51 protein-coding genes, 3 tRNA genes and 1 pseudogene (1 of these 55 cut by a window edge) are annotated in these 44,931 nt (G+C 68.1%); 26 read left to right on the forward strand and 29 right to left on the reverse strand.

What is annotated here, in order from left to right:
- The 9 genes from groES to ispB form a co-directional block, all read right to left on the reverse strand.
- Nucleotides 1–30 carry the start of a co-chaperone GroES gene (groES, locus tag HLB44_RS33465; protein ID WP_173134078.1) on the reverse strand. 261 nt of this gene lie to the left of the window's left edge, so 30 of the gene's 291 nt are visible here — the first part of the coding sequence; it begins with the start codon at nt 28–30; its stop codon lies beyond the left edge, outside the window.
- Between the two features lie 151 nt (nt 31–181).
- A complete protein-coding gene (locus tag HLB44_RS33470; RefSeq protein ID WP_173134080.1) occupies nt 182–406 on the reverse strand; it encodes a DNA gyrase inhibitor YacG in 225 nt (74 codons plus the stop codon).
- 10 nt (nt 407–416) lie between these two features.
- Nucleotides 417–1,172 carry a cell division protein ZapD gene (zapD, locus tag HLB44_RS33475; RefSeq protein WP_173134082.1) on the reverse strand — a complete coding sequence of 252 codons (756 nt, stop codon included), beginning with the start codon at nt 1,170–1,172 and terminating at the stop codon, nt 417–419.
- A gap of 77 nt (nt 1,173–1,249) precedes the next feature.
- Nucleotides 1,250–1,855, reverse strand: coding sequence for a dephospho-CoA kinase (gene coaE / locus HLB44_RS33480; protein ID WP_173134084.1), 606 nt, complete (start codon nt 1,853–1,855; stop codon nt 1,250–1,252).
- A gap of 4 nt (nt 1,856–1,859) precedes the next feature.
- The gene (locus HLB44_RS33485) at nt 1,860–2,792 is read right to left on the reverse strand and encodes a prepilin peptidase (protein ID WP_173134086.1); all 933 of its coding nucleotides are present in this window, start codon (nt 2,790–2,792) and stop codon (nt 1,860–1,862) included.
- 6 nt (nt 2,793–2,798) lie between these two features.
- Entirely contained in the window at nt 2,799–4,019 is a 1,221-nt protein-coding gene (locus tag HLB44_RS33490; RefSeq protein ID WP_173134088.1) for a type II secretion system F family protein, read from the reverse strand.
- A 52-nt stretch (nt 4,020–4,071) separates the two neighbouring features.
- Entirely contained in the window at nt 4,072–5,787 is a 1,716-nt protein-coding gene (gene pilB / locus HLB44_RS33495; protein WP_173134237.1) for a type IV-A pilus assembly ATPase PilB, read from the reverse strand.
- Between the two features lie 169 nt (nt 5,788–5,956).
- Nucleotides 5,957–6,033: transfer RNA gene (locus HLB44_RS33500), tRNA-Pro, on the reverse strand.
- Nucleotides 6,034–6,082: 49 nt separating this feature from the next.
- Nucleotides 6,083–7,024: an octaprenyl diphosphate synthase gene (ispB, locus tag HLB44_RS33505; protein WP_173134239.1), complete on the reverse strand. Its 942-nt coding sequence runs from the start codon at nt 7,022–7,024 to the stop codon at nt 6,083–6,085.
- 214 nt (nt 7,025–7,238) lie between these two features.
- On the opposite strand from ispB, the gene rplU reads away from it, so the two are divergent.
- The 4 genes from rplU to proB all read left to right on the forward strand — a co-directional run bounded on the left by rplU (nt 7,239) and on the right by proB (nt 10,107).
- Nucleotides 7,239–7,550 (forward strand): 50S ribosomal protein L21, encoded by a 312-nt coding sequence (gene rplU / locus HLB44_RS33510; RefSeq protein WP_173134090.1) that lies wholly within the window; start codon nt 7,239–7,241, stop codon nt 7,548–7,550.
- A gap of 36 nt (nt 7,551–7,586) precedes the next feature.
- Entirely contained in the window at nt 7,587–7,844 is a 258-nt protein-coding gene (gene rpmA / locus HLB44_RS33515; protein WP_173134093.1) for a 50S ribosomal protein L27, read from the forward strand.
- Between the two features lie 78 nt (nt 7,845–7,922).
- The gene (gene cgtA, locus HLB44_RS33520) at nt 7,923–8,996 is read left to right on the forward strand and encodes an Obg family GTPase CgtA (RefSeq protein WP_173134096.1); all 1,074 of its coding nucleotides are present in this window, start codon (nt 7,923–7,925) and stop codon (nt 8,994–8,996) included.
- Nucleotides 8,989–10,107 carry a glutamate 5-kinase gene (gene proB, locus HLB44_RS33525; RefSeq protein WP_173134099.1) on the forward strand — a complete coding sequence of 373 codons (1,119 nt, stop codon included), beginning with the start codon at nt 8,989–8,991 and terminating at the stop codon, nt 10,105–10,107. The genes cgtA and proB overlap by 8 nt, the downstream gene beginning before the upstream one ends.
- Nucleotides 10,108–10,134: 27 nt before the next feature.
- Here proB and HLB44_RS33530 read toward each other — a convergent pair whose 3' ends face one another.
- Together HLB44_RS33530 and HLB44_RS33535 are read right to left on the reverse strand one after the other, a co-directional pair.
- A complete protein-coding gene (locus tag HLB44_RS33530; protein ID WP_173134102.1) occupies nt 10,135–10,908 on the reverse strand; it encodes a tetratricopeptide repeat protein in 774 nt (257 codons plus the stop codon).
- A gap of 27 nt (nt 10,909–10,935) precedes the next feature.
- Nucleotides 10,936–11,601: a TetR/AcrR family transcriptional regulator gene (locus HLB44_RS33535; protein WP_173134105.1), complete on the reverse strand. Its 666-nt coding sequence runs from the start codon at nt 11,599–11,601 to the stop codon at nt 10,936–10,938.
- A gap of 80 nt (nt 11,602–11,681) precedes the next feature.
- On the opposite strand from HLB44_RS33535, the gene HLB44_RS33540 reads away from it, so the two are divergent.
- From HLB44_RS33540 to HLB44_RS33610, 15 genes are all read left to right on the forward strand, one after another.
- On the forward strand, nt 11,682–12,605 hold the full coding sequence (locus HLB44_RS33540) for an ABC transporter ATP-binding protein (RefSeq protein ID WP_173134107.1): 924 nt from the start codon (nt 11,682–11,684) through the stop codon (nt 12,603–12,605).
- Entirely contained in the window at nt 12,602–13,363 is a 762-nt protein-coding gene (locus tag HLB44_RS33545; protein ID WP_173134110.1) for an ABC transporter permease, read from the forward strand. The genes HLB44_RS33540 and HLB44_RS33545 overlap by 4 nt, the downstream gene beginning before the upstream one ends.
- 16 nt (nt 13,364–13,379) lie before the next feature.
- Nucleotides 13,380–13,658, forward strand: coding sequence for a BolA family protein (locus tag HLB44_RS33550; RefSeq protein ID WP_173134113.1), 279 nt, complete (start codon nt 13,380–13,382; stop codon nt 13,656–13,658).
- A gap of 104 nt (nt 13,659–13,762) precedes the next feature.
- Nucleotides 13,763–14,419: an ATP phosphoribosyltransferase gene (hisG, locus tag HLB44_RS33555; protein WP_173134116.1), complete on the forward strand. Its 657-nt coding sequence runs from the start codon at nt 13,763–13,765 to the stop codon at nt 14,417–14,419.
- The gene (gene hisD, locus HLB44_RS33560; RefSeq protein WP_173134119.1) at nt 14,416–15,735 is read left to right on the forward strand and encodes a histidinol dehydrogenase; all 1,320 of its coding nucleotides are present in this window, start codon (nt 14,416–14,418) and stop codon (nt 15,733–15,735) included. The genes hisG and hisD overlap by 4 nt, the downstream gene beginning before the upstream one ends.
- Nucleotides 15,736–15,786: 51 nt before the next feature.
- Nucleotides 15,787–16,023, forward strand: a complete 237-nt coding sequence (locus tag HLB44_RS33565; protein ID WP_173134122.1) for a CopG family transcriptional regulator — start codon at nt 15,787–15,789, stop codon at nt 16,021–16,023.
- A complete protein-coding gene (locus HLB44_RS33570) occupies nt 16,004–16,453 on the forward strand; it encodes a PIN domain-containing protein (RefSeq protein ID WP_173134125.1) in 450 nt (149 codons plus the stop codon). The genes HLB44_RS33565 and HLB44_RS33570 overlap by 20 nt, the downstream gene beginning before the upstream one ends.
- Nucleotides 16,450–17,538 carry a histidinol-phosphate transaminase gene (gene hisC / locus HLB44_RS33575; RefSeq protein ID WP_173134128.1) on the forward strand — a complete coding sequence of 363 codons (1,089 nt, stop codon included), beginning with the start codon at nt 16,450–16,452 and terminating at the stop codon, nt 17,536–17,538. The genes HLB44_RS33570 and hisC overlap by 4 nt, the downstream gene beginning before the upstream one ends.
- A gap of 25 nt (nt 17,539–17,563) precedes the next feature.
- On the forward strand, nt 17,564–18,154 hold the full coding sequence (gene hisB / locus HLB44_RS33580) for an imidazoleglycerol-phosphate dehydratase HisB (protein ID WP_173134130.1): 591 nt from the start codon (nt 17,564–17,566) through the stop codon (nt 18,152–18,154).
- Nucleotides 18,151–18,810 (forward strand): imidazole glycerol phosphate synthase subunit HisH, encoded by a 660-nt coding sequence (gene hisH, locus HLB44_RS33585; RefSeq protein ID WP_173134132.1) that lies wholly within the window; start codon nt 18,151–18,153, stop codon nt 18,808–18,810. Before hisB ends, hisH begins: the two co-directional genes overlap by 4 nt.
- Before the next feature lie 17 nt (nt 18,811–18,827).
- Nucleotides 18,828–19,577, forward strand: coding sequence for a 1-(5-phosphoribosyl)-5-[(5-phosphoribosylamino)methylideneamino]imidazole-4-carboxamide isomerase (hisA, locus tag HLB44_RS33590; protein WP_173134134.1), 750 nt, complete (start codon nt 18,828–18,830; stop codon nt 19,575–19,577).
- A gap of 3 nt (nt 19,578–19,580) precedes the next feature.
- The gene (gene hisF, locus HLB44_RS33595; RefSeq protein ID WP_173134136.1) at nt 19,581–20,342 is read left to right on the forward strand and encodes an imidazole glycerol phosphate synthase subunit HisF; all 762 of its coding nucleotides are present in this window, start codon (nt 19,581–19,583) and stop codon (nt 20,340–20,342) included.
- Nucleotides 20,339–20,944, forward strand: coding sequence for a 16S rRNA (guanine(966)-N(2))-methyltransferase RsmD (gene rsmD / locus HLB44_RS33600; RefSeq protein ID WP_173134138.1), 606 nt, complete (start codon nt 20,339–20,341; stop codon nt 20,942–20,944). Before hisF ends, rsmD begins: the two co-directional genes overlap by 4 nt.
- Before the next feature lie 2 nt (nt 20,945–20,946).
- Nucleotides 20,947–21,459, forward strand: a complete 513-nt coding sequence (gene coaD / locus HLB44_RS33605) for a pantetheine-phosphate adenylyltransferase (RefSeq protein ID WP_173134140.1) — start codon at nt 20,947–20,949, stop codon at nt 21,457–21,459.
- Nucleotides 21,460–21,461: 2 nt separating this feature from the next.
- Nucleotides 21,462–21,740 carry a YfhL family 4Fe-4S dicluster ferredoxin gene (locus HLB44_RS33610; RefSeq protein ID WP_173134143.1) on the forward strand — a complete coding sequence of 93 codons (279 nt, stop codon included), beginning with the start codon at nt 21,462–21,464 and terminating at the stop codon, nt 21,738–21,740.
- Nucleotides 21,741–21,754: 14 nt separating this feature from the next.
- On the opposite strand, the gene HLB44_RS33615 is transcribed toward HLB44_RS33610, so the two are convergent.
- From HLB44_RS33615 to HLB44_RS33625, 3 genes are read right to left on the reverse strand one after another with little or no spacing between them, the layout of a single operon-like run.
- Nucleotides 21,755–22,135, reverse strand: coding sequence for a hypothetical protein (locus tag HLB44_RS33615; protein ID WP_173134146.1), 381 nt, complete (start codon nt 22,133–22,135; stop codon nt 21,755–21,757).
- A complete protein-coding gene (pth, locus tag HLB44_RS33620) occupies nt 22,132–22,752 on the reverse strand; it encodes an aminoacyl-tRNA hydrolase (protein WP_173134149.1) in 621 nt (206 codons plus the stop codon). The genes HLB44_RS33615 and pth overlap by 4 nt, the downstream gene beginning before the upstream one ends.
- Before the next feature lie 8 nt (nt 22,753–22,760).
- Complete coding sequence (locus HLB44_RS33625; RefSeq protein WP_173134152.1) at nt 22,761–23,705, reverse strand: LysR family transcriptional regulator ArgP; 945 nt, start codon at nt 23,703–23,705, stop codon at nt 22,761–22,763.
- A 95-nt stretch (nt 23,706–23,800) separates the two neighbouring features.
- On the opposite strand from HLB44_RS33625, the gene ald reads away from it, so the two are divergent.
- On the forward strand, nt 23,801–24,916 hold the full coding sequence (gene ald, locus HLB44_RS33630; RefSeq protein WP_173134155.1) for an alanine dehydrogenase: 1,116 nt from the start codon (nt 23,801–23,803) through the stop codon (nt 24,914–24,916).
- A gap of 66 nt (nt 24,917–24,982) precedes the next feature.
- On the opposite strand, the gene HLB44_RS33635 is transcribed toward ald, so the two are convergent.
- The 6 genes from HLB44_RS33635 to HLB44_RS33660 form a co-directional block, all read right to left on the reverse strand.
- Nucleotides 24,983–25,645: a 50S ribosomal protein L25/general stress protein Ctc gene (locus HLB44_RS33635; protein WP_173134159.1), complete on the reverse strand. Its 663-nt coding sequence runs from the start codon at nt 25,643–25,645 to the stop codon at nt 24,983–24,985.
- A gap of 102 nt (nt 25,646–25,747) precedes the next feature.
- Nucleotides 25,748–26,710 (reverse strand): ribose-phosphate pyrophosphokinase, encoded by a 963-nt coding sequence (locus HLB44_RS33640; RefSeq protein WP_343051725.1) that lies wholly within the window; start codon nt 26,708–26,710, stop codon nt 25,748–25,750.
- 60 nt (nt 26,711–26,770) lie between these two features.
- Nucleotides 26,771–26,847: transfer RNA gene (locus tag HLB44_RS33645), tRNA-Gln, on the reverse strand.
- A gap of 39 nt (nt 26,848–26,886) precedes the next feature.
- A complete protein-coding gene (gene ispE, locus HLB44_RS33650) occupies nt 26,887–27,795 on the reverse strand; it encodes a 4-(cytidine 5'-diphospho)-2-C-methyl-D-erythritol kinase (RefSeq protein WP_217283916.1) in 909 nt (302 codons plus the stop codon).
- A 2-nt stretch (nt 27,796–27,797) separates the two neighbouring features.
- The gene (locus HLB44_RS33655; protein WP_173134169.1) at nt 27,798–28,340 is read right to left on the reverse strand and encodes a lipoprotein insertase outer membrane protein LolB; all 543 of its coding nucleotides are present in this window, start codon (nt 28,338–28,340) and stop codon (nt 27,798–27,800) included.
- Nucleotides 28,337–30,112, reverse strand: a complete 1,776-nt coding sequence (locus HLB44_RS33660; RefSeq protein WP_173134174.1) for a tetratricopeptide repeat protein — start codon at nt 30,110–30,112, stop codon at nt 28,337–28,339. Before HLB44_RS33660 ends, HLB44_RS33655 begins: the two co-directional genes overlap by 4 nt.
- 59 nt (nt 30,113–30,171) lie before the next feature.
- Between HLB44_RS33660 and mutM the strand changes: the two genes are divergently transcribed.
- The 3 genes from mutM to mutY all read left to right on the forward strand — a co-directional run bounded on the left by mutM (nt 30,172) and on the right by mutY (nt 34,170).
- Complete coding sequence (mutM, locus tag HLB44_RS33665; protein WP_173134189.1) at nt 30,172–30,999, forward strand: bifunctional DNA-formamidopyrimidine glycosylase/DNA-(apurinic or apyrimidinic site) lyase; 828 nt, start codon at nt 30,172–30,174, stop codon at nt 30,997–30,999.
- Between the two features lie 124 nt (nt 31,000–31,123).
- Complete coding sequence (locus HLB44_RS33670) at nt 31,124–33,118, forward strand: dynamin family protein (RefSeq protein ID WP_173134205.1); 1,995 nt, start codon at nt 31,124–31,126, stop codon at nt 33,116–33,118.
- On the forward strand, nt 33,115–34,170 hold the full coding sequence (gene mutY, locus HLB44_RS33675) for an A/G-specific adenine glycosylase (protein WP_173134208.1): 1,056 nt from the start codon (nt 33,115–33,117) through the stop codon (nt 34,168–34,170). The genes HLB44_RS33670 and mutY overlap by 4 nt, the downstream gene beginning before the upstream one ends.
- Nucleotides 34,171–34,183: 13 nt before the next feature.
- Here the strand turns inward: mutY and HLB44_RS33680 are convergent, their stop codons facing one another.
- Genes HLB44_RS33680 through HLB44_RS33695 form a run of 4 tightly spaced genes read right to left on the reverse strand, consistent with a single transcriptional unit; the run spans nt 34,184 to nt 38,291 of the window.
- The gene (locus HLB44_RS33680) at nt 34,184–34,816 is read right to left on the reverse strand and encodes an LON peptidase substrate-binding domain-containing protein (RefSeq protein ID WP_246312619.1); all 633 of its coding nucleotides are present in this window, start codon (nt 34,814–34,816) and stop codon (nt 34,184–34,186) included.
- Nucleotides 34,813–35,739, reverse strand: a complete 927-nt coding sequence (gene rapZ, locus HLB44_RS33685; protein WP_173134212.1) for an RNase adapter RapZ — start codon at nt 35,737–35,739, stop codon at nt 34,813–34,815. The genes HLB44_RS33680 and rapZ overlap by 4 nt, the downstream gene beginning before the upstream one ends.
- Nucleotides 35,736–37,415 (reverse strand): DNA repair protein RecN, encoded by a 1,680-nt coding sequence (gene recN, locus HLB44_RS33690; RefSeq protein WP_173134215.1) that lies wholly within the window; start codon nt 37,413–37,415, stop codon nt 35,736–35,738. Before recN ends, rapZ begins: the two co-directional genes overlap by 4 nt.
- Entirely contained in the window at nt 37,416–38,291 is an 876-nt protein-coding gene (locus HLB44_RS33695) for an NAD kinase (protein ID WP_173134218.1), read from the reverse strand.
- Between the two features lie 107 nt (nt 38,292–38,398).
- On the opposite strand from HLB44_RS33695, the gene hrcA reads away from it, so the two are divergent.
- Nucleotides 38,399–39,427, forward strand: a complete 1,029-nt coding sequence (gene hrcA, locus HLB44_RS33700) for a heat-inducible transcriptional repressor HrcA (protein ID WP_173134221.1) — start codon at nt 38,399–38,401, stop codon at nt 39,425–39,427.
- On the opposite strand, the gene HLB44_RS33705 is transcribed toward hrcA, so the two are convergent.
- Complete coding sequence (locus HLB44_RS33705) at nt 39,424–40,359, reverse strand: LysR substrate-binding domain-containing protein (protein WP_173134224.1); 936 nt, start codon at nt 40,357–40,359, stop codon at nt 39,424–39,426. The two genes, hrcA and HLB44_RS33705, sit on opposite strands and share 4 nt — an antisense overlap.
- Nucleotides 40,360–40,458: 99 nt before the next feature.
- On the opposite strand from HLB44_RS33705, the gene HLB44_RS33710 reads away from it, so the two are divergent.
- Nucleotides 40,459–40,818 (forward strand): DUF2917 domain-containing protein, encoded by a 360-nt coding sequence (locus HLB44_RS33710; protein WP_173134227.1) that lies wholly within the window; start codon nt 40,459–40,461, stop codon nt 40,816–40,818.
- On the opposite strand, the gene HLB44_RS33715 is transcribed toward HLB44_RS33710, so the two are convergent.
- Entirely contained in the window at nt 40,784–41,455 is a 672-nt protein-coding gene (locus HLB44_RS33715) for a hypothetical protein (protein WP_173134230.1), read from the reverse strand. The two genes, HLB44_RS33710 and HLB44_RS33715, sit on opposite strands and share 35 nt — an antisense overlap.
- A gap of 131 nt (nt 41,456–41,586) precedes the next feature.
- Here HLB44_RS33715 and HLB44_RS33720 point away from each other — a divergent pair.
- Nucleotides 41,587–41,663, forward strand: a tRNA-Ile gene (locus tag HLB44_RS33720).
- A 224-nt stretch (nt 41,664–41,887) separates the two neighbouring features.
- On the opposite strand, the gene rtcA is transcribed toward HLB44_RS33720, so the two are convergent.
- From rtcA to HLB44_RS33735, 3 genes and pseudogenes are all read right to left on the reverse strand, one after another.
- Nucleotides 41,888–42,955, reverse strand: coding sequence for an RNA 3'-terminal phosphate cyclase (gene rtcA / locus HLB44_RS33725; protein ID WP_217283920.1), 1,068 nt, complete (start codon nt 42,953–42,955; stop codon nt 41,888–41,890).
- Between the two features lie 117 nt (nt 42,956–43,072).
- Nucleotides 43,073–43,267 (reverse strand): annotated as a pseudogene (locus HLB44_RS33730) (DNA polymerase beta superfamily protein); the annotation flags it as partial.
- Nucleotides 43,268–43,326: 59 nt separating this feature from the next.
- The gene (locus tag HLB44_RS33735; RefSeq protein WP_173134233.1) at nt 43,327–44,550 is read right to left on the reverse strand and encodes an RtcB family protein; all 1,224 of its coding nucleotides are present in this window, start codon (nt 44,548–44,550) and stop codon (nt 43,327–43,329) included.
- Nucleotides 44,551–44,931 lie beyond the last annotated feature (381 nt).

Raw genomic sequence — 44,931 nt, forward strand, 5'->3', positions numbered from 1 at the left:
CACGCGATCGTGCAACGGACGAAGTTTCATCGCATCTCCTTGATGTGTCTCAGTCAACCGGAAACGACAGGCGCCCAGGGACGGGCGCCGGTCAAATGGCTGTGCCGGAGAGAGTTCCGGCTGTTAGCACTCGCAAGCCGCGAGTGCTAGCAATCGGATTATAGGGACGGCCCGCCAGGCTTCAAGAGCTTGTCGGAGGCGGATCGTCGTCGTCGCTCGGATCGGGCGGGGCCGCGACGCGGTAGCGTTCGGTGGCCCACGCGCCGAGATCGACATTGCGGCAGCGCTCGCTGCAGAAGGGGCGCCAGCGGTTCGACGGTGCGAACAGCGACGGCCCGCCGCAACTGGGGCAGGGCACTTTCCTGGCCGCGGGCAGGCCGTCCCGGCCAGGGATCGTCGTGCTCATCGTCGCGTCCTCAGGCGCACAGCGCGAGCTCCAGCGGCAGGTCCTCGCTGGCCGGCCGCAGCCGGCCGTCGGGTTCGCAACGCATCAGACGGATCGATACCATCAGCCGATGCCCGCTGATTTCGGGCACCAGCCCGGCCGCCTCGTCGATGCGCAGCCGCAGCAGCTGGTAGGCGCGCCCGGGTGCGATGCCTTGCTGATACTGCCCGCCGTTGGTGAAGACCTTGTGCGGCGCACCCGTGTCACGCAAAAGCTGCAGCAGCAACTGCACCGCCTCGGCCATCGGAGCCAGTGTCGCTACCCACGCCTGCAGGTCGGCGCGGCGGCGGGTGCCGTCGAGCTGCTGCCAGGCGTAGTAGGCCGGCAGGTCGAATTCGCAGGTGCCTGCCGGGATGCTGATCCGGCTGCGCACGCTCATCAACCACTCGTTGGTGCTCAGCGACACCCCGGCCTTGCCGGACTGGTGGTTGAGACCGTCGAAAGCATGCTCGATGCGGGTAATGACGCCATCGAGTGCTGCCTGCGAGACCTGCGGATTGCTGCGGTAACCGACCAACTGCGCCTTGTGGCGCTCGAGCTCCTTCAGCAGCTCCGATTTCAGGTCGGCACGCGACGAGACATCGAGGATCTCGAACAGCGTGACCAGCGCGAAGTGGTGGTCGACCGCCGCATCGCGGGGCAGCAGCTGGCCGAGCCGGTCGAACAGATGCTCGAGCCGCAGCATCGTCCGAATGCTTTCGTTGAACGGATACTCGTAGAGAACCAAGGGGCGTTTCCTCGTCTGACGGCATGCCTCTGGCGCCACCGTCGAGGGATTGTTTCACAGGGGCGTGGCGCGGCGTTTCAAGATAGAACCGCGGTCCAGCGTCGCCACAGCTGGGTGGCGTGTTGCTGCAGCTGGTCGAGCGACAGGCCATCGTTGTGGATCACCGCGTCGGCGATGGCGCGCCGCGCCGAACGCGACGCCTGCTGGCCGATGATCTGCCGCACCTGCTGCTCGTGCCAACCGGCGCGCGCGACGACGCGTTCGACCTGGGTCGGCTCGCTGCAGTCGACTACCGCGATGCGCTGGCAGCGCGCGCGCCAATGGCGCGACTCGGTCAGCAAAGGAACATCGAAGACCACTGCCCCGGTCGTTGCCTCGGCCTGCCGCTGCGCCTCGGCACCGATCAGGGGGTGAAGCAGCGCTTCGAGCCGCTGCCTGGCCGGCGGCTGGGAAAACGCCAGTGCCCGCATCCGAGCCCGGTGCAAACCCCCTTCCGGTTGCTGTTCGATGTCGTCGCCGAACTCGCGGCGCAAGTCAGGCATCGCAGCACCGCCGGGTCCGGTCAGGGCGTGTGCAATCGCGTCGGTATCGATCAAGGTTGCGCCGAGCGACACCCAGATGGCGGCAACGGTGCTCTTGCCGCTGCCGATGCCGCCGGTCAGGCCGATGCGCAGGTCGGCCAAGGGATCAGCCCACCTGCCACAAGCTGCTGAGCTGCGCGCCGAAGAACATCGCTGCGACTCCGCCACCGGCCAGGTACGGGCCGAACGGGATCGGCACGCTGCGCCCGTGACCGCGCGCGACGATCATGAAGATCCCGACGGCTGCCCCGACCACCGACGACAGCAGGATGATCGATGGAAGCGTCTGCCAACCCAGGAGGGCACCGAGCCCGGCAAGCAACTTGAAGTCGCCTTCGGCCATGCCTTCGACGCCACGCAGCAGCTTGTAGGTTCGGGCGACGAACCAGAGCGCAAAGTAGCCGAACAAGGCACCGAGCGCCGCATTCGGCAGCGAGACTGCCGTCCACTGCTGCCAGGCGGCGACCAGTCCGAGGCCGACCAACGGCAGGGTCAGGTCGTCCGGCAGCAGCGTGGTGTCCAGGTCGATGAAGGCCGCTGCGACCAGCACCGCGACCGCCACGCAGTACACCGCGGTGGTGACCGTCGGACCGAACCGCCACGCGACTGCCGCGAACAACACACCCGTCAGCAGCTCGACGATCGGATAGCGCGCCGAGATCGCCGACTTGCAGCCGGCGCACTTACCGCCGAGGCGCAACCAGCCGAGCAGCGGTATGTTCTCGTGCCAGGCGACCGGACGCCCGCATTGCGGGCAGCGCGAACGTGGGCGCGACAGGCTGAGCGGCGGCAACTGCTGCAGCTCGCCCTCGAGCGCCTGACCCACGCCGGCCAGTTCGTCCAGTCGCTTCTTGTTCGGGCCGAGCACGCGTTGCATCGCGGCGCCATCCTGCAGGTACTGCGCGGCATCGCCCAGCCATTCGCGCTCCAGCAGGACCGGCTTGCGATGGATGACCACATTCAGGAAGCTGCCGATCACCAGGCCGAGCACGCCCAGGGCCACCGGGGACAGCAGCCCCTCGAGCACGACACCGTACATGCCGGCTTAAACCACCGCGCCGAGCTTGAAGATCGGCAGGTACATCGCGATCACGATGCCGCCGATCATGACGCCGAGGATCACGATGATGAACGGCTCCATCAGGCTCGACAGGCCCTTGACCATGTCGTCGACTTCTTCCTCGTAGAACTCGGCTGCCTTGGCCAGCATGTGATCGAGCGAACCGGCTTCCTCGCCAATGGCGGTCATCTGCAGCACCATGTTCGGAAACACGCCCGTGCTTTGCATGGCTGTGGTCAGCGCCGAGCCGGTCGAAACGTCGCGCTGAATCTGCTGCGTGGCTTCGGCGTAGACCGCATTGCCCGACGCGCCGCCGACGGAGTCGAGGGCCTCGACCAACGGGACGCCGGCGGCGAACATCGTCGACAGCGTGCGCGTCCAGCGCGCGAGCACGGACTTGTTAATCAGTGCGCCGAAGACCGGGATCCTCAAGAGCAGGCGATCCATCGCCATCTGCATCTTCTCGGAACGCTTCCAGCTCTGCATGAACATGTACCCGCCGCCGATCACCACGCCGAACATGATGTGCCAGTAGGAGACGAAGAACTCCGACATCGTGATCACGGCCAGCGTCGGGGCCGGAAGATCGGCGCCGAAGGACTTGAAGACGTCCTTGAAGGCCGGAATGACCTTGATCATGATCACCGCCAGCACGATGAAGGCCACCACGATCACCGAGATGGGATACATCAGGGCCGACTTGATCTTGTTCTTCAGCGCCATGATCTTTTCCTGGTACATCGCCAGGCGATCCAGCAGCGCTTCCAGGATGCCGCCCGCCTCGCCCGCTTCGACCAAGTTGCAGTAAAGCGCATCGAAGTGCATCGGGTGCTTGCGGAACGCGGCCGACAGGCTGGTGCCGGTTTCGACGTCGCTGCGGATGTCGTTCAGCAGGCGCGTCAGCCTCGGATTCGTCGCGCCGCGCGAGACGATGTCGAAGGACTGCAGCAGCGGCACACCGGCCTTCATCATCGTCGCCAGTTGGCGAGTGAAGAGGGCAATGTCCTTCTGCGAGACCGAGCGGCCGCCGCTGGTGCGCCGCTTCTTCAGCTTCGTCAGCAGAATGCCCTGCCGCCGCAGACTCGCGCTGACCGCCGCCTCGCCGCCGGCGCGAACCTCTCCGCGCACGACCTTGCCGTTCTTGTCGCGCCCCTCCCACTCGAACACCATCTCCTTGATGCTCTTCGCGGCTGCTGCAGTCGCCATGATTGCTCCGACTCTCTCGTGTTTCAGGGGCGGACCGCGGTCCGACGAACGTTCACTCGTTGGTGACGGCGATCACTTCTTCCAGCGTCGTCACGCCCTGTCGGACCTTGACCAGTCCCGACTGGCGCAGGTCGCGCACGCCATCCTTGCGCGCCTGCCCGGCAATGTCGATGGCGGTGCCTTCGGACAGGATGATGCGTTGCTGCGCTTCGGTGATGGGCATCACCTGGTAGATGCCGACGCGACCCTTGTAGCCTGAACTGCAGGCCGAGCAGCCGACCGCCCGGTACGGCTTCCAGCTGCCGTCCAGATCCTCCGGCTGGTAGCCGGCGCGCAGCATCGCCTCGCGCGGGTACTCGGCCAGCTGCTTGCAGTTTTCACACAGGCGTCGCGCCAGGCGCTGCGCCGTGATCAAGATCACGCTCGACGCCACGTTGAACGGCGCGACGCCCATGTTCAACAAACGGGTCAGCGTGGTCGGTGCGTCGTTGGTGTGCAGCGTCGACATCACCATGTGGCCGGTCTGCGCCGCCTTGATCGCGATATCGGCGGTTTCCAGGTCGCGAATCTCGCCGACCATGATGATGTCCGGGTCCTGCCGCAGGAAGGACTTCAGCGCCACCGCGAAGTTCATCCCCGCCTTGTCGTTGACGTTGACCTGGTTGATGCCGGGCAGGTTGATTTCGGCCGGATCTTCGACGGTGGAGATGTTGACGCCTGGCTGGTTCAGGATGTTCAGGCAGGTGTACAAGGAGACGGTCTTGCCCGAGCCCGTCGGGCCGGTGACGAGCACCATGCCATACGGTCGGACGATCGCCGCCATCAAGCGGTCCTTCTCGACCTTTTCGTAGCCCAGCGCTTCGATGCCGAGGCGGGCACTCGATGGGTCGAGGATCCGGATCACGATCTTTTCGCCGAACAGGGTCGGCAAGGTCGAGATCCGGAAGTCGATCGCCTTGCTGCCGAACTTCAGCTTCATCCGGCCGTCCTGCGGCACGCGCTTCTCCGAGATGTCGAGCCGGCTGATGACCTTGATGCGCGAGGCGAGCTTTTCCTTGATCGCGATCGGCGGCTGCGTGATTTCGCGCAGTTCGCCATCGACCCGAAAGCGCACGCGGTAGTGGCTTTCGTAGGGCTCGAAGTGCAGATCGGAGGCGCGCATGTTGATCGCATCGATCAACATCTTCTGCAGGAAGCGCACCACCGGCGCGTCCTCGACATCGGTGGTGACCTCCGCCGACTCCTGTGCCGCGTCGTCCTCGGTGACGTCGAACTCGAAGTCGCTGCCGGCGATGTTCTCCAGCGTCTCACTGGCGCTGGCGCCCTGCGACTCGAGCAAGCGCGCGAGCTTGTCGTATTCGACGATCACCCACTCGGGCGACAGCTGGGTCGCGAACTTGATGCGTTCGCTGGCTTCCTGGTCCGTCGGATCGGCGCCACCGATGAACAACCGGCTGCCGCGTCGCGCGAGCGCGACAATCTGGTACTGCTGCGTGAGCTTGTTGTCGACGATGCCCTTGGGCAGTTTCTCGTAGTCGACCGCATTGAGATCGACAAGGGGCACCGCGAGCGTGGCCGACAACGTGTGCGCGAGGTCGGACGCCGAGATTGCGCCCGAGGCGATCACCGCGGCGACGAAGCCGATCTTGCGGTCGTGCGCCGTCTTCGAGAGATCTTCCGCTGCCTTGCTGCTCAGCTTGCCGGCATGCACCAGTACCCGGGCCGCGCCGGAGAGGCTGGACTGGGGGCTGTCGACTAGTGTGTCCACGCAGGCAGGCTTTTCGCGAAGCAAATAAAGCGGCGATCAAAACATGATCACCGATCCCTTGCGCACTGTAAACCGAAGAAGTCTCCGGTTCCGGGCCGAGTTCACGCGGGCTCGCCGCTTCGGACCCAACATCAGCGGCGCCGACGGCGCCAACCGATCCTTGCAATCCTGGTCGGGGTGAGAGGATTCGAACCTCCGGCCTCTACGTCCCGAACGTAGCGCTCTACCAGGCTAAGCTACACCCCGATGCGGCCCAATCGAGAACGCGGAGCACCCGCGGGCCGTTGACTTCAGGTCAGGAGGATCTCTCCACCGACCGAACACATAATTCTAGCAGAGCTTCGCGGGCCGGCGTGGCGGGCAAGACACAAAGTGCGGCACGCGCCTTGTTCGCCTCTGTCCTGGCCGACTCGCGCGTCGCCTCCAGCGCCCCGGTGCGACGAACGATCGTGATGATGTCGCTCAACCGCTCGTTCTCGCCGTGCTCGATGGCGCCGCGAATCAGCTGGCGCTCGTCAGCACTGCCGCGTTCCATGGCGATCAGCAGCGGCAGCGTCGGTTTCCCTTCCCGGAGGTCGTCGCCGACGTTCTTTCCGAGGGCCTGCGTGTCGCCTTCATAGTCCAGCAGGTCGTCGATCAGCTGGAATGCCGTTCCCAGCGCGCGACCATAGTCGGCGCAGGCCTGCTCCATCAGCGGATCGGCATTGGCGAGCACGGCTCCGAGCTGCGCACTGGCCTCGAACAACTTGGCCGTCTTGTACCGAATCACCCGCAGGTAGTCGTCGACGGCGAGGTCAGGGTCGTGCATGTTCATCAACTGCAGGACCTCGCCTTCGGCGATCACGTTGGTCGCGTCGGCGAGGACCTTCAGCACGCGCATGCGCTCGACGCCGACCATCATCTGGAACGCGCGCGAGTACAGGAAGTCGCCCACCAGCACGCTCGCGGCATTGCCGAACAATGCGTTCGCGGTCTGCCGGCCGCGGCGCAGCGAGGACTCGTCCACCACGTCGTCATGCAGCAGCGTCGCGGTGTGGATGAACTCCACCGTCGCTGCCAATTCAAGGCGCTCGGGTCCCGTGAATCCGAGTGCAGATGCGAACAGCAGCACCAGGCGCGGACGGATGCGCTTGCCGCCGGCGCTGACGATGTAGTGGGCGATCTGGTTGATCAGCACGACATCGGATTGCAGTCGCTGCCGGATGACCTCGTCGACCTGCCGCATCTCGGCGGCCATCGGATCGGCGGTGGCCGGGGCGAGGAGGGAGGGATCGGTCACGGGCGGGGGCGAAAGTCAGCCGGAAATTATAGGGAGCGCCGTCAGACGAGCGGCGTGGGGAGCTTGTCGCGCGAGCGGTTCAAGCCGGCTGCGCGCGCCGTGCTATACTTTAAGGTTCCTTCGGCCGGCATCGGCTGCAGGTGCTTTATCAGTCTATCGCAAAGAGGCACATATGTACGCGGTCATAAAAACCGGTGGCAAGCAATACAAGGTTGCAGCCGGCGAAAAGATCAAGGTAGAACAGATTGCTGCGGACGTGGGCCAAGAGATCACCATCGACCAGGTGCTCGCCGTCGGAGACGGCGCGGACCTGACGGTCGGGACTCCCTTGGTGGCCGGCGCCAGCGTGACAGCCACGGTGGTTTCGCACGGCAAGCACGACAAGGTTCGCATCTTCAAGATGCGCCGTCGCAAGCACTACCAGAGGCACGGCGGCCACCGCCAGACCTACACGGAACTGCAGATCAGCGCCGTCAGCGCCTGATTCGCAACTCGAACGAACCCGCAGGAGTTCTGAACCATGGCACAGAAAAAAGGCGGCGGTTCCACCCGAAATGGCCGCGACTCGCAACCCAAGATGCTCGGCGTCAAGGCCTTCGGCGGCCAGGTCATCCCGGCCGGCTCGATCATCGTGCGCCAGCGCGGCACGCGCTTCCACGCCGGTGACAACGTCGGCATGGGCAAGGACCACACGCTGTTCGCACTGGTCGACGGCCAGGTGTCCTTCGCGACCAAGGGCGCGTTGAACCGCCAGACGGTCAACATCACTCCGGTCTGACGCTCCGGCGAGCAGGCCCGAAGCCCCGGCCTGCCGGGGCTTTTGTCTTTTTGGGTCGCATCTCGCGACACTGACAGCATGAAATTCGTCGACGAAGCCACCATCGATATCGCCGCCGGCAACGGCGGCGCCGGCTGCGTGAGCTTCCGGCGCGAGAAGTTCATCCCGTTCGGCGGCCCGAACGGTGGCGACGGTGGGCGCGGCGGCAGCGTCTACGCGGTGGCCGACCGCAACCTGAACACGCTGATCGACTATCGCTACGCGCGCCGCCACGAAGCGCGCAACGGCGAGCCGGGTCGCGGTTCCGACCAGTTCGGTGCCGCGGCCGAAGACATCGTGCTGCGCATGCCCGTCGGCACGATCGTCAAGGATGCCGAGACCGACGAAGTGCTCGCCGAACTGCTGGTGCCGGACGAGCCCGTGCTGCTGGCCAAGGGCGGTGATGGCGGCTTCGGCAACATGCACTTCAAGACCAGCACCAACCGCGCGCCACGTCAGAAGACGCCGGGCTGGCCGGGTGATCAGAAGAAGCTGAGGCTCGAGCTGCGCGTGCTCGCGGATGTCGGCCTGCTGGGCATGCCGAATGCCGGCAAATCCACATTGATCGCAGCGATCTCGAATGCTCGACCGAAGATCGCCGACTATCCGTTCACGACCTTGCACCCGAATCTCGGCGTCGTGCGCGCCGGACCGGATCGCAGCTTCGTCGTCGCCGACATTCCAGGCTTGATCGAAGGCGCGTCCGAAGGCGCGGGCCTGGGGCACCAGTTCCTGCGCCACCTGCAACGCACGCGGCTGTTGTTGCACCTCGTCGACATCGCGCCGTTCGACGAGGGCATCGACCCGGTCGCGCAGGCCAAGGCGATCGTCAAGGAGCTGCGCAAGTACGACGAATCGCTCTATCAGAAGCCGCGCTGGCTGGTGCTGAACAAGCTCGACATGGTGCCGGCGGAAGAGCGCGAGGCGCGCGTGAAGGACTTCGTCAAGCGCTTGCGCTGGAAGGGGCCGGTGTTCCAGATCTCGGCGCTCGCGCGCCAGGGGCTCGATCCGATGGTGCAGTCGATCTACGAACATGTCGCGGCGCATGCCGAGAAAGCGCCGCCGGAGGTCGATCGGCGCTTCGAAGCGGAGGCGGGAGGCGCCGATGCCTGAGGTGCTGAAGAATGCGCGGCGCATCGTCGTCAAGGTCGGCTCGAGCCTGGTAACGAACGAAGGGCGCGGCATCGATGCCGAGGCTGTCGGCAACTGGTGCCGCCAGCTGGCGACGCTCGCACAGCAGGGTCGCGAGCTGTTGATGGTCTCGAGCGGCGCGATCGCCGAGGGCATGAAGCGCCTGGGTTGGGCGACGCGGCCTACCGAGCTGCACGAGCTGCAGGCCGCGGCAGCCGTCGGCCAGATGGGCCTCGCGCAGATGTACGAGACGCAGCTGTCCCGGCACGGCATGGGCAGCGCGCAAGTGTTGCTGACGCACGCCGACCTGGCGGACCGCGAGCGCTACCTGAATGCCCGCTCGACGCTGCTGACCTTGCTCGGTCTGCAGGTGATCCCGGTGATCAACGAGAACGACACGGTGGTCAACGACGAGATCAAGTTCGGCGACAACGACACGCTGGGCGCGCTGGTCGCGAACCTGGTCGAGGCCGATGCACTGGTGATCCTGACCGACCAGCGTGGCCTGTACGCGGCCGATCCCCGCAAGGACCCGGCGGCTCGATTCATCGACGAGGCCGTGGCCGGCGATCCGTCACTGGAGCGCATGGCCGGCGGCGCCGGATCGTCGATCGGCAGCGGCGGCATGATCACCAAGGTGCTCGCCGCCAAGCGCGCTGCGCGCAGCGGCGCGTCGACGATCATCGCCTGGGGCCGCGAGCCCGACGTGCTGCTGCGCCTGGGTGCCGGCGAGCCGATCGGCACGGCACTCGTCGCCGGTACGCCCAAGCGCGCGGCACGCAAGCAGTGGATGGCCGATCACCTGCAGCTGCGCGGCGCGGTGACCGTCGACGACGGCGCCGTGTTGAAAGTGCGAGATCAGGGCAAGAGCCTGTTGCCGATCGGTGTGACCCAGGTGGACGGCGACTTTCACCGCGGCGATGTGATTGCGGTGCGCTCCTCGTCCGGCGTCGAGATCGCGCGCGGACTCGCGAATTACTCGTCCACCGAGGCGCGCCTGATCGCGCGCAAGCCGTCATCGCAGATTGTCGGCTTGCTCGGGTTCGTCAACGAGCCCGAGCTGATCCACCGGGACAACCTTGTCTTGACCTGACGCGAATCGGATCGCGCCGCGCTTCGGTTAGTCCTCGAGCTCGGCCTTGGCCATCTCGACGTCCAGGCGCTCCATCGCATCGGCCGGCTCGCAGGCGGCCGCTTCGGCGTAGAGCTTCTCGGCTTCCTTCATGCGCTTGTCGCCTTCGAGCATCACGAGTCCGTTCGCGTACTCGACCATGGCGATCGCCGAGGCGGGGTTCAGCTTCAGCGCCTGCTGGTACAGCTTCAGCCCCGTGGCCGCGTCGGCGCCTTGCGTCTTGCCGAGCAGCTTGCCGACCTTGTCGATCACTTCGGCGTGAAACGCGCCCAGCGCGATGTGCGCATCGGCATGCTTGGGTGAAAGCTTGATGGTGGTCTCCAAGGCGTTCTTGACCTTGCTGCCGAGCCCTTGCGCCAGTGCCTTGGCGACGCTGATGCCCTGGCTGTAGCGGCCGAGCGCGTAGGCCATCCAGTAGTGCGCACTGGCGTTCTTCGGGTCTTCGGCAGCCTGGGCCTCGGCGCGCTCGGCGACCTCCTGGAACATCGCGAGCTTCGTCTTCTCGCTCTTCTCCAGGTAGTTGGCATAGATCGCCTGCGCCTTGTTGGCCACCGTGACGCCGGCGCCACCGGCTTTCAGGCCCGCGTCGTACGCTTTCTGAAATTCGCCGGCGTGGAAGAGGGCCCACGCGGCGAGCACCTTCTCCTCCTTGGGCAGCGGCTCCGCGTCACCGACGTGCAGCCGCGCCCACTGCTTCTTCAGCGCCGCGGCATCCTGGGTGTAAGCGGCGTTGTCGTAGGGAAAAGCGGTCCACTTGGCCATGCGTCGTCTCCTCGATCGTCTGGGGAATCAGTCGCCGTTGCGGTAGGCACCGGCGAGGCGGAACAGGTGCTCGCGGGCCTGCGGATCCAGGTAGGGCATCAGCAGGCTCAGCACATGGTAGGCGCCCCGTGCCAGCGCAGCGCCGGCACTGTCGGGCTCGAGCGCCTTGCGCGGGTCGCGCACGTATTCGTAGCTCAGCCAATAGGTCAGCACGACGACCATGGCGTTGGCCACCGCATCGGCCTCGCGCTCATCGATGCGCACGACCTTGCTGCGCGTCAAGCCCTCGAGCACGGTACTCACCGCGCGCGACTTGTTCTTCAGCACGAACTGGAAGTGCGTCTCGAGCCGGCGGTTCTTGCTCAGCAGGTCGTTGAGGTCGCGGTACAGGAAGCGGTACTGCCAGATCAGCTCGAACAGCATGTGGAAGAACAGCCACGCGTCCTCGACATTGCCGACGTTGTCGGCCGCGTGCAGCAGCTCCGACAGCCCACGTTCGTAACGATCGAACAACGCGTTGATCAGCTCGTCCTTGGCGGGGTAGTGGTAGTACAGGTTGCCGGGGCTGATGCCCAACTCGGCGGAGATCAGCGTGGTGCTGACATTGGGCTCGCCAAAGCGATTGAAGAGATCGAGCGTGATCTCGAGGATGCGTTCGGCCGTTCGGCGAGGCTTCTTGGTCGTGGGCTGCATGGGACGGCTGCGAAAGCTCGCCGGAATCTAGCACCTTGGTCGCCAGCAAGGACCGAGCGCTCTCCCTACAATCGCGCGCCATGCCTGCAGTCAGCTTCCAAGAGGTCGCGAAGACCTACACCGGGCCGCGCGGACGCTTCCAGGCACTCAGCGGCGTCAGCTTCGACATCGAGCAAGGCGAGTTCTTCGGCCTGCTCGGACCCAATGGCGCCGGCAAGACGACCCTGATCAGCATCCTTGCCGGATTGACGCGCGCCAGCGCCGGGCGCGTCACGGTGATGGGCCACGACGTGCGCGAGGACTACGCGGCCGCACGCAAGGCGCTCGGCATCGTGCCGCAGGAGCTGGTGTTCGATCCGTTCTTCTCGGTGCGCGAGACGCTGCGCATCCAGAGCGGCTACTTCGGTGTGCGCAACAACGATGCGTGGATCGACGAGCTGCTCGAGAACCTCGGGCTCGCCGACAAGGCCCAGGCCAACATGCGCCAGCTCTCCGGCGGCATGAAGCGGCGCGTGCTCGTCGCGCAGGCGCTGGTGCACCGGCCGCCGGTGATCGTGCTCGATGAGCCGACGGCCGGCGTCGACGTCGAATTGCGGCAGACGCTGTGGGCCTTCATTGCGCGCCTGAACCGTGCAGGCCACACCGTGCTGCTGACGACGCACTACCTCGAAGAGGCCGAGGCGCTCTGCCATCGCATCGGCATGCTGAAGCAGGGACGCCTGGTCGCGCTCGATCGCACGGCGGAGCTGCTGCGCGGCATGGCCAGCACGATGCTGCGCTTCAAGACCGACCATGCGCTGCCGGCGGCGCTCGAACCGCAGGCGCGCGTGACCGGCCGCATCGTGCAATTGAAGGCGCATGACGCGACCGAGGTCGAGCAGTTGCTGGCCGCGCTGCGTTCGGCGCAGGTGCCGATCGAGGACCTGGAGATCGGCCGCGCGGACCTCGAGGACGTGTTCCTCGAGATCATGCAAGGCGGCGCGCTGGCCGAGGCCTCGGCATGACGCTCGCCGGTGCACGCACGCTCTTCTACAAGGAAGTGCTGCGCTTCTGGAAGGTCGCCTTCCAGACCATCGCGGCGCCGGTGCTGACGGCAGTGATGTACCTGCTGATCTTCGGCCATGTGCTCGAAGACCGCGTGCAGGTGTTCGAAGGTGTCGGCTACACCAGCTTCCTGATTCCCGGGCTGGTGATGATGAGCGTGCTGCAGAACGCGTTTGCCAACAGCTCGTCGAGCCTGGTCCAGAGCAAGATCACCGGCAACCTCGTGTTCCTGCTGGTGACGCCGCTGTCGCACTGGGCCTGGTTCGCGGCCTACGTGGGTGCCGCGGTCGTGCGCGGGCTGTCCGTCGGGCTCGGCGTCTACCTCGTCACGGTGTGGTTCGCGCCGCCGGCCTATGCCGAACCCTGGTGGATCGTGATCTTCGCCGCGCTCGGAGCCGGCATGCTGGGCTCGCTCGGGCTGATCGCGGGCTTGTGGGCCGAGAAGTTCGATCAGATGGCGGCGTTCCAGAACTTCATCATCATGCCGATGACCTTCCTCTCCGGCGTGTTCTATTCGGTGAAGTCGCTGCCGGGCATGTGGCAGGCGGTGAGCCATCTGAATCCGTTCTTCTACATGATCGACGGCTTCCGTCGCGGCTTCTTCGGCTCGAGCGATGTCTCGCCGTGGTTGAGCCTGGCCATCGTCGGCGCGAGCTTCGTGCTCGTGTCCGGCTTGGCATTGAAGCTGTTGGCCAGCGGCTACAAGCTGCGCCAATGAGATAATCCGCCGCATCATGGCCGACCCGACTGCCGACGACGTGCGTGGCTTCATCGCCGCGGGCCTCGATTGCGAGCATCTCGCAGTGGAGGGCGACGGCCGCCATTTCTTCGCGACGATCGTCTCACCGGCGTTCGAAGGCTTGAGCCGCATCGCGCGCCACCAGCGCGTGTATGCCGCGCTCGGCGAGAGGATGCGCGAGCAGATCCACGCGCTGTCGATGAAGACGCTCACGCCCGCCGAGTGGGCCGCCACGCCCGGCGACCCGGCACCCACGCAACACGCCCATCACTGAAGATCCGCGGCCACGAGCGCTGCGGATGACGCCGGAACACGTCCTCGCGACGACAGCCTCCGGCACCATCCTTCAGCGCGCCTCCGCACAGCGAGCGAACCCAGATGAACTCCCCGATCACGCTGGCCTTGTCGAAGGGCCGCATCTTCGATGAAACCTTGCCGCTGCTCGCCGCCGCGGGCATCGAGGTGGCCGAGGATCCGGAGAAGAGCCGCAAACTGATTCTCGCGACCAGCCGCCCCGAAGTGCGGGTCGTGCTGGTGCGCGCGAGCGACGTGCCGACCTATGTCGAGCAGGGCGGGGCCGACCTCGGCGTCGCGGGCCTGGACATCCTGCTCGAGCACGGCAGCGCGGGGCTCTACCAGCCGCTGGACCTGGGCATCGCGCGTTGCCGCATGAGCGTGGCGACGCGGGCTGATTTTGATTACGTCGCCGCGGTGCAGCAGGGTTCGCGCATCCGCGTCGCGACCAAGTACACGCAGATCGCGCGCCAGCACTTCGCCGACAAGGGCGTGCATGTCGACCTGATCAAGCTCTACGGCTCGATGGAGCTGGCACCGCTGACCGGCCTGGCCGATGCGATCGTCGACCTCGTGTCCACCGGCAGCACGCTGCGCGCGAATCACCTGGTCGAGGTCGAGCGCATCCTCGACGTCAGCTCGCGGCTGGTCGTCAACCAGGCCGCGTTGAAGCTCAAGCGCGAAACGATCCGCGGGCTGATCGACGCCTTCGCCCAGGCCTGCACGAAGACCACGCCATGACCGCCGTCGCCATTCGCCACCTGCGCAGTGACGCGCCCGAGTTCGACGAGCAACTGCGACGCTTGCAGCATTGGTCGGCCGAGACCGATGCGGCGATCGAGCAGCGCGTGGCCGAGATCGTCGACGACGTGCGGCGGCGCGGCGATGCGGCGGTGCTCGACTACACCGCGCGCTTCGATGCCTTGCCCGCCGCATCGGTCGAGGCGCTGCAGTTGACGCGTGACGAGCTGAAGCAGGCCTTCGACACGATCACGCCGGCGCAGCGCGATGCGCTGCAGGCCGCCGCCGCCCGCGTTCGCGCCTTCCACGAGCGCCAGCTGGAAGCCTGCGGCCGCAGCTGGCACTACCGCGACGAGGACGGCACGCTGCTCGGCCAGAAAGTGACGCCGCTCGACCGGGTCGGCATCTACGTGCCGGGCGGCAAGGCGGCGTACCCGTCGTCGGTGCTGATGAACGCGCTGCCGGCGCAGGTCGCCGGCGTCGGCGAGATCGTGATGGTCGTGCCGACGCCGCGCGGCGAGAAGAATGCGCTGGTGCTGGCCGCAGCCTATGTCGCCGGCGTCACCCGCGCCTACACGATTGGTGGCGCGCAGGCGGTCGCCGCGCTGGCCTACGGCACCGCGGCCGTGCCGCGCGTCGACAAGATCACCGGCCCGGGCAATGCGTACGTGGCCAGCGCCAAACGCCGCGTCTTCGGGCAGGTCGGCATCGACATGATCGCCGGACCAAGCGAGATCCTCGTGCTCGCCGACGGCGGCACGCCGGCCGATTGGGTCGCGATGGATCTGTTCAGCCAGGCTGAGCACGACGAGCTGGCGCAGAGCATCCTGCTTTGTCCCGACGCGGGCTACATCGCCGACGTGCAGGCAGCGATCGATCGCCTGCTGCCGGAGATGCCGCGCCGCGATGTCATCCGCGCCTCGCTCGAAGGTCGCGGAGCGCTGGTGCTGACCCGCTCGATGGAAGAGGCCTGCGAGATCAGCAACCGCATCGCGCCCGAGCACCTGGAGGTGAGCGCCAGCGAACCAGGGCGCTGGGAGCCGCTGCTGCACCACGCCGGGGCGATCTTCCTCGGCGCCTACACCAGCGAAAGCCTCGGTGACTATTGCGCCGGTCCGAACCACGTGCTGCCCACTTCCGGCACCGCGCGCTTCAGCTCGCCGCTCGGTGTCTACGACTTCCAGAAGCGAAGCAGCCTGATCGAAGTCAGCGAAGCCGGCGCTCACAAACTCGGCCCGATCGCCGCCGAACTGGCGTACGGCGAAGGCTTGCAGGCGCACGCCCGCGCGGCCGAAATGCGCCTTCGGAAACCTTGACACGAACTTCGTGCAACACGAGAATCGTGCAACACTGAGTTCGTGTTCAGCATGAAGAACGTCACCGTCACGATGGAAGACAGCGTCGCCGAGTGGGCCAGGCTCGAGGCGGCGCGCCGCAATACCAGCGTCTCGCGGCTGATCGGCGAGATGCTGGCCGAGAAGATGCGGCACGACGACGCCTACGAGCGCGCGATGAACGAATGGCTCAGCCGCGACCGCTTCTGGACTTCCGACGGTTCGCCCTATCCGACCCGCGAGGAGACGCATGAGCGCGGTGTTCGTTGACACGAACGTCCTGATCTACAGCGAAGACCGCGCCGACGCCGTGAAGCAGCGACGCGCCATCGACTGGCTGCGCGTGCTGTGGCTGAGCCGGCGCGGCCGCGTCAGCACGCAGGTGCTGAGCGAGTTCTATGTCAACGCGACCCGCAAGCTGCGTCCGGCGATGCCCGCCGGCGACGCCCGGGCCGAGGTGCGGCGCTATCAGCGCTGGCAGCCCTGGTCGATCGATCACGCGACGGTCGAGACGGCGTGGGCCGTCGAAAGCCGCTTCGGCCTGAGTTACTGGGATGCATTGATCGTTGCCGCCGCCCGCGCGCAGGGCTGTCGCTTCCTGCTCACCGAAGACCTGCAACACGGCCAGCAGATCGACAGCGTGCAGATCCTCAACCCCTTCCTCGTCGGGCCCGAAGTGCTCGACGCCCCCACCGCATGAACGCCTCCCTCGACACCTGCATGACCCGCACAATCCGCAGCGACATCCAGGGCATGCATGCCTACGCGGTGCAGCCGAGCGCCGGCATGGTCAAGCTCGACACGATGGAGAACCCGTATCGCCTGCCCGAGCACCTGCAGCAGGCGCTCGGCGAGCGACTCGGCCGCATCGCGATCAACCGCTACCCGGCCGAGCGCACCGACGACCTGCGCGCCGCGCTGGCCACGCACGCTGGCCTGCCCGAAGGCTGCGCGCTGACGTTGGGCAACGGATCGGACGAGCTGATCACGATGCTCAGCATGGCCTGCGACCTGCCCGGCGCGGCGATCATGGCGCCGCTGCCGAGCTTCGTGATGTACGGCATGTCGGCCGCGTTGCAGGGCATCCGCTTCATCGGCGTGCCGCTGACGGCGGACTTCGAGCTCGACGAGCCGGCGATGCTGGCGGCGATCGAGACCGAGAAGCCGACGCTGCTGTACCTCGCCTATCCGAACAACCCGAGCGCGAACCTGTGGGACGACGCGGTGATCGATCGCCTGATCGAGGCCGTCGGCCGCATCGACGGGCTGGTGGTGATCGACGAGGCCTACCAGCCCTTCGCGGCGCGCGACTCGATGAACCGGCTGCAGCGCTATCCGAACGTTCTCGTGATGCGCACGATGAGCAAGTTCGGCCTCGCCGGCGTGCGCATCGGCTACCTGATGGGGCGCGCGCCGCTGATCGGCCAGATCGACAAGCTGCGGCCGCCCTTCAACATCAGCGTGTTGAACGCGGAAGCCGGGTTGTTCGCGCTCGAGCACGTCGACGAATATGCGCGCCAAGCGGCGGCGATCCGCAGCGAGCGCGAGCGCCTGCTGCGCGAGCTGGCCGAGTTGCCCGGCGTGCATCCGTTCCCGAGCCAGGCCAACATGATCCTCGTGCGCGTGCCCGACTCCGCCGCGGCCTTCGCCGGCATGAAGGAGCGCGGCGTGCTGGTGAAGAACCTCGGCCGCATGCATCCGCTGCTGGTCAACTGCCTGCGGCTGACGATCGGCACGCCGGACGAAAACGTGCAGATGATGGACGCGCTTCGCGCGTCCCTGTAAACCTCAGACACTCGATCGAATTCACATGGACCGCATCGCCGAAGTCCGCCGCGACACCAAGGAAACGCAGATCCGCGTGCGGGTCAACCTCGACGGCACTGGCCAGTCGAAGCTGGCCACCGGCATCGGCTTCTTCGACCACATGCTCGACCAGGTCGCGCGCCATGGGCTGATCGATCTCGACATCGAAGCCCAGGGCGACCTGCACATCGATGGCCACCATACGGTCGAGGACGTCGGCATCACGCTGGGCATGGCGGTGTTCCAGGCCATCGGCGACAAGAAGGGGCTGACGCGCTACGGCCACGCCTACGTGCCGCTCGACGAAGCCCTGTCGCGCGTCGTCATCGACTTCTCCGGCCGGCCCGGGTTGCACATGGACATCCCGTTCAAGGCCGGCATGGTCGGCGCGTTCGACACGCAGCTGACCTTCGAGTTCTTCCAGGGCTTCGTGAACCACGCGCTGGTCACGCTGCACATCGACAACCTGAAGGGCGCCAACGCGCACCACCAGGCCGAGACGGTGTTCAAGGCCTTCGGCCGCGCGCTGCGCATGGCGATGACGCTCGATCCGCGTTCGGCCGGAGTCATTCCGTCAACGAAAGGCTCGTTGTGAAGCGCACTGTCGCGGTCGTCGACTACGGCATGGGCAACCTGCGCTCGGTGTCGCAGGCGGTGATGCATGTGGCGGCCGGCTCGGACGTCGAGGTGATCGTCACGCAGCGGCCCGACGAGGTCTACGCCGCCGAGCGCATCGTGCTGCCGGGCCAGGGCGCGATGCGCGACTGCATGCGCGAGCTGCACGACTCGGGGCTGAAGGAAGCGGTGCTCGACGCCGCGGCGCGCAAGCCGCTGATGGGCGTGTGCGTCGGCATGCAGATGCTGCTCGACCACAGCGAGGAGCAGGACACGCCGGGCCTGGGCCTGCTGCATGGCGAGGTGCGGCGCTTCCGGCTCGACGGCCGGCTGCAGCCCGACGGCAGCCGCTTCAAGGTGCCGCAGATGGGCTGGAACCGCGTTTTCCAGGCCGCGCACGGCGGCCGCCCGCACGCGCTGTGGGCCGGCGTGCCGGATCAGAGCTGGTACTACTTCGTGCACAGTTTCTACACCACGACGACGGATCCGCGCGACAGTGCGGGCGAGGCCGACTACGGCGGCCGCTTTACCTGCGCCGTGGCGCGGGATAACATTTTTGCCACCCAATTCCACCCTGAGAAGAGTGCCGAGCAGGGCCTCGCCCTGTACCGCAACTTCCTGTCCTGGCGGCCGTAAGACGTCGCGTCCTTTCCATGTTGTTGATCCCTGCAATCGACCTCAAAGACGGCATGTGCGTGCGCCTGAAGCAAGGCGACATGAATGCCTCCACCACCTTCGGCGAGGACCCGGCCGCGATGGCGCGACGATGGGTGAATGCCGGCGCGCGACGGCTGCACCTGGTCGACCTGAACGGCGCCTTCGCCGGCAAGCCGGTCAACGAGGCGGCGGTGAAAGCTATCCTCGCCGAGGTCGGCGACGAGATTCCGGTGCAGCTCGGCGGCGGCATCCGCGACCTCGACACGATCGAGCGCTACCTCGACGACGGCCTGAGCTTCATCATCATCGGCACCGCGGCGGTCAAGAACCCGGGTTTCCTGAAGGACGCCTGCACGGCCTTCGGCGGCCACATCATCGTCGGCCTTGACGCCAAGGACGGCAAGGTCGCCACCGACGGCTGGAGCAAGCTGACCGGCCACGAGGTGATCGACCTGGCGCAGAAGTTCGAGGGCTACGGCGTCGAGGGCGTGATCTACACCGACATCGGCCGCGACGGCATGCTGACCGGCATCAACGTCGATGCCACCGTCAAGCTCGCGCAGGCGCTGACGATGCCGGTGTTCGCCTCGGGCGGGCTGTCGGACCTGGCGGACGTTGAACGGCTGTGCGCGGTGCAGGGCGAGGGCATCGAGGGCGTGATCTGCGGGCGTTCGATCTACACCGGCGCGCTCGATTTCGCCGCGGCGCAGGCCCGGGCCGACGCGCTGCTGCAGGCGGTGCGCTAGCCGATGCTCGCCAAACGGATCATTCCCTGCCTGGACGTCACCGGCGGCCGGGTCGTCAAGGGCGTCAACTTCGTCGAGCTGCGCGATGCGGGCGATCCGGTCGAGATCGCCGCGCGCTACAACGAGCAGGGCGCCGACGAGCTGACCTTCCTCGACATCACCGCCACCAGCGACGCGCGCGACCTGATCCTGCCGATCATCGAGGCGGTCGCTTCGCAGGTGTTCATCCCGTTGACCGTCGGCGGCGGCGTGCGCACGGTCGAGGACGTGCGCCGGCTGCTGAATGCCGGTGCCGACAAGGTCAGCTTCAATTCGGCGGCGGTCGCCAATCCGCAGATCATTGCCGATGCATCGGCGAAGTACGGCGCGCAGGCCATCGTCGTCGCCATCGATGCGAAAGCGCGTGCCGGTGGTGACGGCTGGGACGTCTACACGCACGGCGGGCGCCGCAATACCGGGCTCGATGCCGTGGCGTGGGCCCGGCAGATGGCCGAGGCCGGCGCCGGCGAGATCCTGCTGACGAGCATGGACCGCGACGGTACACGCGTGGGCTTCGACCTCGCGCTGACGCGTGCGGTCAGCGATGCCGTGCCGGTGCCGGTGATCGCGTCGGGCGGCGTCGGCAATCTGGAGCACCTGGCCGATGGCATCCAGCAAGGCCACGCCGATGCGGTGCTCGCGGCGAGCATCTTCCACTACGGCGAATTCACCGTCGGCCAGGCCAAGGCCTTGATGGCCGCGCGCGGCATCCCGGTGCGCCAGTGACGTCGCCCGGGCGCGGCAGCGCGCCGCAGCCGCACGAAGTCCGCCTGATCGGCGGCGAATGGAAGCGCAGCAAGCTGCCGGTGGCGGACAAGCCGGGCCTGCGGCCGACGCCGGACCGCGTGCGCGAGACGCTGTTCAATTGGCTTGGCCAGGACCTGAGCGGCTGGCGCGTGCTCGATGCGTTTGCCGGCAGCGGAGCGCTGGGGTTCGAGGCGGCTTCGCGTGGTGCGGCGGAGGTGGTGCTGCTGGAGCGAGATGCCGAGCTCGTGCGCAGCCTGCGCGCGAGCCAGGTGCGACTGAAAGCGAACGCCTTGCGCATCGAGGCGGCCGATGCGCTGGCCTGGATGGCGCGCTGTCCTGCAGCCTCGTTCGACCTGGTGCTGCTCGACCCGCCGTTCACCGGCGATCTGCTCACTCCGGCCCTGCAGGCTGCGGCGCCGTTGGTCGCGCCGCCGGGCTGGCTGTACGTCGAGAGCGGTGCCCCATTGAGCGACGCGCCGCCCGGTTTCGAGACCTGGCGCAGCGGCCGCGCCGGCGCGGTGTTCTTCCAGTTGCTGCGGCGCAGCAGCTACACTGCCGCCGAGCCGTCCGACCAGGAGTGAACGTGGTGGAGCACCCGAAGCCGCTGATTGCCGTCTACCCGGGTACCTTCGATCCGATGACCCTGGGCCACGAGGACTTGATGAAGCGCGCCTCGCTGCTCTTCGACAAGCTGATCCTCGCGGTGGCCGCCGGCCACCACAAGCGCACGATGTTCACGATCGCCGAGCGGCTGGAGATCGCCACCGAGATCGCGCTGCCCTACAAGAACATCGAGGTCGTCGCCTTCCGCGGTTTGCTGAGCGACTTCGTGGTCGCCAACGGTGGCAAGGTCGTCGTGCGCGGCCTGCGCGCGGCGAGCGACTTCGAGTACGAATTCCAGATGGCCGGCATGAACCGCCAGCTGATGCCCGAGGTCGAGACGCTGTTCCTCGCCCCATCCGACCAGTACCAGTTCGTCAGCGGCACCTTCGTGCGCGAGATTGCCACCTTGGGCGGTGATGTCTCGAAGTTCGTGGCACCTTCGGTGCTTCACCGACTGAAGGAGCGCGTGGCGCACACGCCACCCGAGGCCTGACCATGGCCCTGATGATCACCGACGATTGCATCAACTGCGACGTCTGCGAACCCGAATGCCCGAACCAGGCGATCTCGATGGGCGCGGAGTTCTACGAGATCGACCATCGCAAGTGCACCGAATGCGTCGGCCACTTCGATGAGCCGCAGTGCGTCCAGGTCTGTCCGGTCGCCTGCATCCCGATCAATCCGGCCCATGTCGAGAGCAAGGACCAGCTGTGGGGCAAGTACCGGCAGCTGATGGGGCTGGACGACGTCGCGCCGCCTGCGCCGGCGACCTGAAGCTGCCGCCCGCCTCAGGCCTTCGCCGCTGAGGCTTTCGGCTTCTTCTTCGGCTTGCCCTTCTTCGGCGCCGATGCGGCCGAGGCCGGCTTGGCGCTGGGGCCCACGTTGGCCGCGGTCGTCGGCACGATCGCCTTCTCGCGTGCCACCCGTTCGGCCGCCAGCTTGTCGGCCAGCTTGCGTTCGCGTTCCGCGATGTCCTCGGCTTCGCGGCGCTGCTGGACAGTGCGTGCATCGTCCGGCAAGGCGCTGCCGGCGGGGCAGGGCGTGGCCGAGTACTGCTTGCCCTCGGGTCCGCAGCGATAGACCGTGCTCGTCGCCGCCGGCTGCGCGACGGCCAGCGTCTGCGTGGCGGCAAGCAGGACGCCGGTCAGGCCACGCATCATCGAGCTCATGAGGTCTCCTCCGTCGGGCGCGGCGCCGGCGGCGGCTTCGGCCGCGGCGGCTTGGCGTGGATCTTCATCAGCGCCCGTTCCATCGGGCCATCGAGCAGCAACGGCAGCGCTTCGATCGACTGCGTTATGCACTGCTCCATCGCCTCGCGCTGATCCGGTGCCGGCTTGCGCAGCACCCAGTTGGCGACCTCCGAGCGCACGCCCGGATGGCCGATGCCGATGCGCAAGCGCCAGAAGTCTGCTGTGCCGAGCTGCGCCTGGATGTCCTTCAAGCCGTTGTGTCCGGCCACGCCGCCGCCTTGCTTGATCTTCACCTGGCCCGGCTGCAGGTCGAGCTCGTCGTGCACGACGAGGATCTGCTCGGTCTCGATCTTGAAGAAGCGGGCCAGCGCACTGACCGACTTGCCCGACAGGTTCATGTAGGTCTGCGGCTGCAACAGCCAGACCGGACCGTCGGGCCGATTCACCCGCGAGACGAAGCCGTGGTACGCGCGCTCGAAGCTCATGCGCGCGCCGAGCACGCGCGCGGCCGCATCCACCCACCAGAAGCCGGCGTTGTGGCGCGTGCCTTCGTATTCCGGGCCCGGGTTGCCCAGGCCGACCAGCAAGCGAATCATCGGCGCGATTATCCGGGCGCCGGCTTCAAGGCCTCGCGCGCGCCGGCGATCAACGCGCGACCGATGCGGTCGAGCGCGCCGGCCCGCAGCGCGGGCTCGGTGCTCGAGTCGTCGGTGCGCAGTTTCCACTGGTGCCAGTACAGCAGCACGTCGATCCAGATCTCCGGGAACAGGCCGACCAGCGCGCCGTCGGCGAGCGCGGGTGCGGCCATCTGCTCCGGCATCACGCCGATGCCCCAGCCCATCACCGCCGCGCGCACGTGCGCTTCCGTCGATGGCACGAAGCGCTCGACCAGGCGCGGCCCCTGCACGCCGAAGGCCTTCGCGACCCACAGCGCGTGCATGTCGTCCTTGCGATTGAAGACCAGCCAGGGCACGTGCGCGAAGTTGCTGCGGTTCAGGCCGCCCGGCAGCGATCGCTGGCAGAACGCCGGGCTGGCCACCGCGATGTAGCGCATCGTGCCCAAGGCGACGGCGCTGCAGCCGCGCAGCGCCTCGGCCACCGTGCTGACGCAGCCCAGCACCGCGCCCTCGCGCAGCCAGTCGTGCGTGAAGTCCTGGTCGTCGACGATCAGTTCGAGCCCATAACCGTCCCGCAGGCCCGCCTGCGCCACCGGATCGAGCGCCGGCAGCACCCACGTGGCCAGGCTGTCGGCATTGACGGCGATCGGCAGCCGCTCGTCCTGGCCCAGCGTGGCGCCGAGCTCGCGCGACAGGTCGGCGCGCATCGCCTGCATCTGCCGCGCATAGCGCAGCAGCACCTTGCCCGGTTCGGTCAGCCGCAGCGGCCGCGAGCGCACGACCAGCAGCCGGCCGAGGGCGGTCTCCAACGACCGCAATCGCTGCGAGACCGCCGACTGCGTGATCGACAGCTGCTGCGCGGCACGGTCGAAGCTGCCGGCGTCCGCCAACGCGGCCAGGCATTCCAGAGCGGCAGGATCGAACGCATTCATCAGTCGACCTAATGTAATCGGACAAATCCAGATGCACCTTCGTGCCGCTGCCGTCGATTTCCACAATGCCGGGGCCAACACAATGGAGACAAGCGATGCGAATCGCCGTGCCGAAGGAAATCAAGAACCACGAGTACCGGGTCGGCCTGACGCCCGCGAGCGTGCGCGAGCTGGTCGAGCGCGGGCACGAGGTGTGGGTCGAGCGTGGCGCCGGCGTGGCGATCGGTTTGACCGACGCCGCCTACGAAGCCGCTGGGGCGAAGCTGGCGGCCGACGCGGACGAGGCCTTTCAGCGCGGCGAGATGATCGTCAAGGTCAAGGAGCCGCAGCCGAGCGAGATTGCCCGGCTGCGCGAAGGCCAGCTGCTCTACACCTACCTGCACCTCGCGCCGGACCCGGAACAGACCGCTGGTCTCGTCAAGTCGGGCGCGGTGTGCATTGCCTACGAGACGGTGACCGGCCCGGGCGGCGGGCTGCCGCTGCTGGCGCCGATGAGCGAGGTCGCCGGCCGCATGTCGGTGCAGGCCGGCGCCGCGCACCTGGAGAAGTCCAAGGGCGGCATGGGCGTGCTGCTCGGCGGCGTGCCGGGCGTGGCGCCGGCACACGTGGTCGTGCTCGGCGCCGGTGTCGTCGGCACGCATGCGATGCAGGTGGCGGTCGGCATGGGTGCCCGCGTCACGGTGCTCGACAGGAACGTCGATCGCCTGCGCCAGCTGGACCTGGTGTTCGGCAACCGCATCACGACGCAGTTTTCGACTGCGTTGAGCGTCGAGGAGGCCGTGCTGGCGGCCGACCTGGTGATCGGCGGCGTGCTGATTCCCGGCGCCGCGGCACCGAAGCTCGTCACCCGATCCATGGTCGCGCGCATGAAGCCCGGCGCCGTGGTCGTCGACGTGGCGATCGACCAGGGCGGCTGCTTCGAGACCTCGCGCGCGACCACGCATGCCGAGCCGACCTACGTGGTCGATGGCGTCGTTCACTACTGCGTCGCGAACATGCCCGGCGCCGTTGCCCGCACCTCGACCTTCGCGCTGAACAACGCGACGATCGGCCATGCGATCGCGTTGGCCGACAAGGGTTGGCGTGTCGCGCTGCGCGAGAACCCGCACCTGCGCGCGGGGCTGAACGTGGCGCTCGGCCACGTCACCTGCGCGCCGGTGGCGCAGCAATTGGGATACGCCGACACGCCGGCCGAGACGCTGCTCGGCTGAAATGAAAAAGCCCCGCCGAAGCGGGGCTTTGCGCGAGACTCGTTGCGGCCCGAAGGCCGCAGCGGATCACTTCTTCTTCGCGTCCTTGGCCGGAGCCTTCGCGGGGGCGGCCTTGCCACCCTTGGCGGGCGCGGCCGGCGCGGCTGCAGCCGGCGCGGCTTCTTCGACCTCGATCTTCGGCGGCGTCGCGGCGACGATCACCGGATTCAGGCTGCCGTGGCGCACCAGCTTGATGCCGGCCGGCAGCTGGATGTCGGTGGCGTGCAGCGACTGGCCCTTGATCAGGCCCGACAGGTCGACGGCAATGAATTCCGGCAGTTGCGTTGCCAGGCACTCGATCTCGAGCTCGTTGGCGACGTGGCTGATCAGGCACTTGTCGGTCTTGACGGCCACCGAGTTCTCTTCGCCCGCGAAGTGCAGCGGCACTTTCTTGTGCAGGCGCGTCGTGTCATCGACGCGCTGGAAATCGATGTGCTGCACTTGCGGCTTCCAGGCATGCATCTGGAAGTCGCGCAGCAGCACCTTCTGCGTCGTGCCGGCCAGTTCCATCTCGAGGATCGACGAGTGGAAGGCCTCCTTCTTCAGCGCGAAGAAGAGCGCGTTGTGATCGAGCTCGATCGTCTTGGGCTCACCGGCCCCGTACACGATGCCGGGCACCTTGCCCGACAGACGCAGGCGGCGGCTCGCTCCGGTCCCCTGCAGCGTGCGCTCGTAAGCGACGAATTTCATGGTTGACTCCATGTGAAGCGCCCGCGACCAGGCGCTTTGGTAAAGCGGCCGGATGGCCGCAACAAAATGGGAAGGGCTGCCGACGGCAGCCCGCTCTCCCGACTAAAAATTATTGTTCTGCTCGGCGAACAGCGACGTCACCGACTCGCCGTCCGAAATGCGGCGGATCGTCTCGGCGAACAGGAAGGCCACCGACAGCTGGCGGATCTTCTTGCAGCTCTGCGCCGCGTCGGACAGGGGAATCGTGTTGGTGATGACGACCTCGTCGAGCTGGCTGCCGGCGATGCGCTCGATCGCCGGGCCCGAGAAGATCGGATGCGTGCAGTACGCGAAGACGCGCTTCGCGCCGCGCTCCTTCAGCACCTCGGCCGCTTTCACCAGCGTGCCGGCGGTGTCGATCATGTCGTCCATGATCACGCAGTTGCGGCCTTCGATCTCGCCGATCACGTGCATCACTTCGGAGACGTTGGCCTTCGGCCGGCGCTTGTCGATGATCGCCAGGTCGGTGCCGAGCTGCTTGGCCAGGGCGCGCGCGCGCACCACGCCGCCGACGTCCGGCGACACGACGACCAGGTCCGGGTAGGCCTTGCTCTTCAGGTCCGACAGCAGCACCGGCGACGCGTAGATGTTGTCGACGGGGATGTCGAAGAAGCCCTGGATCTGGTCGGCGTGCAGGTCCATCGTCAGCACGCGTTCGACGCCGACGGTTTCCAGCAGGTTCGCGACGACCTTCGCGCTGATCGGCACGCGCATCGAGCGCGGGCGCCGGTCCTGGCGCGCATAGCCGAAATACGGGATCACGGCGGTGATGCGGCGCGCGCTGGCGCGCTTCAGCGCATCGACCATGATCAGCAGCTCCATCAGGTTCTCGTTCGTCGGCGCGCAGGTCGGCTGCACGACGAAGACGTCGCGGGCGCGAACGTTCTGATGGACCTCGACCGTCACTTCACCATCGGAGAAGCGCCCGACGGTGCACTTGCCCAGCTCGACGCCGAGACTCTTGCCGATTTCCTCGGCGAGGGCGGGATTGGCGTTGCCGGTGAACAGCACGGTGTTGAACAGCACGGCAGCTCCGCGAAAGCTCAGGTCTGCTGGGAAGTGGAAGAACGCAGGAAGCGAGATGTTTGGCAGGGGAGGAAGGACTCGAACCCTCGCATGTCGGAATCAAAATCCGATGCCTTAACCAACTTGGCGACTCCCCTACACAGGACCCGGCTCGCGCCGAACCCTCGAATCCCTTTTCAGTCTGCCCAACCCCACAACGGGTGCTGGTCGAGACTGCGGCTCAAGCGGCCGACCCATCGGGGCGGAAGATCGTTCTCACCCCAAGTCGCCACGGGCTGGTCGCCTGCGCCGGCTCTCGCGAACACTGCACTGCCGGAACCCGACATACGGCTGTTGCCGAAGCGGGCCTCCAACCACCGGGCGGCTTGCGCTACCTCGGGACAGTGGTCTTCGGCGGCGGCTTGCAGGTCGTTGCGGCCCCAACTCATTGTCGTCATTGCCGCTGCGCCTGCTTCCGCGCCCGACAACCACTGCATGAGCTGGGTGTCTGCGAGAAAGTCCACGACTATAGCAGCATCGCTATCGCGCCGCAGCAAGGGGCTCGCAAAAATCGCGGCGGTCGCCACGGGCTGGGGTGGTTTGACCAGCGCGAACCACTGGCGCGGCAGCGCGATCGGCGTCAATCGCTCGCCGATGCCTTCGACGAATGCGTTGCGGCCGCCGACGAAGAAGGGCACGTCGGCGCCGAGCTTCAGCGCGAGCGTTTGCAGGCGTTCTCGCGGCCAGTGCAGGCCCCACAGGCGGTTCAGCGCCAGCAGCGTGCTCGCCGCATCGGAGCTGCCGCCGCCGAGCCCGGCGCCCCAGGGCACGTTCTTCAGCACCGAGATGTCGGCGCCCAGCGTGCAGCCGCTCGCCTGCTGCAACGCGCGCGCGGCGCGCAGGCTCAGGTCGTCTGCCGGCAACACCGCGCCGAGGTCGTGCCGCGCCAATGCACCGTCAGCGCGCAGCTCGAAGTGCAGCGTGTCGCACCAATCGAGCAGCACGAAGATCGACTGCAGCAGGTGATAGCCGTCGGCGCGACGACCGACCACGTGCAGGAAGAGGTTGAGCTTGGCCGGTGCCGGAACGTCGTAGAGCGCGCGCAGGCTCACGACCCCGGTTCCAGCTTCGCGCGCACCGTCACCACCGGCGCCGCGGGCCGGCGCGCCTCGACCCAGCCTTCGGACCAGCGGGCGAGGCTGATGCGCCAGCCGAGTTGTTCGAAGCCGGCCTCGTTGTCGCTTCGCGGCGTGAACTTCGCGCCCGTCCACGGGCGCCCGCGCAGCCAGTCGAACAGCGCAGCGATCGGGATGCGCTCGCCGAGCGCGTCGACCGCCAGGGCGTCCAGGTCGGGGTAGGCGGTGCGGCCATCGCTGGTGATCAAGGCGGCTTCACCGGGTGCCCAGCGCGCCTGCGCCGCCGTGGCGCCGAGCGGGCCGCTCAGCACGAGCTGGCCGTGTGTCGGGTTGCCGCTCAACTCGAAGCTCGCGCTGACGTTGCGCGGCGGCTGGCTGTCGACACGCACCGCGAGGCGTCCGGACAGCGTCTCGCTCGCGCCGGGTGCAGCGGTGCGCTGCGGTGTCGCGCAGCCGGCGAGCAGTGCCGCCGCCAGCAGAGCGAGCGCCGCGAATCCGCGCGCGCCCCGCGTCACAGCCCGACCTTGAGCCGAGCCAGCGTCTCGCGCAACAGCTCGTTGTCGGCGTCGCGGCCGCGCGCGTCCTGCCAGATGCGGCGCGCTTCGTCGCGTTCGCCCATCACCCACAGCACTTCGCCCAGGTGCGTGGCGATCTCGGTGTCCGGCCGGGCCCGGTAAGCCTGGCGCAGCAGGCGCGCCGCCTCCTCGCGATTGCCGAGGCGGTACTCGACCCAGCCGAGGCTGTCGGTGATGAACGGGTCGCCGGGCGAGAGGTCGAGCGCCTTGCGGATCAGGTCGCGGGCTTCGCCCAGGCGCTGGTTGCGATCGGCCAGCGAATAGCCGAGCGCGTTGTGTGCATGCGGATGCTCGGGCTTGAGCTCGATGACCCGGCGCAGCAGGCGTTCCATTTCGGCGAAGCGTTCGACCTTCTCCTCGGCCATCGCCTGCTCGTAGATCAGGTCGACATCGTCGGCGAACCGGCTGTTCGCGGCGGCGAGCACGGCGGCCGCGTCGGGCCAGCGCTTGCCGTCGCGCAGCAGTTGCGCCTCGGCCAGCAGCTTGGCGCGCACGTCGTCGCCATTGCGCTCGGGCACCGCGTGGATCAGTGCGCGCGCCTCCTTGACCTTGCCCTGGCGCATCAGCATCGACGCGCGACGGCTTTGCACCTCGAGCGCACGCTGCGGGTTGTCGACACGCCCCAGCCATTGCTCGGCGGCCTTCAGGTCGCCACGCTGCTCGGCCACCTGCGCCAGCAGCAACCAGGCCTGCGTCGTCGCCCGATCGGCCGTTGCCACCGGGTTGTCGTCGTCTTCGTCGCGCATCTCGGCCCGTGCGTCGCCGCGCTGGGCGATCTCGACGAAGCGCAGCAAGGCGGCTTCGGCTTCGGGCAGCTGCTTCAGCTCCAGCCGCAGCGCGCCCAGCGACAGCCACGGTTCGGCCAGCTCCGGACGTTCGCGGGTCAGGACTTCGAGCTGTTCAGCGGCGTCGGTGTAGCGCTGCGCCTGCGTCAGCAGGCGCACATAGGCCAGGCGCACCGCGGGCTCGGCCGCCGGCCGGGCGAGGTGCTGCGTCACCAGGGCCTCCGCGGCGGCCGTGCCCGGCAGCATGTCGAGCGCGACCAGCGCCGGCCCGGGCGCCGCGGGGTCCGCTGCCTGGGCCAGGCGCAGCCGTTCGAGCGCCGCGGCGTTCTGGCCGGCATTGACCTGCACGCGGGCGAGCGCGACCAGGCTGGCGACGCGCGTGGCGGGCGGCGTCAGGTACCGCTCGAGCACCGGCTCGGTGATCGCCAGCACGCGAGCCCGGTCGGTCGCACGTTGCAGCAGTCGCGGCAGCGAGGCGATCAGCATCGGCCGCTCGGTGTCGGGCACCGCCGCGAGCCAGGCCTGCAGCGGGTCGGCCAGGTCGTCCAGGCGGTTCAGCGCGAGCAGGATCTGCACTTCGAAGCGCATCGCTTCGGCGACCTGCGGCCGTGCGACGCGCCAGGCGCGCGCGGCGGCCAGCGCCTGGTCACCGGCACGCGCCTGCAGCGCGATCTCGATGGTCCGGCGGAACAGGGCATCGTCGCCATGCCGGCGCGCGGCATCGAGCATCACCTCGTAGGCACTGCCGGCGCGGCCGGCGCTGAGTTCGAGCTCGCCGATCAGCAGCTGGTAGAACAGCGGCGCGTCGAGCGGTGAGTTGGCGGACGCCGAGTCGTCCTGGGCGAGAACGGCGCCGGCGCCGATCGTGAGCACCGCGCTGGCGATCCAGGATCGCAGGCGGCGCGAGGGCGCTGGGGAACGGGGCATCGTGATTCCTCGAACAGGCGTCGATTCTATTGGGCCTGCCCGGCACCGATAATTTCGCCATGCCCGAGCTGCCCGAGGTCGAAGTGACGCGCATCACGCTGGCCGAACGCCTGCGCGGCGGGCGCATTCAGTCGGCGCGGCTGGGCAAGCCGCTGCGCTGGCCGCTGGGCTGCGCGCCGGAAGCACTCGCCGGCTTGCGTCTGGGCGACCTGCAGCGGCGCGGCAAGTACCTCTGGCTGCCGCTGGACGGCCCGGCGCGGCGCGGCGGCCTGCTGATGCACCTCGGCATGTCGGGCTCGCTGAACCTGGCCGATGCGCCGCCACCCGCCGGCGCGCACGACCACTTCGAGCTGCACACCGACCGCGGCACGCTGCGCCTGACCGATCCGCGCCGCTTCGGCGCTGTCGTCTGGTCTGACGCGCTGAATGCCGACCCGGCCGCGAAGCTGCTGGCGCGGCTCGGCCCCGAACCCTTCGATCCCACGCTGACGCCGCAGCGCTTTCACCAGGCGCTGCATGCGCGCCGCTGCAACATCAAGGTGGCGCTGCTCGGCGGCGAGCTGATCGTCGGTGCCGGCAACATCTACGTCAGCGAGGCGCTGTTCATCGCCGGCATCGATCCGCGCGCCCGCTGCGATCGCCTGAGCCGGCCGCGCGCCGAGAAGCTGCTGGCCGCGCTGCGCCAGACGCTGGCGCGGGCGATCGCGCTCGGCGGCTCGACGCTGCGCGACTTCCGCGACGCGCACGGCATGAGCGGCGCCTTCCAGGACCAGGCGCTGGTTTATGGCCGCGAAGGCGAGCGCTGCACGCGTTGCGAGGGCACGGTGCGGCGCATCGTCCAGGGCCAGCGGTCGACCTTCTACTGCCCCGGCTGCCAGCGCCGCTGACGCCGCCGGTCGTCGTCAGCGCGCGACGTGTCCCCACGCTTGTGGGCGATCAGCGGTCATTTGCACGCCGCCGAAAAGAAAGCTTGCGCTAGCATCGCTCGCAACTTCGTCCACCGCTGTCCGCATGTCGTCGACCCTGTCGCGTGAGCTCGATTCCCTGGCCGAGTGGCGCCGTTCGCTCGACCGCCGCATCGACCAGTTCGCTGCGCTGCTCACCGACCACGACCTGCTCGATGCCGAGGCCTCCGGACTGGCGACGACGCTGCGCCAGCGCCTGGCATCCGACCGGCTGGTGCTGGCCTTCGTCGCCGAGTTCTCGCGCGGCAAGTCTGAGCTGATCAACGCGCTGTTCTTCGCCGACAACGGCCGCCGCGTGCTGCCGGCGACTCCCGGCCGCACGACGATGTGCCCGGTCGAGCTGGCCTGGGATCCGCAGGATTCACCCGGGCTGTCGCTGCTGCCGATCGGCACGCGTCGCGGCGGCCAGCCGGTGTCCGCCTTGCGTTCGCGCCCCGAGCTGTGGGAGCAGCACGCGCTGCCCACCGGCGATCCGGCTGCACTGGCCAAGGTGCTCGAAGAGGTCACGCGCACGCAGCGCGTGCCGATCGACGATGCGCGCGGCCTCGGGCTGTGGGACGACGAGTCGCCCGACGACAACCCGCCGCGCGACGAGAACGACCAGGTCGAGGTGCCGGCCTGGCGCCATGCACTGATCAACTATCCGCATCCGTTGCTCAAGCGCGGGCTGGTCGTCGTCGACACGCCGGGGCTGAACGCGATCGGTGCCGAGCCCGAGCTGACGCTCGGCCTGCTGCCGTCGGCGCACGCGATCGTCTTCCTGCTTGCCGCCGACACCGGCGTCACGCGTTCCGACCTGTCGATCTGGCGCGACCACCTCGGCGACCGCTCGCTCGAGCGCTTCGTCGTGCTGAACAAGATCGATGCGCTGAACGATCCGCTGCTCGATGCCGGCCAGATCCAGGCACAGGTCAGGCACCAGTGCCAGACGGTCGCCGAAACCCTGGGCATGCCGCCGCAGCGCATCTTCCCGATGTCGGCGCGCGAGGCGCTGCTGTCGCGCCTGGGGGACCCGGACATCGGCGACGGCGGGCTGCCGGCCCTGGAACAGGCGCTGTCGAACGAGCTGCTGCCGCAGCGCAGCGGCGTCATCGGCCGCCTCGTCGAGGACGGCGTGCTGGTGCTGCAGCAGCGTGCGCTGAAGCGCCTCACCGATCGCCGGCGCCAGGTCACGGAGCAACTGCTCGATCTGCGCGGCCTGCGCGGCAAGAGCAGCACCAAGCTGCAGATGATCAGCCGCCGCTTCGAGGCCGATGCCACGGCCTTCGAGCAATGCATGCCGCGGCTGGCGGCCTTGCGCGCGGTGCAGTCGCGCCAGCTGCGCGACGTGCTGAAGCTGGTGTCCAGCGAGCGCGTGCGCACCGAGACGCTGCGCATGCAGACCGACAGCGAGTCCAGCTTCTTCAAGCTCGGCGCCGGCAAGGCCTTCGCGCAGCTCGGCGAGCGGCTGCGCGGCATGCTCGATGCGGCCGAGGTCGGTGTCGAGGAGATGGACCAGATGCTCGCCGCGAGCCACCGCCAGCTGAATGCCGACTTCGGATTCGCGCTCGCCGCAACGCCGAAGCCGAGCGTCGACAGCGCGCGGCGGGAGCTGCAGCGCATCGAGGCGAGCTACAGCCGCTACTTCGGGATCACCAAGCTGTGGCGGCTGTCGGAGCCGGGCTTCCTCGCGCAGTTCCAGCAGGTGCTGCTGTCGCGGCTGCGCGTGGTGTTCGAAAGCGCCGCGGTCGAGATCGAGCTGTGGGGCAAGGCCGCGACGTCGCAGCTCGAATCGCAGCTGCGCGAACGACGCCGCAGCCTGCACCATCGCCGCGAGGCGTATACGCGCATCCAGGCCGCCGAAGGTGAGCTGGAGCATCGCATCGCCGAGGTCGAAGCGCAGGACCAGCGCCTGCAGCAAGCCGCCGAGCGGGTCGAAGCCGCGGTCGATGCGCTGCGCATCCTGGCCGTGTCACCACCGCGCGCCGACGCGACGCCGGAACCGGCGCCGCGGCTGTCGCTGGTGCACTCGACGTCGCTGGTCTCGCGCGGCGCCGCGTGACGGGTAAGCGCCCGTCGGCAGCGACGCTCGTCGCTTGGCAGCGCACGCACGGCCGCCATGCGCTGCCCTGGCAGCGCACGCGCGATCCGTACCGCGTCTGGCTGTCGGAAATCATGCTGCAGCAGACGCAGGTCGCGACCGTGCTCGGCTATTACGAGCGCTTCCTGCTGCGTTTTCCCGACGTGCGCTCGCTGGCCGCCGCGCCGCAGGACGAGGTGCTCGCGCTGTGGAGCGGCCTCGGCTACTACAGCCGCGCGCGGAATCTACATGCCTGCGCGCGCGCGGTGATCGAACACCACGGCGGCAGCTTTCCGAACAGCAGTGCCGCACTCGCCAAATTGCCCGGCATCGGCCGCTCGACCGCGGCGGCGATCGCCGCGTTCTGCTTCGGCGAGCGCACCGCGATCCTCGACGGCAACGTCAAGCGCGTGCTGACGCGTGCGCTCGGTTTCGGCGACGACCTGGCCGAGGCCGCGCATGAACGACGGCTGTGGCAACACGCCGAGGCGCTGCTGCCGAAGACCGGCATCGAGGCCTACACGCAAGGGCTGATGGACCTGGGCGCGACGGTGTGCACGGTGCGCCGCCCGGCCTGCGACGCCTGTCCCTGGTCGAACTGCTGCGTCGCCCGCGCCGAAGGCCGGCCCGAGGCCTACCCGGTGAAGACGCGCAAGCTCAAGCGCGGGCGGCGCGAGAACAGCCTGCTGCTGCTGACCTCCGGCGCGCAGCTGTGGCTGGTGCAACGTCCTGCGCCCGGGGTCTGGGCCGGCTTGTGGAGCCTGCCCGAGTTCACCGGCGACGAGGCCGTGCAGGCCTTCGCCGCGCAGGGCCCCGGCCGGATCGAAGCGCTGCCGCACGTGCACCATGTGCTGACGCACTTCGACTGGCAGTTGAAGCCCTGGCACTGGCAATTGCCGCCACGCACCGCGGCAGCGACGCGGCAGCGAATCGAGAGTGCATTGCCAGGAGACGGCCGCTGGTTCGCACGCGACGAGGCGCTCGCCGCCGGCCTGCCGGCGCCGGTGCGCCGCCTGATCGATCAGCTGGCCTGACTCAGCGGTCGCATCAGCGGCCGGGGATCACGCCCTTGCCGCGCAGGTATTCATCGACGAGCTTCAGCCGCATCTCCGGCTCCTGCAGCTCCATCAGCTTCTGCTTGGCGGCCAGCGAGATCGGCAGGATCTCGCACCAGCGGTTGGCGACCCAGCTCGCGTCGTCCATGCGGTAGGGCTCGGCGAAGGGCACGTGACCTTGCTGGCGCAGCGATTCGATCGCGTTGTTCAGCGCAACCACCGTGGCTGCCTGCTCGCGCGGCGGCTTGAGCGTCGCGTCCGGCGGCAGCAGGCTGGCGTCGGCGAGCCACAGGCCATCGGGCTGCTGCTGCGGCGTGCCGGTGCGAAAACGCTTCCCGCCGATGCAGCGCACGCGCAGGATGCCGGCCTGCTCGGCATCCACCTCCTCCAGGTGTGCGAGCACGCCGACCGCTTCGAAGCGCACGCGCTCGCCGCCGCTGGATTGCACGTCCGAGCCCTGGTTCAGGCAGACGACGCCGAAGGGCGTGACCTGGCGCAGGCAGCGGCTGACGAGGTCGAGGTAGCGCGTCTCGAAGACCTTCAGGCTCAGCACGCCGCCCGGGAAGAGCACCGTCTGCAGCGGAAACAAGGGCAGGCCGACGAGGCGCGTAGCCGAATCAGTCAATCGATGGCATCCAGTTCGCGGTGTCGCGCCAGCGTAGCACCATGGTCGGCGAAGCGTTCGCGCAATTGCTCGACGATGTACACCGAGCGGTGCTGGCCGCCGGTGCAGCCGATCGCCACCGTGACATAGGCGCGCTGATCGGTCGCCAGCGCCGGCAGCCAGCGGCGCAGAAAGCTCTCGATCTGGTCGAGCATCTCGGCCGCTTCGGGCTGCTCGGACAAGAACTCGGCCACCGGCGCATCGCGGCCGGACAGCGGCCGCAGCTCGCGCACGTAATACGGGTTCGGCAGCATGCGCACGTCGAACACGTAGTCGGCGTCCAGCGGCACGCCGTACTTGAAGGCGAAGGATTCGAAGACCAGCGTCAGCCGGTCGTGGCGCGCGTCGACGAGGTTGCGCACCTGCTGTCGCAGCCCGGCCGGGCGCAGCGTGCTGGTGTCGATCACCGTCGAGACCTCGCGCAGCTCGGCCAGCAACAGCCGTTCGAGCTCGATCGCCTCGATCAGCGCATGGTGCAGGCCGCCGGCCGAGTCGGGCTGCGAGAGCGGATGCGGCCGGCGTGTCTCAGAGAAGCGCCGCACCAGCGTGTCGGTGCTGGCGTCGAGGAACAGCGGGCGGATCGTCACGCCTTCGCTGCGCAGCTCGAAGATCAGCGGCACCAGCGCCGGCAGCGAGCGCGCGGCGCGGGCGTCGACGGCAATCGCGACACGCTCGGTGTAGCGCGGATGGTCGAGCCGCATGTAGTCGCGCAGCAACTCGGGCGGCAGGTTGTCGACGCAGAAGAAGCCGGTGTCTTCGAGCGCATGCAGCGCAACCGACTTGCCCGAGCCCGAGATGCCGGTGATCAGCACCAGCTCTCGAGGCCGGCCCGAGGCTGGGACCGCGGCGCTTTCCGGTCCGTCCGGCGTCGGCTCGCCGATCATGCGCGGGTGCGCCGTTTCGGCGCTGCGGGGGGTTCGCCGCCGAGCAGCGCCTGCGCATGCGCGAGGCTGGTGCCGGCGAGGTGCTCGCCGCCGAGCATGCGGGCGATCTCGGCGACGCGTGCTTCGCCGGCAACGGCTTGCACGTCGCTCGTCGTGCTGCCGCGGCTTTCGGTCTTCGAGACGACCAGGTGCTGGTCGGCACAGGCGGCGACCTGCGCCAGGTGCGTCACCGCCAGCACCTGGCGTTCGCGGCCGAGCTGCTTCATCAGCGCGCCGACGGTGTCGCCGACCGCGCCGCCGATGCCGGCATCGATCTCGTCGAAGATCAGGGTCGACGCGCCGCCGCCACTGCGCACCGTGGTCACCGCGATGGCGAGTGCGAGACGCGACAGTTCGCCGCCTGAGGCGACCTTGGCCAGCGGCCGCGGCGTGCTGCCGGCATGGCCGGCGACCGCGAACTCCACCGATTCGAGCCCGAAGCTCTGCGGCTGGGCCTGTGCCGGCAACTGCACCTCGAAGCGGCCGCCGGCCATGCCGAGCGTCTGCATCGCCTGCGTGACGGCCGCCGACAGCGCCGCCGCCGCTTTCCGGCGCGCGGCGCTGACGCCACGCGCTTCGTCGCGATAACGCGCATCGGCCGCGGCCAGCGCCTGCTCGAGCGCCGCGCTGTCGGTGGCCGCATCGAGCACGCGCAGCTCGTCGCGCCAGCCGGCGAGCAGCGCCGGCAGCTCTTCCGGCGGCCGGCGGTAGCGGCGCGCGAGGCCGAGCCAGGCCGACAGTCGCGCGTCGACCTCGGCCAGCCGGTCCGGGTCGAGCTCGGCATGGCCGAGGTAGCCGTTGAGCGAATGCGCGGCATCCTGGAGCTGAGCCATCGCGCCTTGCAGCACCTCGATCACCGGTTGCAGGCGAGCATCGTGCCCGACGACGTCCTGCAAGGCGTCGATCGCGCGCTGTGTGCCGCTGGCAGCGGGCGTCTCGCCATCGTCGACCGCGTCCAGCGCGCCGCGCGCGGCGTTGATCAGCGCCTGCGCATGGCCGAGCCGCTGGTGCTCGGCGCTCAGCTCGGGCCATTCGTCGTCGCCCGGGGCGAGCTTGTCGAGCTCGCCGATCTGCCAGGCCAGGCGCTCGCGCTCGCGCTCGATCTCGTCGCTGCGCTCACGCGCGCGCTGCAGTGCTTCGGCGGCGGCCTTGCGGGCGGCATGGGCCTCGGCCAGCGGGCGGGTGTCGATGCCGGCCTGGCCGTCGAGCAGCTCGCGCGTCGCCGCCGGCCGCGTCAGGCCTTGCCAGGCGTGCTGGCCGTGGATGTCGAGCAGTGCATCGGCGAGCTCACGCAACTGGGCGATCGTCGCCGGGCTGCCGTTGATCCACGCGCGGCTCTTGCCCTGCGCGTCGATCGTCCGCCGCAGCAGCACGGTGTCGTCAGCGGCGAAGCCGGCTTCGTCGAGCCAGGGGCCGAGCGCGGGCAGCGCGTCGAACTCGGCGCTGACCTCGGCGCGCGCCGCGCCTTCACGCACGACGCCGGCATCACCGCGGCTGCCGAGCGCGAGCTGCAGCGCATCGACCAGGATCGACTTGCCGGCACCGGTCTCGCCGGTCAGCACCGAGAAGCCGGCGTGGAATTCCAGCTCCAGCGACGGGACGATCACGAAGTCCCGCAGGGCGAGGCGCCTCAACACTCAGACCACTCCTTCGTACCAGCGCAGCTTGCGGCGCAGCGTCGCGTAATAACTCCAGCCGCGCGGATGCAGGAAGCGCACCTTGCGCGCCGAGCGCTGCATGCGCACCTGGTCGCCGTGCAGCAGGCTGGCCAGGCGCTGCATGTCGAAGTTGGCCGACGCGTCGCGGCCGGCGACGACGGTGATCCGCACCTCGCCGGCATCGGGCAGCACGATCGGCCGGTTCGACAGCGTGTGCGAGGCGATCGGCACCAGCACCCAGCCGGCGATGCCCGGATGCAGGATCGGCCCGCCGGCGGACAGCGAATAGGCGGTCGAGCCGGTCGGCGACGCGATGATCAGGCCGTCGGCGCGGATGTTGGCGATGAACTCGTCGCCGATGTCGACGCGCAGCTCGACCATGCCGGCCGTCGCGCCGCGGCTGACGACGACGTCGTTCATCGACAGGCCTTCGTAGATGCGCTCGTTGTCGCGCCAGACCTCGCCTTCGATCATCGCGCGGTGCTCTTCGGCATAGTCGCCGGCGATCATCGGCGCCAGTGCTTCGCGGAACTGGCCGATCGGCACATCGGTGATGAAGCCCAGGCGGCCCTGGTTGATGCCGACCAGCGGGATGTCGAAGCGGGCCAGCTCGCGCGCGAAGCCGAGCATCGTGCCGTCGCCGCCGACGACGACGGCCAGGTCGCAGCGCTCGCCGATGGCTTCAGCGTTCAGCGCGTCGTAGTCGGTGACGCCGGTGTTCTGCGCGGTCTGCTGCTCGAACGAGACTTCGAGGCCCTGGCGGACGAGGAACTGCGCGACTTCTTCCAGCACCGGCCGGATGCCCTCGGCCTGGTACTTGCCAACCAGTGCGGCGTGGAGAAAACGTCGGCCCATGGGCGGCACGGTGGGGGGAATGCGAGGCATTACACCACAGGGTATCGCGGCCAACGCGCCTTGGCGAGCGGTGCCTGCGGGGCGGCTCCGTACAATGAAAAACACAGATGGACGAACGTGCCCGCACGCTGCTCAAGACGCTGGTCGAGCGCTACATCGCCGACGGCCAGCCGGTGGGCTCGCGCACGCTGTCGCGCGCGTCAGGGCTGGAGCTGTCGCCGGCGACGATCCGCAACGTGATGGCCGACCTCGAGGACCTTGGGCTGATCGCCAGCCCGCACACCTCGGCCGGCCGCGTGCCGACGCCGCGCGGCTACCGGCTCTTCGTGGACACCATGCTGACCGCGCGCCCGGTCGACCTGGCGCACGAGCCGCCCGAGATGGCCGGCGTGCGCGAGCAGCTGCAGCCCGACCAGCCGCAGCGGGTGATCGCGCAGGCCGCGCAGCTGCTGTCGAACCTGTCGCACTTCGTCGGCGTCATCACCGCGCCCAAGCGTGCCGGCGTCTTCCACCACATCGAGTTCATGCGCCTGGGTGAGAAGCGGGTGCTGGTGATCCTGGTGTCTTCCGACGGCGACGTGCAGAACCGCGTGATCTTCACCACCCGCGACTATTCGCAGTCCGAGCTCGCCGAGGCCACCGCGCTGCTGAACAACCACTACACCGGCCTGGCGATCGACGAGATGCGCGGGCGGCTGCATGGCGAGATCGAGACGCTGCGCGCCGAGATCGCGGTGCTGATGCAGGTCGCGGTGCAGGCCGGCAGCGATGCGCTGAGCGAAGGTAGCGAGCAGGTCATCGTCTCGGGCGAGCGCAACCTGCTCGGCGTCGAGGATTTCGGCCACGACCTGGGCTCGCTGCGCAAGATGTTCAACCTCTTCGAGCAGAAGACCGAGCTGATGCGGCTGCTGGAGAACTCCAGCCGCGCCGAGGGCGTGCGCATCTACATCGGCGGCGAGTCGGGCGTCGTGCCCTACGAATCGCTGTCGGTCGTGTCGGCGCCCTACGAGGTCGACGGCCGCGTCGTCGGCACGCTGGCCGTCGTCGGCCCGACGCGCATGGCCTACGAGCGCATGATCCAGCTCGTCGACATCACCGCGCGGCTGGTCGGCAACGCGCTGTCGGGTCCGCGCTAACTCGTCATCTGCGCGGCCATCAGCGCACGCGTGTGCGCGGCCTCGGCGAGCAGCCAGTCGACGAAGCGCCGGCGTGAAGCCGAATCGGCGCCGCGGCGCTCGATCAGCCAGTAGCTGAAATCGGCGTGCAGCGGCGTGCCGCGCGGGCGTAGCGCGACCAACCGGCCGTCGGCGATCAATTGCGCGACCAGCGGCGAGCGGCCGAGCGCGACGCCGTGGCCGGCGAGGGCGGCGAAGATCACCTGGTCGTACTGGTTGAAGCCCATGCGGGCGCGCGGCTTCAGCGGCCCGAGGCCCAGCGGCCGGATCCAGTCGGCCCAGCGCAGCCAGGGGCGGGCGAGCTCGTCGTATTCGAGCAGCGTGAGCGTGCCCAAGTCGTTGTTTTCGAGGATCGGATCGAGGCCCAGCGAGGGGCTGGCGACGGCGACGATCTGCTCGTCGAAGCAGCGCACCGCGCCTGCGGGCGCGCGCTCGGCCGGGCCGTAGCGCAAGGCCAGGTCGACGCCTTCGCGCTCGAGGTCGACGGCGCGGTTGCCGGCCGACACGCGCACGTCGACCGACGGGTGCGCGGCCTGGAAGTCGCCCAGCCGCGGCAGCAGCCACAGCGACACCGCGCCGATCGTCGAGGTCAGCGTCACCGGCGCCTCGGCGCCGCGCTGCCGCAGCGATTCGAGGTGCTCGTGCAGCTGCGTGAACCACGCATCGGCCAGGCGGAACAGCCGCTCGCCCTCGGGCGTCAGCTCGATCGCGCGGTGGCGGCGGTGGAACAGCGGCAGCCCGAGGTGTTCTTCGAGGCCGCGGATCTGCCGGCTGACGGCCGACTGCGTCAGGAACAGGTCGGCCGCCGCCAGCGTCACGCTGCCGCGTCGCGCGACCGCGACGAAACCGCGCAGCAGGTCCAGCGACGGCAGCCGGGCCAGCGTGTTATCCATGAGTGCAGCGCATGTGAAGCAGGCGAATTGATCGTTCGACAGGACGCCGATGCTCGGCTGAAATACAGCCATCGTCAATCAGCAACCGAAAGGCCGATCATGAACACGATGCATGTCATTTCCCACCGCAGCGAGCTGCCGGCGACGACGGCGATGCGGCTCGGCGAGGCCGACCTGATTGCGCTGGACGTTCAGCCGGGCGACCGGCTGCGCAGCGACTGCGGCACGCTGTGGATCACGGTGGACGGCGAAGCGCGCGACGTGCTGGTCAGCGCCGGCGAGGTGCACACGATCGAAGCGGCGGGGCGGATCAACGTCTCGGCGCTGCGCAGCGCGAACCTCGTCGTGCTGGGCCAGGCGCCGCTGCGCTGGCGGCGTGTCAGCGAAGCCGGGCGCGGCTTCGCCGAACGCCTGGAGGATGCCTTCAGGGCGCTATCTTCACGACCTGCGTGGCACTGAAGGTCGTGACCTGCGGCGGCTTGGCGATGGTCGTGCTGCTGCCGGTCAGCGTACCGGTGCCGAAATTGAGCCGCGACGTCAGGCCCGACCCGGTCACCGACAGGCCGGTGAACTGGGTGTTCACCAGGGCCCCGGTGAAGATGTCGTAGGTCGTCGTCTTGTCGGCGTTGAGCGTCACGTCGATCTGCAGCCCGATGCGGCCGTTGCCGGTCTCGAGCACGCAGAAAACGAAGTAGGCGTTGGCCGGCGAGACCTTCTGCCAGATGCCGGCGTACTCGGTGCCGACCCAGGCCAGCGCCAGCGCGGCATTGAAAGGCTGCTGCACGCCGCCGATCGTCATCGTGCCGCTCATCGACGAGCCGGCGACGTTGGCGATCAGTGCGTCGTTCGGCTGCACCAGCCCCTGCAGGCTCAGCGAACTGGCCGACCCCGAACCCATCCAGACGCGCAGCGCGTCGAGGCTGCCCGGCACCTGTAGCGCGAAGGTCGCGCCGCTGGTGGCGTCCTGCAGGAACAGCGCGTAGTCGCCGTTCTGCGTCGACCACAGGCCGTTGACGCCGGCAGCCTGCGCGGCCGAGGCGAAGACGCCGCAGGCGGTCAGCCAGAGGGCGGTGAACAGGTGGCGCAGCAGTCGCATGGTGGTCGAGCTCCGAGGGCGGCTGCCGCCATTGGAACCCGGCCGGGCAGCGCGAATGCGACGAAATCCGACGTCTTCGCCGGCGTTTGTTACGGCAGCACCGCCTCCTACAATCCGCGCCTTCGCCCCGGGGGCCGTTAGCTCAGTCGGTTAGAGCAGAGGACTCATAATCCTTTGGTCGTTGGTTCGATCCCAACACGGCCTACCAAATTTCAGGGATAGACGAGAAGCGATCACTGACTTTTTTTGGATCGACTTTTCGACTTTGAGCTGGTGCCAGTCTGGGCGCGACCCCGGGCAGCGGGACGTCTCGTTGAGGGCCGAGGTGTTGTGCTCCGAGGGGTGTTTGACGGAAGCGCTCGCGGCGGTACAACCGCCGGCGTCTTGCCGCGACGCCGTCCTCTCTCACGTGGCGCGCAAGCTGTCGCCGGCTCAGACGTTCGCCGCGGCAATCACGCGCACGCAAGGGCACGCGCCAGTCGAGTCCACATCGAACCTCACCGGCAGGAACTGCTCGATCACGCCAATGTTGGTCTTGGCATGTTCGGTCATCGTGGTGCAGGTGTAAGACGCCTCGCCGCCTTGTGCCACGACGGCAAGTGCCAGCGGCACCATCCACTGATCCGCCAGGTGTTGCCCCAACGCGCCATCGCTCGTCTGGTGCGCCCTGATCTCCTTGACCAAGGCGCCTGCCACCTGCTCGGCACTCACACCCTTCTCGCCGAAACCGGTGACGACCTCGTTCACATGCGCATAGCCAAGCGTGGCCATCAGCGCGTTGCCCGGGCCTTCGTTCTGCCGCACGGCCGGCGTGCGCAGTTGGTCGCCCGACCAACCCAGCGCGCGCGCCAGTGCCGCGAGTTCACGCAACGCTACGGCGCTCGGCAAGGCCGGCGCGAAGCACTCGGCGTACGCCTCCTGCACCGGGCCGCGATCGGTCAAGTCGAAGGGCTGCAGACCCGCCTCGGTCGGCTGCACCAGAGCTGAAATCTCGCCACCGCCGGCCGGATAGAAGCCCAGCCGACGCAGTTCCAGATCGAGACCCACACCAAGGCGCCGCAGCAGCGGTGCGAAGCTACGTTCGAGGAAGTGAAACGGCGGCGCCATCGGGTTGTGCGTGCCGCCGCTGAGCGACACGCGGCTGGGCTTGCCACAGAGCATCAGGGCCGGCAGCACCGTCTGCAGCACCAGCGTGCAACTGCCCGCCGTGCCGACATTGAAGGCGTATTCGCCGGCGCGCACGGGGCCGGGTTCGAAGACCAAGGTCTGCGAGCCGAGCTCCGCCCCCTCCACCTTCGCGCCGCAGACGGCCGCAGCCGCCTGCACACAGGTCAGGTGCTGGCGCATCAATCCTGGCTTCGGACGCTTCGCACGGATGCGTTGGATCGCCATCGGCTGGCCCGTGCACATCGACAGGGCCAGGCCCGTGCGCAGGATCTGGCCGCCGCCTTCGCCGGTCGAGCCATCAAGTTCAATCACGTTCACTTTTCTCTCGTTCATTCTCAAGGATGGTCTCGCCAGGAAAGCGTCCAGCATCGTGGTGTCAGGGCGGGACGAATCCACGACCACCTGCGCGGCGGCTGTATTGAGTTCGCCTTCGATGAAGTCGTGGATGCACAGGCGGTTCACGTAGACGAAGCGCACGTCGTAGTCGCTGTCGGGCGACGCGAAACCCCAGCCGCGGCTGCCGGACTCGCAGGCGAACAGCACCTTCACGTCGTGATCGACCTCGATCTGCCGCAGACAGTCGAGGATCTGAACGCGCATCGCCGGGTCGATCGGGTGCGCACTGATCAGTGTTTCGTTCTTCATGACTCCCTCCCCTTTCATCTTCAGATGGGGAGGGAGCCACCAGGCCCGACCTTCCCCAATTAGCCCTTCACACACACCACCTGCTTCAAGGTGTGGACGACTTCCACCAGGTCTTTCTGCGCCTCCATCACGGCATCGATGTCCTTGTAGGCCATCGGGATCTCGTCGATCACGTCCTTGTCCTTGCGGCACTCGACGCCTTCGGTCGCCCGGATCTGGTCGTCGACCGTGAACAGCTTCTTCGCCTTGGTCCGGCTCATCACGCGGCCGGCACCGTGGCTGCAGCTCTCGAAGCTCTCGGCGTTACCCAGGCCGCGCACGATGTAGCTGCGCGCACCCATGCTGCCGGGAATGATGCCCAGCTGACCACGCTTCGCGCTCACCGCGCCCTTGCGCGTCACGAACACGTCCTCGCCGAAGTGATGCTCCTGCTGCACATAGTTGTGGTGGCAGTTGACCGCCTCGACATGCGACTCGAACGGCTTCGTGATCACCTTGCGCACCGTCGCGATCAGGTTGGTCATCATCACCTCGCGGTTGCACGCTGCGAACTTCTGCGCCCAGCCCACGCCGCGCACGTAGTCGCCGAAATACTGCGCACCTTCCTCGAAGTACGCCAGGTCCTGATCGGGCAGGTTGCGTTGGTGCAGTTCGGCGTCCTTCTTCGCCAGCTCGATGAAGTGCGTGCCGATCGCATTGCCCACGCCGCGCGAGCCCGAGTGAAGCATGAACCACACGAAACCGTCCTCGTCGAGGCAGACCTCGATGAAGTGGTTGCCGGTGCCCAGCGTTCCGAGGTGCTTGCGGTTGTTCGTGTTCTTGAGGCGCGGGTGCAGCTCGCACAGCGCATCGAACTCGTCCACCAGCGTCGCCCAGACCTGGTCCACCGCATCTGGCGGGTTCTCCCAGCTGCCCTGGTCGCGGCCGCGGTTGCGCGGCGACGAGCCGTGCGGCACGGCACGCTCGATCGCGGCACGCAGCGGAGCCAGGTTGTCGGGCAGGTCGTTCGCGTGCAGCGTGGTCTTGCAAGCCATCATGCCGCAGCCGATGTCCACGCCGACGGCGGCCGGGATGATCGCGCGCAGGGTCGGGATCACCGAGCCCACGGTCGCACCGATGCCCAGGTGCACGTCGGGCATCGCGGCGATGTGCTTGAAGACGATGGGCAGGCGCGCCGCGTTGGCGAGCTGCTGCTTCGCTTCGTCTTCCACAGGCACGCCGCGCGTCCACATCTTGATGGGCACGCCGCCTTCGGGTTGCTCGGTGTTGTAGTTCTGTTCCATGTTCATCTCACTTCATCTCACACAAAAGAACGGTGACCAGGATCGATGAAACGTCACTCCGCCATCCATTGCTGGACCGGGATTCGGACCCGGGCGCCCCACGCATCGCTGCGAAGGGCACGCGCCGGCCCTCGAGGAGCCAGCGCGTGCGTCTACCTGTAGTTCCATCTGCATTCACCGCAAAAAATGGTGCCTCGTTGCGACAAGGGTTGGTGAAACGATCGTGCTCTACCGGACTGAGCTACGGTCCCCCTGATGTGGGACCGGCGGGATTTGAACCCGCGACCACGAGCTTAAGAGGCTGTAGTTCCACCTGCATTCGCAACGCGACATCAAAACAAACGCGACAAGGGACGGCAAGACGTTTTGCCAGTGCCGGTT

This window comes from Pseudaquabacterium terrae, from assembly GCF_013266755.1.
Taxonomy (GTDB): domain Bacteria; phylum Pseudomonadota; class Gammaproteobacteria; order Burkholderiales; family Burkholderiaceae_C; genus Pseudaquabacterium; species Pseudaquabacterium terrae.

Coding starts and splice junctions, on each gene's coding strand:
- HLB44_RS33615 (WP_173134146.1), bottom strand. CDS start 22,135: ATGAGCTCGATGATGCGTGGCCTGACCGGCGTCCTGCTTGCCGCCACG.
- HLB44_RS33550 (WP_173134113.1), top strand. CDS start 13,380: ATGGCCGACCCGACTGCCGACGACGTGCGTGGCTTCATCGCCGCGGGC.
- hisG (WP_173134116.1), top strand. CDS start 13,763: ATGAACTCCCCGATCACGCTGGCCTTGTCGAAGGGCCGCATCTTCGAT.
- hisB (WP_173134130.1), top strand. CDS start 17,564: ATGGACCGCATCGCCGAAGTCCGCCGCGACACCAAGGAAACGCAGATC.
- HLB44_RS33635 (WP_173134159.1), bottom strand. CDS start 25,645: ATGAAATTCGTCGCTTACGAGCGCACGCTGCAGGGGACCGGAGCGAGC.
- HLB44_RS33485 (WP_173134086.1), bottom strand. CDS start 2,792: ATGTACGGTGTCGTGCTCGAGGGGCTGCTGTCCCCGGTGGCCCTGGGC.
- HLB44_RS33540 (WP_173134107.1), top strand. CDS start 11,682: ATGCCTGCAGTCAGCTTCCAAGAGGTCGCGAAGACCTACACCGGGCCG.
- HLB44_RS33660 (WP_173134174.1), bottom strand. CDS start 30,112: ATGCCCCGTTCCCCAGCGCCCTCGCGCCGCCTGCGATCCTGGATCGCC.
- HLB44_RS33695 (WP_173134218.1), bottom strand. CDS start 38,291: ATGGGCCGACGTTTTCTCCACGCCGCACTGGTTGGCAAGTACCAGGCC.
- ispB (WP_173134239.1), bottom strand. CDS start 7,024: ATGGCCGCCGAGATGCGGCAGGTCGACGAGGTCATCCGGCAGCGACTG.
- HLB44_RS33610 (WP_173134143.1), top strand. CDS start 21,462: ATGGCCCTGATGATCACCGACGATTGCATCAACTGCGACGTCTGCGAA.
- HLB44_RS33535 (WP_173134105.1), bottom strand. CDS start 11,601: ATGCAGCCCACGACCAAGAAGCCTCGCCGAACGGCCGAACGCATCCTC.
- cgtA (WP_173134096.1), top strand. CDS start 7,923: ATGAAATTCGTCGACGAAGCCACCATCGATATCGCCGCCGGCAACGGC.
- HLB44_RS33530 (WP_173134102.1), bottom strand. CDS start 10,908: ATGGCCAAGTGGACCGCTTTTCCCTACGACAACGCCGCTTACACCCAG.
- rplU (WP_173134090.1), top strand. CDS start 7,239: ATGTACGCGGTCATAAAAACCGGTGGCAAGCAATACAAGGTTGCAGCC.
- rpmA (WP_173134093.1), top strand. CDS start 7,587: ATGGCACAGAAAAAAGGCGGCGGTTCCACCCGAAATGGCCGCGACTCG.
- rtcA (WP_217283920.1), bottom strand. CDS start 42,955: ATGAACGAGAGAAAAGTGAACGTGATTGAACTTGATGGCTCGACCGGC.
- pth (WP_173134149.1), bottom strand. CDS start 22,752: ATGATTCGCTTGCTGGTCGGCCTGGGCAACCCGGGCCCGGAATACGAA.
- HLB44_RS33470 (WP_173134080.1), bottom strand. CDS start 406: ATGAGCACGACGATCCCTGGCCGGGACGGCCTGCCCGCGGCCAGGAAA.
- HLB44_RS33490 (WP_173134088.1), bottom strand. CDS start 4,019: ATGGCGACTGCAGCAGCCGCGAAGAGCATCAAGGAGATGGTGTTCGAG.
- HLB44_RS33625 (WP_173134152.1), bottom strand. CDS start 23,705: ATGAATGCGTTCGATCCTGCCGCTCTGGAATGCCTGGCCGCGTTGGCG.
- HLB44_RS33710 (WP_173134227.1), top strand. CDS start 40,459: ATGAACACGATGCATGTCATTTCCCACCGCAGCGAGCTGCCGGCGACG.
- hisC (WP_173134128.1), top strand. CDS start 16,450: ATGAACGCCTCCCTCGACACCTGCATGACCCGCACAATCCGCAGCGAC.
- mutM (WP_173134189.1), top strand. CDS start 30,172: ATGCCCGAGCTGCCCGAGGTCGAAGTGACGCGCATCACGCTGGCCGAA.
- HLB44_RS33545 (WP_173134110.1), top strand. CDS start 12,602: ATGACGCTCGCCGGTGCACGCACGCTCTTCTACAAGGAAGTGCTGCGC.
- hisF (WP_173134136.1), top strand. CDS start 19,581: ATGCTCGCCAAACGGATCATTCCCTGCCTGGACGTCACCGGCGGCCGG.
- HLB44_RS33565 (WP_173134122.1), top strand. CDS start 15,787: ATGAAGAACGTCACCGTCACGATGGAAGACAGCGTCGCCGAGTGGGCC.
- hrcA (WP_173134221.1), top strand. CDS start 38,399: ATGGACGAACGTGCCCGCACGCTGCTCAAGACGCTGGTCGAGCGCTAC.
- HLB44_RS33715 (WP_173134230.1), bottom strand. CDS start 41,455: ATGCGACTGCTGCGCCACCTGTTCACCGCCCTCTGGCTGACCGCCTGC.
- HLB44_RS33705 (WP_173134224.1), bottom strand. CDS start 40,359: ATGGATAACACGCTGGCCCGGCTGCCGTCGCTGGACCTGCTGCGCGGT.
- HLB44_RS33735 (WP_173134233.1), bottom strand. CDS start 44,550: ATGGAACAGAACTACAACACCGAGCAACCCGAAGGCGGCGTGCCCATC.
- hisD (WP_173134119.1), top strand. CDS start 14,416: ATGACCGCCGTCGCCATTCGCCACCTGCGCAGTGACGCGCCCGAGTTC.
- HLB44_RS33670 (WP_173134205.1), top strand. CDS start 31,124: ATGTCGTCGACCCTGTCGCGTGAGCTCGATTCCCTGGCCGAGTGGCGC.
- proB (WP_173134099.1), top strand. CDS start 8,989: ATGCCTGAGGTGCTGAAGAATGCGCGGCGCATCGTCGTCAAGGTCGGC.
- ald (WP_173134155.1), top strand. CDS start 23,801: ATGCGAATCGCCGTGCCGAAGGAAATCAAGAACCACGAGTACCGGGTC.
- rapZ (WP_173134212.1), bottom strand. CDS start 35,739: ATGATCGGCGAGCCGACGCCGGACGGACCGGAAAGCGCCGCGGTCCCA.
- hisA (WP_173134134.1), top strand. CDS start 18,828: ATGTTGTTGATCCCTGCAATCGACCTCAAAGACGGCATGTGCGTGCGC.
- HLB44_RS33570 (WP_173134125.1), top strand. CDS start 16,004: ATGAGCGCGGTGTTCGTTGACACGAACGTCCTGATCTACAGCGAAGAC.